At 64.0% G+C, this 48,490-nt stretch carries 50 protein-coding genes and 1 tRNA gene; 34 read left to right on the top strand and 17 right to left on the bottom strand.

Annotated elements, in window-relative coordinates:
* Positions 1-69: 69 nt before the first annotated feature.
* The 9 genes from CDE01S_RS13055 (at position 70) to CDE01S_RS13095 (ending at position 7,295) form a co-directional block, all read left to right on the top strand.
* Positions 70-570, top strand: a complete 501-nt coding sequence (locus tag CDE01S_RS13055; protein WP_066708215.1) for an ATP synthase subunit I — start codon at positions 70-72, stop codon at positions 568-570.
* Between the two features lie 19 nt (positions 571-589).
* On the top strand, positions 590-1,468 hold the full coding sequence (gene atpB, locus CDE01S_RS13060) for a F0F1 ATP synthase subunit A (protein ID WP_066708218.1): 879 nt from the start codon (positions 590-592) through the stop codon (positions 1,466-1,468).
* A 63-nt stretch (positions 1,469-1,531) separates the two neighbouring features.
* Entirely contained in the window at positions 1,532-1,780 is a 249-nt protein-coding gene (gene atpE, locus CDE01S_RS13065; protein ID WP_019429175.1) for a F0F1 ATP synthase subunit C, read from the top strand.
* 37 nt (positions 1,781-1,817) lie between these two features.
* Positions 1,818-2,288: a F0F1 ATP synthase subunit B gene (locus CDE01S_RS13070; protein ID WP_066708221.1), complete on the top strand. Its 471-nt coding sequence runs from the start codon at positions 1,818-1,820 to the stop codon at positions 2,286-2,288.
* An 8-nt stretch (positions 2,289-2,296) separates the two neighbouring features.
* On the top strand, positions 2,297-2,827 hold the full coding sequence (locus CDE01S_RS13075; RefSeq protein ID WP_066708224.1) for a F0F1 ATP synthase subunit delta: 531 nt from the start codon (positions 2,297-2,299) through the stop codon (positions 2,825-2,827).
* 48 nt (positions 2,828-2,875) lie between these two features.
* The gene (gene atpA, locus CDE01S_RS13080; protein ID WP_066708226.1) at positions 2,876-4,429 is read left to right on the top strand and encodes a F0F1 ATP synthase subunit alpha; all 1,554 of its coding nucleotides are present in this window, start codon (positions 2,876-2,878) and stop codon (positions 4,427-4,429) included.
* Positions 4,430-4,458: 29 nt separating this feature from the next.
* Positions 4,459-5,337, top strand: a complete 879-nt coding sequence (gene atpG, locus CDE01S_RS13085; RefSeq protein ID WP_066708228.1) for a F0F1 ATP synthase subunit gamma — start codon at positions 4,459-4,461, stop codon at positions 5,335-5,337.
* 57 nt (positions 5,338-5,394) lie between these two features.
* A complete protein-coding gene (gene atpD / locus CDE01S_RS13090) occupies positions 5,395-6,813 on the top strand; it encodes a F0F1 ATP synthase subunit beta (RefSeq protein WP_066708240.1) in 1,419 nt (472 codons plus the stop codon).
* A gap of 65 nt (positions 6,814-6,878) precedes the next feature.
* Positions 6,879-7,295, top strand: coding sequence for a F0F1 ATP synthase subunit epsilon (locus CDE01S_RS13095; protein WP_066708241.1), 417 nt, complete (start codon positions 6,879-6,881; stop codon positions 7,293-7,295).
* Positions 7,296-7,395: 100 nt separating this feature from the next.
* On the opposite strand, the gene CDE01S_RS13100 is transcribed toward CDE01S_RS13095, so the two are convergent.
* Genes CDE01S_RS13100 through CDE01S_RS13110 form a run of 3 tightly spaced genes read right to left on the bottom strand, consistent with a single transcriptional unit; the run spans position 7,396 to position 9,449 of the window.
* Positions 7,396-7,917 carry a TPM domain-containing protein gene (locus tag CDE01S_RS13100; RefSeq protein WP_066708243.1) on the bottom strand — a complete coding sequence of 174 codons (522 nt, stop codon included), beginning with the start codon at positions 7,915-7,917 and terminating at the stop codon, positions 7,396-7,398.
* The gene (locus CDE01S_RS13105; protein ID WP_066708245.1) at positions 7,917-8,837 is read right to left on the bottom strand and encodes a TPM domain-containing protein; all 921 of its coding nucleotides are present in this window, start codon (positions 8,835-8,837) and stop codon (positions 7,917-7,919) included. The genes CDE01S_RS13100 and CDE01S_RS13105 overlap by 1 nt, the downstream gene beginning before the upstream one ends.
* A 24-nt stretch (positions 8,838-8,861) precedes the next feature.
* A complete protein-coding gene (locus CDE01S_RS13110; protein ID WP_066708247.1) occupies positions 8,862-9,449 on the bottom strand; it encodes a LemA family protein in 588 nt (195 codons plus the stop codon).
* A 91-nt stretch (positions 9,450-9,540) separates the two neighbouring features.
* Between CDE01S_RS13110 and CDE01S_RS13115 the strand changes: the two genes are divergently transcribed.
* On the top strand, positions 9,541-10,521 hold the full coding sequence (locus tag CDE01S_RS13115; RefSeq protein WP_066708251.1) for a YheT family hydrolase: 981 nt from the start codon (positions 9,541-9,543) through the stop codon (positions 10,519-10,521).
* The gene (locus CDE01S_RS13120) at positions 10,514-11,053 is read left to right on the top strand and encodes a DUF2946 family protein (RefSeq protein WP_066708255.1); all 540 of its coding nucleotides are present in this window, start codon (positions 10,514-10,516) and stop codon (positions 11,051-11,053) included. The genes CDE01S_RS13115 and CDE01S_RS13120 overlap by 8 nt, the downstream gene beginning before the upstream one ends.
* An 88-nt stretch (positions 11,054-11,141) precedes the next feature.
* Here the strand turns inward: CDE01S_RS13120 and CDE01S_RS13125 are convergent, their stop codons facing one another.
* On the bottom strand, positions 11,142-11,660 hold the full coding sequence (locus tag CDE01S_RS13125; protein ID WP_066708261.1) for a c-type cytochrome: 519 nt from the start codon (positions 11,658-11,660) through the stop codon (positions 11,142-11,144).
* Between the two features lie 97 nt (positions 11,661-11,757).
* Here CDE01S_RS13125 and CDE01S_RS13130 point away from each other — a divergent pair.
* From CDE01S_RS13130 to CDE01S_RS13180, 12 genes are all read left to right on the top strand, one after another.
* Positions 11,758-11,833: transfer RNA gene (locus tag CDE01S_RS13130), tRNA-Arg, on the top strand.
* 338 nt (positions 11,834-12,171) lie between these two features.
* Positions 12,172-12,612, top strand: a complete 441-nt coding sequence (locus CDE01S_RS18510) for a TolC family protein (RefSeq protein ID WP_169802264.1) — start codon at positions 12,172-12,174, stop codon at positions 12,610-12,612.
* Positions 12,575-13,789, top strand: a complete 1,215-nt coding sequence (locus CDE01S_RS13140; RefSeq protein ID WP_066708265.1) for a TolC family protein — start codon at positions 12,575-12,577, stop codon at positions 13,787-13,789. Before CDE01S_RS18510 ends, CDE01S_RS13140 begins: the two co-directional genes overlap by 38 nt.
* Before the next feature lie 15 nt (positions 13,790-13,804).
* Positions 13,805-15,070, top strand: coding sequence for an NHLP bacteriocin system secretion protein (locus tag CDE01S_RS13145; protein ID WP_066708281.1), 1,266 nt, complete (start codon positions 13,805-13,807; stop codon positions 15,068-15,070).
* Positions 15,071-15,073: 3 nt separating this feature from the next.
* Positions 15,074-17,275 (top strand): NHLP family bacteriocin export ABC transporter peptidase/permease/ATPase subunit, encoded by a 2,202-nt coding sequence (locus CDE01S_RS13150; protein ID WP_066708284.1) that lies wholly within the window; start codon positions 15,074-15,076, stop codon positions 17,273-17,275.
* Complete coding sequence (locus tag CDE01S_RS13155; protein WP_066708287.1) at positions 17,265-20,168, top strand: NHLP bacteriocin export ABC transporter permease/ATPase subunit; 2,904 nt, start codon at positions 17,265-17,267, stop codon at positions 20,166-20,168. Before CDE01S_RS13150 ends, CDE01S_RS13155 begins: the two co-directional genes overlap by 11 nt.
* A gap of 124 nt (positions 20,169-20,292) precedes the next feature.
* Positions 20,293-21,429: an ABC transporter substrate-binding protein gene (locus CDE01S_RS13160; RefSeq protein WP_169802265.1), complete on the top strand. Its 1,137-nt coding sequence runs from the start codon at positions 20,293-20,295 to the stop codon at positions 21,427-21,429.
* 8 nt (positions 21,430-21,437) lie between these two features.
* Positions 21,438-22,268, top strand: a complete 831-nt coding sequence (locus CDE01S_RS13165) for a substrate-binding periplasmic protein (protein WP_066708293.1) — start codon at positions 21,438-21,440, stop codon at positions 22,266-22,268.
* Positions 22,265-23,008, top strand: coding sequence for a dicarboxylate/amino acid:cation symporter (locus CDE01S_RS19185; RefSeq protein ID WP_281179360.1), 744 nt, complete (start codon positions 22,265-22,267; stop codon positions 23,006-23,008). Before CDE01S_RS13165 ends, CDE01S_RS19185 begins: the two co-directional genes overlap by 4 nt.
* A gap of 23 nt (positions 23,009-23,031) precedes the next feature.
* Positions 23,032-23,589 carry a cation:dicarboxylate symporter family transporter gene (locus tag CDE01S_RS19190; protein ID WP_369406367.1) on the top strand — a complete coding sequence of 186 codons (558 nt, stop codon included), beginning with the start codon at positions 23,032-23,034 and terminating at the stop codon, positions 23,587-23,589.
* Entirely contained in the window at positions 23,583-24,260 is a 678-nt protein-coding gene (cuyB, locus tag CDE01S_RS13175) for a cysteate racemase (RefSeq protein WP_066708297.1), read from the top strand. The genes CDE01S_RS19190 and cuyB overlap by 7 nt, the downstream gene beginning before the upstream one ends.
* Positions 24,261-24,356: 96 nt before the next feature.
* On the top strand, positions 24,357-24,713 hold the full coding sequence (locus CDE01S_RS13180; protein WP_066708299.1) for a hypothetical protein: 357 nt from the start codon (positions 24,357-24,359) through the stop codon (positions 24,711-24,713).
* Between the two features lie 113 nt (positions 24,714-24,826).
* Here the strand turns inward: CDE01S_RS13180 and CDE01S_RS18515 are convergent, their stop codons facing one another.
* From CDE01S_RS18515 to CDE01S_RS13190, 3 genes are all read right to left on the bottom strand, one after another.
* Positions 24,827-25,057: a hypothetical protein gene (locus tag CDE01S_RS18515; RefSeq protein ID WP_157077126.1), complete on the bottom strand. Its 231-nt coding sequence runs from the start codon at positions 25,055-25,057 to the stop codon at positions 24,827-24,829.
* A 202-nt stretch (positions 25,058-25,259) separates the two neighbouring features.
* Positions 25,260-25,460 carry a hypothetical protein gene (locus CDE01S_RS13185; protein WP_066708301.1) on the bottom strand — a complete coding sequence of 67 codons (201 nt, stop codon included), beginning with the start codon at positions 25,458-25,460 and terminating at the stop codon, positions 25,260-25,262.
* Positions 25,461-25,557: 97 nt separating this feature from the next.
* Entirely contained in the window at positions 25,558-26,178 is a 621-nt protein-coding gene (locus CDE01S_RS13190; protein WP_084382883.1) for an RNA polymerase sigma factor, read from the bottom strand.
* Positions 26,179-26,281: 103 nt separating this feature from the next.
* Between CDE01S_RS13190 and CDE01S_RS13195 the strand changes: the two genes are divergently transcribed.
* Positions 26,282-30,070, top strand: a complete 3,789-nt coding sequence (locus tag CDE01S_RS13195; RefSeq protein ID WP_066708305.1) for an ATP-binding protein — start codon at positions 26,282-26,284, stop codon at positions 30,068-30,070.
* 127 nt (positions 30,071-30,197) lie between these two features.
* Positions 30,198-30,326, top strand: a complete 129-nt coding sequence (locus CDE01S_RS19195; RefSeq protein WP_281179362.1) for a hypothetical protein — start codon at positions 30,198-30,200, stop codon at positions 30,324-30,326.
* Here the strand turns inward: CDE01S_RS19195 and rsmI are convergent.
* Positions 30,313-31,233: a 16S rRNA (cytidine(1402)-2'-O)-methyltransferase gene (rsmI, locus tag CDE01S_RS13200; protein WP_066708308.1), complete on the bottom strand. Its 921-nt coding sequence runs from the start codon at positions 31,231-31,233 to the stop codon at positions 30,313-30,315. The genes CDE01S_RS19195 and rsmI overlap by 14 nt on opposite strands.
* On the opposite strand from rsmI, the gene CDE01S_RS13205 reads away from it, so the two are divergent.
* The 3 genes from CDE01S_RS13205 to CDE01S_RS13215 are packed head-to-tail and all read left to right on the top strand — an operon-like array spanning position 31,233 to position 32,910.
* Positions 31,233-31,625 carry a YraN family protein gene (locus CDE01S_RS13205; RefSeq protein ID WP_066708311.1) on the top strand — a complete coding sequence of 131 codons (393 nt, stop codon included), beginning with the start codon at positions 31,233-31,235 and terminating at the stop codon, positions 31,623-31,625. The genes rsmI and CDE01S_RS13205 overlap by 1 nt on opposite strands.
* 50 nt (positions 31,626-31,675) lie before the next feature.
* The gene (locus CDE01S_RS13210) at positions 31,676-32,275 is read left to right on the top strand and encodes a phosphoheptose isomerase (RefSeq protein ID WP_066708314.1); all 600 of its coding nucleotides are present in this window, start codon (positions 31,676-31,678) and stop codon (positions 32,273-32,275) included.
* Positions 32,272-32,910: a BON domain-containing protein gene (locus CDE01S_RS13215; RefSeq protein ID WP_066708324.1), complete on the top strand. Its 639-nt coding sequence runs from the start codon at positions 32,272-32,274 to the stop codon at positions 32,908-32,910. Before CDE01S_RS13210 ends, CDE01S_RS13215 begins: the two co-directional genes overlap by 4 nt.
* A 45-nt stretch (positions 32,911-32,955) precedes the next feature.
* On the opposite strand, the gene CDE01S_RS13220 is transcribed toward CDE01S_RS13215, so the two are convergent.
* The 3 genes from CDE01S_RS13220 to CDE01S_RS13230 form a co-directional block, all read right to left on the bottom strand.
* Positions 32,956-33,858: an NAD(P)-dependent oxidoreductase gene (locus CDE01S_RS13220; RefSeq protein WP_066708327.1), complete on the bottom strand. Its 903-nt coding sequence runs from the start codon at positions 33,856-33,858 to the stop codon at positions 32,956-32,958.
* Between the two features lie 9 nt (positions 33,859-33,867).
* Complete coding sequence (locus CDE01S_RS13225) at positions 33,868-35,004, bottom strand: PilT/PilU family type 4a pilus ATPase (protein ID WP_066708330.1); 1,137 nt, start codon at positions 35,002-35,004, stop codon at positions 33,868-33,870.
* A gap of 155 nt (positions 35,005-35,159) precedes the next feature.
* Entirely contained in the window at positions 35,160-36,203 is a 1,044-nt protein-coding gene (locus tag CDE01S_RS13230) for a type IV pilus twitching motility protein PilT (RefSeq protein ID WP_066708332.1), read from the bottom strand.
* A gap of 48 nt (positions 36,204-36,251) precedes the next feature.
* Here CDE01S_RS13230 and CDE01S_RS13235 point away from each other — a divergent pair, with 48 nt between their 5' ends.
* A complete protein-coding gene (locus CDE01S_RS13235; RefSeq protein ID WP_066708335.1) occupies positions 36,252-36,950 on the top strand; it encodes a YggS family pyridoxal phosphate-dependent enzyme in 699 nt (232 codons plus the stop codon).
* A gap of 16 nt (positions 36,951-36,966) precedes the next feature.
* Positions 36,967-37,869, top strand: a complete 903-nt coding sequence (locus CDE01S_RS13240) for a prenyltransferase (RefSeq protein WP_066708338.1) — start codon at positions 36,967-36,969, stop codon at positions 37,867-37,869.
* A 7-nt stretch (positions 37,870-37,876) separates the two neighbouring features.
* Here CDE01S_RS13240 and CDE01S_RS13245 read toward each other — a convergent pair whose 3' ends face one another.
* Positions 37,877-38,353 (bottom strand): Lrp/AsnC ligand binding domain-containing protein, encoded by a 477-nt coding sequence (locus CDE01S_RS13245; RefSeq protein ID WP_066708340.1) that lies wholly within the window; start codon positions 38,351-38,353, stop codon positions 37,877-37,879.
* A gap of 95 nt (positions 38,354-38,448) precedes the next feature.
* Here CDE01S_RS13245 and CDE01S_RS13250 point away from each other — a divergent pair, with 95 nt between their 5' ends.
* The gene (locus tag CDE01S_RS13250) at positions 38,449-41,436 is read left to right on the top strand and encodes an L-glutamate gamma-semialdehyde dehydrogenase (protein WP_066708341.1); all 2,988 of its coding nucleotides are present in this window, start codon (positions 38,449-38,451) and stop codon (positions 41,434-41,436) included.
* Here the strand turns inward: CDE01S_RS13250 and rocF are convergent.
* The gene (gene rocF / locus CDE01S_RS13255) at positions 41,431-42,342 is read right to left on the bottom strand and encodes an arginase (protein ID WP_066708342.1); all 912 of its coding nucleotides are present in this window, start codon (positions 42,340-42,342) and stop codon (positions 41,431-41,433) included. The genes CDE01S_RS13250 and rocF overlap by 6 nt on opposite strands.
* A 28-nt stretch (positions 42,343-42,370) precedes the next feature.
* Between rocF and CDE01S_RS13260 the strand changes: the two genes are divergently transcribed.
* On the top strand, positions 42,371-42,994 hold the full coding sequence (locus CDE01S_RS13260; RefSeq protein ID WP_066708344.1) for a phosphoribosyltransferase: 624 nt from the start codon (positions 42,371-42,373) through the stop codon (positions 42,992-42,994).
* A gap of 172 nt (positions 42,995-43,166) precedes the next feature.
* Here CDE01S_RS13260 and CDE01S_RS13265 read toward each other — a convergent pair whose 3' ends face one another.
* From CDE01S_RS13265 to amrB, 4 genes are read right to left on the bottom strand one after another with little or no spacing between them, the layout of a single operon-like run.
* Positions 43,167-43,817 carry a dienelactone hydrolase family protein gene (locus tag CDE01S_RS13265; protein WP_066708360.1) on the bottom strand — a complete coding sequence of 217 codons (651 nt, stop codon included), beginning with the start codon at positions 43,815-43,817 and terminating at the stop codon, positions 43,167-43,169.
* 32 nt (positions 43,818-43,849) lie between these two features.
* The gene (gene amrS, locus CDE01S_RS13270; protein WP_066708350.1) at positions 43,850-44,944 is read right to left on the bottom strand and encodes an AmmeMemoRadiSam system radical SAM enzyme; all 1,095 of its coding nucleotides are present in this window, start codon (positions 44,942-44,944) and stop codon (positions 43,850-43,852) included.
* Complete coding sequence (gene amrA, locus CDE01S_RS13275) at positions 44,941-45,525, bottom strand: AmmeMemoRadiSam system protein A (RefSeq protein WP_066708353.1); 585 nt, start codon at positions 45,523-45,525, stop codon at positions 44,941-44,943. Before amrA ends, amrS begins: the two co-directional genes overlap by 4 nt.
* Positions 45,512-46,333 (bottom strand): AmmeMemoRadiSam system protein B, encoded by an 822-nt coding sequence (amrB, locus tag CDE01S_RS13280; protein WP_066708356.1) that lies wholly within the window; start codon positions 46,331-46,333, stop codon positions 45,512-45,514. The genes amrA and amrB overlap by 14 nt, the downstream gene beginning before the upstream one ends.
* Positions 46,334-46,562: 229 nt before the next feature.
* Between amrB and CDE01S_RS13285 the strand changes: the two genes are divergently transcribed.
* Both CDE01S_RS13285 and CDE01S_RS13290 read left to right on the top strand, forming a co-directional pair.
* Positions 46,563-47,126: a phosphoribosyltransferase family protein gene (locus CDE01S_RS13285; protein WP_066708358.1), complete on the top strand. Its 564-nt coding sequence runs from the start codon at positions 46,563-46,565 to the stop codon at positions 47,124-47,126.
* Between the two features lie 334 nt (positions 47,127-47,460).
* The coding region (locus tag CDE01S_RS13290) for an MCP four helix bundle domain-containing protein (RefSeq protein WP_174525468.1) at positions 47,461-48,490 on the top strand (1,030 nt) is incomplete at its 3' end.

Genomic DNA, 48,490 nt, shown 5'->3' on the forward strand with positions numbered 1-48,490 from the left:
TCAGCAAATCCTTAGTATAATCAGTGGCTTTGCAAAGGTTTACGGTTGTAACTTGGGGTGCCGTTGAGGATGTCTGAAACCACGCCGCAGCCCGTCAAACAGGCCTTTGCAGATGAAACAGATGAGGCGCTCGAGCCTGATTTCAAGCCGTTGACCGCCGAGCAGGCGCGGCAATGGCGAGAAAACAACCCTTTGCTTTCGCCGTGGCGAATTGTGGGGTGGCAGGTGGTGGCGGGTGCTCTGGTGGCGGCCTTGGTCTGGATGCTGAGTGGTCGCGCCGAAGTGGCGTGGTCTGCGGGCTACGGTGCGTTGGCGGTGGTGGTTCCGGCGGCCCTGATGGTGCGCGGGCTGTCACGGCAGGCGGGTGTGGCGGGTGCTGCGCTGGCAGGTTTTTTTGTGTGGGAGCTGGTGAAGGTGGTGCTGACGGTGGCGATGCTGCTGGCGGCGCCGAAGCTGGTTCCCGGTCTGAGCTGGTTGGCCTTGCTGGCCGGTTTTGTGGTGGCGATGAAGGTGTACTGGGTGGCCATGTGGCTGCATCCGGCGCGCCGCAAGTCGATCGTGAAGATTTGAATTGACGAACTGGTGATTTATGTCTGCTGAAAACGCTGGTGCACACGCCCCGTCGGCTGGAGAATACATCCAGCACCATTTGCATCATCTGCAAAAGAACTTCAATTTCGAAAACGTCGAGCAGCACAGCATCGTCGATTTCAGTCTGTTCAATTTCGACTCGCTGGTCTTCTCGCTGCTGTTGGGCGTGATTGGCTGCTTTGTGCTCTGGAATGCAGCGCGCAAAGCCACCTCGGGTGTGCCAGGTCGCTTCCAGGCGGCGGTGGAGCTGCTGTCCGAAATGGTGGAAAACCAGGCCAAGGGCGTGATTCACAACGCCAAAAGCCGCAAGCTGATTTCCCCGCTGGCCTTGACCGTGTTTGTCTGGATCTTCCTGATGAACGCGATGGACATGCTGCCGGTCGACCTGATCCCCTACTTCTGGCACAGCGCCGGTCCGGCGCTGGGTTTCAAGGACTACATGCGCGTGGTGCCGACGGCCGACCTGTCGACCACGCTGGGTCTGTCCTGCTCGGTTCTGCTGGTCTGCCTGGTCTACAACATCAAGATCAAGGGTCTGGGTGGCTGGGCGCATGAGCTGATTGCTGCGCCCTTTGGTGACCACTGGGCCCTGTATCCGGTGAATTTCCTGATGCAGATGATCGAGTACCTTGCCAAGACCGTGTCGCACGGCATGCGGTTGTTTGGCAACATGTTTGCAGGTGAGTTGGTGTTCATGCTGATTGCCCTCATGGGTGGCGGCTGGGCACTGTCGGCAACCGGTGTTGGCTTGGCCATCGGCCATGTCATCGCCGGAACCGTGTGGACCTTGTTCCACATCCTGGTGATCACTTTGCAAGCCTTCATCTTTATGATGTTGACGCTGATCTACACCGGTCAAGCGCACGACGCACATTGATGTAACTCTCTTCCGTTCTCTTTCTTTTCACTTTTCTTTTCCGCAAACTTTTAGGAGCTTCTCATGGAAAACATTCTCGGCCTCGTCGCACTGGCTTGTGGTCTGATCGTCGGTCTCGGCGCTATCGGTGCCTCGATTGGTATCGCCCTGATGGGTGGCAAGTTCCTCGAGTCTTCTGCTCGTCAGCCGGAACTGATGAACGAACTGCAAACCAAGATGTTCATCTTGGCCGGTCTGATCGACGCTGCCTTCCTGATCGGTGTGGCTATTGCTCTGCTGTTCGCCTTCGCCAACCCCTTCGTTCTGAAGTAATCAACGGACCCCTTCACGCTAGAGAAGGAATCAAGCCGTGAACATTAATGCAACCCTGTTCCTGCAGGCGGTTGTCTTTGCGATCCTGGTGTGGTTCACGATGAAATTCGTGTGGCCCCCGATCACCAAGGCACTCGACGAGCGGGCCCAGAAAATCGCCGACGGTCTCGCCGCCGCCGACAAGGCCAAGGCTGAACTCGCCAACGCTAACAAGCGTGTCGAGGCCGAGCTGGCCACGTCGCGCAACGAGACGGCTGTGCGTCTGGCTGACGCGGAGCGCCGCGCCCAAGGCATCGTTGAAGAAGCCAAGGCCCGCGCCACCGAAGAAGGCAACAAGATCATCGCCGCTGCCAAGGCTGAAGCCGAGCAGCAGACCGCCAAGGCACGTGAAGCCCTGCGTGAGCAGGTCGCCGTGCTGGCAGTCAAGGGCGCCGAGCAGATCCTGCGCAAGGAAGTCAACGCCGGTGTCCACGCTGATCTGCTAAATCGCCTGAAGACCGAGCTGTAAGGTGAACCATGGCTGAACTTGCCACCATTGCCCGCCCTTACGCCGAAGCGTTGTTCAAGTCTGCCCGTGCCGACTTGAACGGCGCTGCCGCCTGGGTGGAAGAACTTGCTGTGATTGCCGGCGATGCCGGTCTGCAGCAATTTGCCGGCAACCCGAAGATCACGACGAACCAGGTGTTCGACTTGATCAGCGGCATTGCCAAGACCGCGCTGCCGGAGCAGGCCAAGAACTTCCTGCGCACCGTGATCGAAAACGGCCGCCTGAACGCCTTGCCTGAAATTGCGGCGCAGTTCCGTGCCCTCAAGAACGCACAAGGTGGTTCGTCAGACGCGGTGGTCTACAGCGCGTTCCCGGTTGATGGCGCGGCCCTGGCCGACGTGTCCGCTGCGCTGGAAAAGCGCTTCGGTCGCAAGCTCAACGTCAAGGTCGAGCTCGATGCCGACCTGATTGGCGGCATTCGCGTGGTGGTGGGTGACGAGGTGCTCGACACTTCGGTCAAAGCCCGTCTGGAACAAATGAAAGTGGCTCTCACGGCCTGAAGGCGCAAGCCCGGCTGTTTGCCCAACTAACGAAAGAAGGAAAGAGTCATGCAACTCAATCCCGCAGAAATCTCTGATCTGATCAAGAGCCGCATTGAGGGGCTGGCTTCCAGCGCCGACATTCGCAACCAGGGCACCGTGGTGTCCGTGACCGACGGCATCGTGCGCATCCATGGCCTGTCCGACGTGATGCAGGGCGAAATGCTCGAATTCCCGGCCGGCAGCGATGGCCTGCCCACTTTCGGCCTGGCACTGAACCTCGAGCGCGACTCCGTCGGCGCCGTGATTCTGGGCGAATACGAGCACATTTCCGAAGGCGATACCGTCAAGTGCACCGGCCGCATTCTGGAAGTGCCGGTCGGCCCCGAGCTGATTGGCCGTGTGGTGAACGCACTGGGTCAGCCGATCGACGGCAAGGGCCCGATCAACGCCAAGATGACCGACGTGATCGAGAAGGTCGCCCCGGGCGTGATCGCCCGTAAGTCGGTGGACCAGCCGATGCAGTCCGGCCTGAAGTCGATCGACTCCATGGTGCCGGTCGGCCGCGGCCAGCGCGAGTTGATCATTGGTGACCGTCAGACCGGCAAGACCGCCGTCGCGATCGACACCATCATCAACCAGAAGGGTCAGAACATGACCTGTATCTACGTGGCCATCGGTCAGAAGGCTTCGTCGATCAAGAACGTGGTGCGTGCCCTGGAACAGGCCGGCGCGATGGAGTACACCATCGTCGTGGCCGCCACGGCTTCCGAATCCGCTGCCATGCAGTACGTGTCGGCCTACTCCGGCTGCACGATGGGCGAGTACTTCCGCGATCGCGGTGAAGACGCCCTGATCGTGTACGACGACCTGTCCAAGCAGGCTGTGGCCTACCGTCAGGTGTCACTGCTGCTGCGCCGTCCCCCGGGCCGCGAAGCCTACCCCGGCGACGTGTTCTATCTCCACAGCCGTCTGCTGGAGCGTGCCGCTCGCGTGAATGCCGACTACGTCGAAGCCTTCACCAAGGGCGCCGTCAAGGGCAAGACCGGTTCGCTGACCGCGCTGCCGATCATTGAAACCCAGGCTGGCGACGTCTCCGCTTTCGTGCCGACCAACGTGATCTCGATCACCGACGGCCAGATCTTCCTGGAGACCTCGCTGTTCAACGCCGGCATCCGTCCCGCCATCAACGCCGGTATCTCGGTGTCGCGCGTCGGTGGTGCTGCCCAGACCAAGCTGATCAAGAACCTGTCCGGTGGTATCCGTACCGACCTGGCCCAGTACCGTGAACTGGCTGCTTTCGCGCAGTTCGCTTCCGACCTGGACGAGGCCACCCGCAAGCAGCTCGACCGCGGTGCCCGCGTGACCGAACTGCTCAAGCAGCCCCAGTACAGCCCGCTGCCCATCAGCCTGATGGCATCTTCCCTGTACGCGGTGAACAAGGGTTACCTCGATGACCTCGACGTCAAGAAGGTTCTGCCGTTCGAGCACGGCCTGCACGGCTACCTGAAGGACAAGCACGCTGCGCTGCTGGCCAAGCTGGAAGCCGACAAGGCCATGGACAAGGATGCCGAAGCTGAACTGAATACCGCGATCGCGGCATTCAAGAAGTCGTTCGCCTGATCCCGACCTGAAAGCTTAAGGAGCCAAGCATGGCAGCAGGTAAGGAAATACGCGGCAAGATCAAATCGGTGGAAAACACCAAGAAGATCACCAAGGCCATGGAAATGGTGGCCGCGTCCAAGATGCGCAAGGCGCAGCAGCGGATGCATGCCGCCCGTCCATACAGCGAGAAGGTGCGCAACATTGCCGCCAACCTCGGCAAGGCCAATCCGGAGTATGTGCATCCGTTCATGCAAAAGAACGGTGCCAAGAGCGCCGGCATGATTGTCGTGACCACCGACAAGGGCCTGTGCGGCGGTCTGAACACCAACGTTCTGCGTGGTGTGACGACCAAGCTGCGCGAGCTGCAGAGTGCTGGCGTCTCCACACAGGCCGTGGCCATTGGCAACAAGGGTCTGGGCTTTCTGGGCCGTATCGGCGCCAAGGTGGTGTCGCATGTGACGCAACTCGGTGACACGCCGCATCTGGACAAGCTCATCGGCCCCGTCAAGGTGCTGCTGGATGCCTACACCCGTGGCGAGATCAGTGCCGTGTACCTGAGCTACACCAAGTTCATCAACACCATGAAGCAGGAACCCGTGGTGGAGCAGCTCTTGCCGCTGTCTGCAGCCAAGATGCAGGCCGAGGCGCAAGCCAGCGGCCCGCAGCACGACTGGGACTACATCTACGAACCGGATGCGCAGTCTGTCATTGACGACCTGCTCGTGCGTTACGTGGAAGCCCTGGTGTACCAGGCTGTGGCCGAGAACATGGCATCGGAACAGTCAGCACGGATGGTGGCCATGAAGGCCGCAACCGACAACGCTGGCAGCGTGATTGGCGAACTCAAGCTGGTTTACAACAAGACGCGTCAGGCCGCGATCACGAAAGAACTGTCGGAAATTGTGGCGGGTGCGGCTGCTGTGTAAGCGGCATCTCCAGTCTGACCTTTGTCAAGTTAAAGATTCAAATTTTTGGAGCGAAAAATGGCTCAAGCAAACTCGCAAGTGCAGGGAAAAATTGTTCAGTGTATCGGCGCTGTGGTGGACGTCGAGTTCCCGCGCGACCAGATGCCCAGCATCTATGACGCCCTGAAAATGGACGGTTCGACCCTGACGCTCGAAGTGCAGCAGCAGCTCGGCGACGGCATCGTCCGTACCATTGCCCTGGGTTCTTCCGACGGCCTGCGCCGCGGCATGATGGTGTTCAACACCGGCAAGCCGATCACGGTGCCGGTCGGCAAGGCCACACTGGGCCGCATCATGGACGTGCTGGGCAACCCGATCGACGAGCGCGGCCCTGTGGACCAGGCGCTGACCGCTTCGATCCACCGCAAGGCCCCCGCTTACGACGAGCTGAGCCCCTCGCAGGAACTGCTGGAAACCGGCATCAAGGTGATTGACCTGGTCTGCCCGTTCGCCAAGGGCGGTAAGGTCGGTCTGTTCGGTGGTGCCGGTGTGGGCAAGACCGTGAACATGATGGAGCTGATCAACAACATCGCCAAGGCGCACTCGGGTCTGTCCGTGTTTGCTGGCGTGGGTGAGCGTACCCGTGAAGGTAACGACTTCTACCACGAGATGGCCGATTCCGGCGTGGTGAAGCTCGATGACCTGGCCGAATCCAAAGTGGCCATGGTCTACGGTCAGATGAATGAGCCCCCGGGCAACCGTCTGCGCGTGGCCCTGACCGGTCTGACCATTGCCGAGTCCTTCCGTGACGAAGGCCGTGACGTGCTGTTCTTCGTGGACAACATCTACCGCTACACCCTGGCCGGTACCGAAGTGTCCGCCCTGCTGGGCCGTATGCCTTCCGCCGTGGGCTACCAGCCGACGCTGGCTGAGGAAATGGGCCGCCTGCAAGAGCGTATTACCTCCACCAAGGTGGGCTCGATCACCTCGATCCAGGCCGTGTACGTGCCGGCCGACGACTTGACCGACCCGTCGCCTGCCACCACCTTCGCCCACCTGGACTCCACCGTGGTGCTGAGCCGTGACATCGCTTCGCTGGGTATCTACCCCGCTGTGGACCCGCTGGATTCCACCAGCCGCCAGCTGTCGCCCGACGTCGTCGGCGAAGAGCACTACACGACCGCCCGCGCCGTGCAGGGCACGCTGCAGCGCTACAAGGAACTGCGCGACATCATCGCGATTCTGGGCATGGACGAACTGGCACCGGAAGACAAGCTGACCGTGGCCCGCGCCCGTAAGATCCAGCGTTTCCTGTCGCAGCCGTTCCACGTGGCCGAAGTGTTCACGGGTTCGCCCGGCAAGTATGTGCCGCTGTCCGAAACCATCCGTGGTTTCAAGATGATCGTGGCTGGCGAGTGCGACCACCTGCCCGAGCAGGCCTTCTACATGGTCGGCACCATTGACGAAGCCTTCGAGAAAGCCAAGAAGATGGCCTGAAGCTGAGTTGCCGGTTGCGCAAGTGACCGGCAGCCAGTTTTGAGCAACATCTTTCAGGAGAAATTATGAACACCATCCACGTTGATGTTGTCAGTGCCGAAGAGTCCATCTTCTCGGGTGAAGCGCGTTTTGTCGCCCTGCCGGGCGAAGCGGGTGAGCTCGGTATCTATCCGCGCCACACTCCGCTGATCACCCGCATCAAGCCGGGCTCGGTGCGCATCGAGGCGGCCGACGGCAGCGAAGAGTTTGTCTTCGTGGCGGGTGGCATTCTCGAAGTGCAACCGGACTGCGTGACCGTGCTGTCGGATACGGCTGTGCGCGGCAAGGACCTGGACGAAGAGAAGGCCAACGAGGCCAAGTTGGCTGCCGAGGAAGCCCTCAAGAACGCCAAGAGCGACATCGATCTGGCCAAGGCCCAGTCGGAACTGGCCATCATGGCAGCCCAGATCGCCGCACTGCGCAAGTACCGCCAGAAGAAGTAAGCCACGACTGCGCAGCGGGCCATCTGGCCTGCCGCATGACAAAAGCCCCGTACGTGATCGTCGGGGCTTTTGCTTTTGGGGTCGCCCCGCAGGCCGTTTTTCAACCAATCAGGGGCGCGTCGGGCAATTCATTGGGGTTGGCTGCGTCGGCGGTCAAGGGGAAGTGCTGCACCAGCACGGCGGAGATTTCCTCCAGCGCCGAGGTCAGCCCCGCTTCAAACTGCTCATCGCGGAAGGCGGTACGCATGCGCGAGATCATGTCTTGCCATTGTTGTGGGCTGAGGTGGCGGTTGATGCCGCGATCGGCCACGATCTCGATAGCGCGCTCGGCCAGCAGCAGGTAGATCAGCACGCCATTGTTGTGTTCGGTATCCCAGACACGGAGCTTGCCGAACAAGGTGAGTGCCCGCTGTCGGATGATGGTCCGTGTCTCGGCTTGACGCCAGAGGTAACTCATTGGAAGGCCGGCTTCGATGAAGATACGGATCTCGCCGCTGTGACGTTGCTCGCTGGCGCGAACGCGCTGAAGCAGGCGCTCACGCACGTCAGCCGGGATGGCGCGACGGACGGTTCGCTCATCGAACCAGCGGTGGCGCAGCAAACGGAGGAGTCGTTTCATCATCACCAATCTCCCGAGGCGCCACCACCGGCACCGTCGCCACCACCGCCTGAGCTGAAGCCGCCGCCTGAGCCAAATCCACCCCCGCCAAAGCCGCCGCCGAAATCACCGCCGCCCCAGCGGCCGCCATGGTTCTGACGCTGCTGGCTGGCAGCCAGCAAGGCACTGCCCAACGGGGTGCCGGCGATAAAGGTCAGCAGGATGGCCAGGAGCGCCGCCATGCCAGCCAGCAGCAAGCTGGCCGTGAAGACAAACGTGAGGGCGGCCACGGCGCCGCCGGTGGCCAGTGTGCCCAGCTTGTGGCCCAGAATGCGGCGCAGCAGGGAGCCCAATACGGGAACCGCAATAAACAGCAGGATGGCCAGGTCCATCCACTCAATACCCGCATCGGCACCACGGGGTGGGTTGGTGCTGGGCGTGGGCAGGCCTTCGCCACGAATCAAAGCAATCAGACGGTCAATGGCCTGGTCCAGTCCGCCCGCAAAATCGTTCTGGCGGAAATGGGGTGTCAGCACCTCGTCAATCACCTGTTTGGCGGCCAGATCGGGGATGGCCCCCTCCAGAGCGCGAGCCACTTCAATGCGGATCTTCCGGTCCTGCTTGGCAACCACCATCAGCAGCCCGTCGCCGAGGCCAGCACGGCCCGGCTTCCAGGTGTTGAAGACCCGGTTGGCGTAGGCGGCAATGTCTTCAGGCTGCGTGGTGGGCACCAGCAGGATGACGATTTGCGAGCCCTGCGTCTGCTCAAAAGCAGCCAGTTTGTCTTCAAGGGCACCTAACTGCGGGGCAGTGAGCGTGCCGGTGTGGTCCATCACCCGGGCGGTCAAGGCCGGGACCGGCAGCACGCCCTGGGCCAGGGCGGTGCCTGCCCATGCCGCCAGGAACAAGACGAAGATGCCGCAACGGCGAGCCCAGTGCAGCATACGCGTCAGAGAAAAAGGAAAGACTTACTTTTTGCCAAAGTCGACCGCGGGCGGCGAGGAGATGGCCGCCTCGTTCTGCGGGGCGAAATTCGGCTTGGTCTGGTAGCCAAACAGCATGGCGGTGAGGTTGCTGGGGAAACTGCGCGCCAGCACGTTGTATTCCTGCACTGCCTGGATGTAGCGGTTGCGTGCGATGGTGATGCGGTTTTCCGTCCCTTCGAGCTGCACGCGCAGGTCACGGAAGCCCTGGTTGGCCTGCAAGGTCGGGTAACGCTCGGACACGACCATCAGCCGGCTCAAGGCATTGCCGAGTTCGCCCTGGGCCGCCTGGAATTTCTGCAGCGACTGCGGGTTGCTGAGGGTGTCAGGCGTGACCTGGATGGCGGTGGCCTTGGCGCGTGCTTCGATCACGCGCGTGAGCGTTTCCTGCTCGAAGGCAGCTTCGCCCTTGACCGTAGCCACGATGTTGGGCACCAGGTCGGCACGGCGCTGGTACTGGTTGAGCACTTCGCTCCAGGCCGATTGGGTCTGCTCGTCGAGCCGTTGAAAATCGTTGTAGCCGCACCCGCTCAGGGCCAAAGCAGCGATCAAGGTGAAAAGCCAGCGCATCATGGAAAACTCCTGCAACAAGAAGCGGGGCTTAGCATACACCTGCGTCCCCGGCTTATGGCGGAAAATTGCGGCTGCGACTTTGAATATCCACATGAACTACTCGGCCCCTCAGTGGCTGCCTGGCGGCAACCTGCAAACCATCTGGCCTGCGCTTTATGCACGGCAGGTGCTGGGGCCGCGGCCGCAATTCCGGCGCGAGCGCTGGACCACCCCCGATGGCGACTTCATCGACGTGGATTGGCTGCAGCAGCAGACGCCGGGCAAAACGCTGCTGGTGCTGTTCCACGGTCTGGAAGGTTCGTCGCAGAGCCACTACGCGCAGGCCTTTGCCGATTTCGCGCGCGAGCAGCACATGGCGTATGCCGTGCCGCACTTCCGCGGCTGCAGTGGCGAGATCAATCTGGCGCCCCGTGCCTACCACTCGGGCGATTTTGAGGAGGTGCACTGGATTTTGGCGCGTTGCCGCGCCGTGCACACGGGCCCGATCGTGGCAGTCGGGGTCTCACTGGGCGGCAATGCGTTGATGCGCTGGGCGGGCGAGATGGGTGGGGCGGCGGCGCAGATGGTGTCTGCGGTGGCCTCGGTCTGCGCGCCGCTGGATTTGGCGGCGGGCGGCCAGGCGATCGGCCGCGGTTTCAACCGCCTGGTCTACACGCGCATGTTTCTGAACACCATGAAGCCGAAGGCCATGCAGAAGCTGGCGCAGCACCCGGACCTGTTCGATGCACAAGCCCTGCGTGCCGCACGCAACCTGTACGAGTTCGACAATGTCTTCACCGCCCCCTTGCATGGCTTCAAGGACGTTGATGACTACTGGCGCCGCGCTTCTGCCAAGCCGCATCTGGCAGGCATCCGCCTGCCGGCGCTGGCGGTCAATGCGCAGAACGATCCCTTCGTGCCCGCGTCCAGCCTGCCCCACGAAGGGGATGTGGGCGCGCATGTCACTCTGTGGCAGCCACGGCATGGCGGCCATGTCGGCTTTGCGGGCGGACGTTGGCCGGGTCATGTGCGTCCCATGCCGGATGCGGTCGGACAATGGCTGCTGCAGGCGGCGGGAGGCCGACATGGATGACATCGTCAAACAGGCCATGGCCAAATGGCCGAATGTGCCGGACTGTTTTGGTTGGCTCGGACTGGACGCCCGCGGCAACTGGTACATGCGCGATGACCGGGCGCAAGCCGCAGGGGCGTTTGCAGGCGGTGCCAAAAGCGCCAAAGGCTCACTGTTGCGGCACGACAAGTTGATCGACTTCATCCAGCGCAACTACGGCGCCGATGCGCAAGGGCGCTGGTTCTTCCAGAACGGGCCGCAACGGGTTTTTGTGGAGCTGGAGGCCACGCCCTGGATCTGGCGCATTCAGCCGGACTTGACGGTGCTGACCCATACCGGGCAGTCGGCACAGGTGCGGCAGTGCCTGATGGACGAGGAAGGCCGCGTCTATCTGCTCACCGATCTCGGTTTTGGCCTGGTGCACACGCAGGACGTCGCGTTGGCGGCGGACGCCGTGCAGGCCGGCTTGTGGACGCTGGAGGAAATGGCCGCACCACACATGCCAGAGCGATTTGGTTATGTCATCAGCCCGGATTTGCTATCAAAAAAGTAGCTTGATGCGCAGATTTAATAAGGCCTAGGGCGCGATTTGGCATAAAAAAACCGGTCGATGACCGGTTTTTTTGGAGGCGCTGAAAAGCTTATTTGGCTTCAGCGGCAGCAGCAGGTGCCTTGGGTTCTTCGAACTTGGCGCCAGCGGCATTGGCCATGTAAACGGCAGCGCGGGCAATCTCAACATCGGAGTGGTCGCCGCCGCCTTGCGGTGCCATGGCGCCCTTGCCCTTGAGGGCGGAGTTCAGCAGGGCATCCAGGCCGGTCTTGATGCGCGGGGCCCAAGCTGCAACGTCCTGGAATTTGGGCGCGCCGGCAGCGCCGGTGGCATGACAAGCCGCGCACTGGGCTTTGAAGACTTCCTCGCCGCTCTTCAGGGGGCGGTTGGCGTCACGGATCTCGACCGAGCCGATTTTCTGCAGGCGTTCGGCAACGGCTTTTTCTGTATTCACGGCGCCGGCAGCAGGCTTGTTGGCCGAGGTGACATAACTCACCAGGCCGATGATGATGAACACCGGAACCACAAAGGCAAAGATGGATGCCCACACCAATTGCTTGGGGGTCTTGATCGGGCCGGTGTGGGCTTCTTCGTGGCTGTTGTCGCTCATGGTGTCCTCAATAATTCTGGGGGCTTGATATGAATCAGCAAACGATTATAGCGGCCGCCCCGGCCGAAACCCCCTACAATGCGGGGTGCTCGGTTCAGCGGCTGTAGCTCAGTGGATAGAGTATTGGCCTCCGAAGCCAAGGGTCGTGGGTTCGATCCCCGCCAGCCGCACCAGATCAACATTCCCGGACGTCAGTGCTGTCACTTCGCGGGGACTCCGGGCCATCCATCCCGCTTTGATCAACCTATGCCGCGGCGCCCATGCGCAGGCAGTTCACAGGTTTGATCGGCTGCGTCACCTATCCTGCGAACGCGCTTTTCACGGCCAAGACCCGCTTGGCAGCGGCTCCGGAAAAACGGCGCTTGTTCACGCGGCATGAAACGGCCAACGTGGCCGGTTCCAAAAAAATCACATTCCCGCGAACCATTTGCAATGAACCTGTTACTCAGTCTTGAAGAGGCTGTCGGGTCGGATTGTTTTGTCCGTGCCGTCCTCTTGTTCGATGGGTTTCATGAAGACTGCGTTGTTTTCTGTGCCGGGGTGGGCGCAGGGTGTTGCGTGCGCTGTGCTGGCCGTGCTGCCGGGGCTTGCTGCTGCCCAGGCGCCGGCCGGGCCGGGCCGGTCGGTGGCACTGGATGAAGTCATCCGCCAGACGCTGGCAAGAAATCCGTCCATCCGTTTGCAGGAACGACAGGTTGAGCTGGCACGGGGTGTTTTGCAGCAGAGCTCGGGGGCGTTTGACCCCGCCGTGCAGTTGTCTGCCAACCGCAAGCGTGACAACCAGCCTTTGAACGAGGCCAACCGGGCGACCTACACCGCCAACTATGGCCGGCTGGCCGGCGGTGCGGTCAGTGAGCTCCAGGCCGATTCCCGGTCGGCCGCCATTTCCCTCGACAAGAACCTTGCGCAATGGCGTGATCCTGTCCACGTCGGTTTCCTCCACCCGCAGTGAGGGGTCGACCAATACCTTCAACCGGTGGGAGCCGCAAAACCTCGGGCTGATCAGTTTCAGCCTGACCATTCCGTTGTTGCGCAATGCCGGTTTGGCTGCGGCCACCGGCGAGCGCGCCAACCAGATGGAGTGGCAGGCCAGCCAGCAGGACCTGCGGCAAGTGGTGGCCAAGAATGTATTGAGCGCGGCCAACGCCTACTGGAGCCTGCTGGCAGCCGGGAAAAACCTGGCCATCGCGCGTGAGGGCGAAGCCAGCATGCACAAGCTGCTGGAAGACACCCGCAAGCTGATCGCTGCCGATGAGTTGCCAGCGGCCGAGGTCAACCTGATTCAGGCGTCCTTGGCCGACCGGCGTTCGGCCAGGCTGGCGGCAGAGACGGGCCTGTTGCAGGCCCGTCAGGCCTTGGGCAACCTGATGGGCCTGACCTATTCGGAGATCGTCGAGCTGGAGGCAGCAGGTGATTTCCCGCCGCTGCCGCAAGACATCCCCTCGCAGGTCAGCGTCAGTGCCCGTGTTCAGGATCAGGTACTGGCGCAGCGCCCCGACCTGATGGCAGCCCGTCTGCGTCAGGAGATGGCGCAGGCCTTGATGGATGTTGCACGCAGCAATCTGCGCCCGCAGCTCAACCTCACCCTGGGTGGCGGGGTGGCGGGCATTTCGGAAGGGTCGGCGACAAGCAATTACTACCGGGCGCTCAGCGAGAACACGGCAACGCCCAATGCGTCCGTGGCGCTGACCTACCAATGGGCGTTCGGCAACAACGCAGCGGAAGGCGCGCTGGCACAGCGCGCCGCTGCTTACGAGCAGTCCGTCATCAACTACAACAGCCTGGTCCGAACGGTTAGCCTGGCCGTGGAGGCCACTTTCTCCGGCCTGATTCGCAATGCCTGGCAGCTCAAGGCTTCCACCGAATCGGTTGCGATCTATCGCCTGAGCCTCGAAAACGAAAAAACCAAGAACCGGCTGGGGACATCCACCATCCTCAATGTGCTCACCGTGAACGACAGCCTGCGCAATGCCCGCCTGGCCCAGGTCAGCAACCATCTCAACTACCTCACGTCCCTGGCCACGCTGGGTTACGAGATGGGGGTGCTCATCGGGGAGGCGGCAGGGGAGAACACGGTCGATCTGGCCCGGCTTTTCGACCTGTCGTGGGCTGCTGGCGTGGCCCGATAAGAAGGAATTTACAACATGCAGGAACGGCAAGGTATTTTTCGCAAGTCATCGTTGGACCGACTGGCATCACCCGAGCAGTTGGATTCCCTGATCCGGGTGACGTCACCGCGTGCCTGGTTGGCTCTGGCGGCCATCGGTGGCCTGTTGTTGACCGCCTTGTTATGGGGCATCTTCGGCAGCATCCCGAGCAAGGTGCGCGGCTCCTGCATCCTGATTCGTCCCGGCGGCGTGGATGAGATCGTTGCGCCGGGCAATGGTTGGGTCAGCGACATCTCTGTCGAGGCTGGCGACATGGTGCGGCACGGGCAGATGATTGCCCGGGTGGAGCGCAGCACCAGCATGGACCAGATCAAGAGCGCCGAAGCCAAACTGCATGAACTCAGGGCGCGGCAGGAGCAGGTCAAGTTGATCAACAGCCGCAGCACGGCCGAACAGGGTGCCTACCTGGCCGATTCGGAGCGCGGGTTGCGGGCCAAGATCGCCACGGCTGAAGAGCAGGTCCGGACGCTGGAGGGCAAGATCAGGAATCAGGAGCTCCTGCTGGAACAGGGGCTGATCACGCGCCAGACGCTCTTGAACAGCCGCCTGGAGTGGTCAACGGCGCGCCAATCGATTGACGCGTTTCAAAATGAAATCCGCCAGATCGGCGTACGTCGTCTGGAGTCCCGCAAGCAAACAGACACCGAGCAGAGCACCCTGGCGATTCAGCTCAACGAAGCTGAGCGCAATCTGGCCAGCCTGATGCGCAGCAGTGATCAGTCCTCCCTGGTCTTCAGCCCGTTCAGTGGTCGTGTGCTGGAGATCAAGCTGGCGGAAGGCAGCCCCGTCAATGCCGGCACCTCCATTCTCACCCTTGAGCAAACCGGGGCCAGCGTCAGCGACCTGGAGGCCGTGGTCTACATCGCGCCGCTCGATGGCAAGAAGGTCAAGACCAACATGGATGTGCAGATCGCGCCCTCGACGGTCCGGCAGGAAGAGTTCGGGTTGATGGTCGGCAAGGTGAAGTCGGTGGCCGATTTCCCATCCTCGACCGAGGGCATGCAACGCGTCCTCAGGAACCCGCAGCTCGTGCAGCAACTGGCGGCGGGGGCGGCGCCGATCGCCGTCCAAGCGGATCTGACGCCGAGTGCCACAACTGTCAGCGGCTACAAATGGACTTCGCCGAAAGGCCCGGACACCCGCATCGAAAGCGGCACGCTTTGCTCGGCCACCATCACGGTCAGCAACCGCCGCCCCATCAGTCTGGTCATTCCCATCCTGCGCGACAACCTGGGCATCTGATCCATGACGAGCGACCTGCGCACCCCACCATCAGCCTGTTGGCGTGAACGCACGCCAACGGTGCTGCAAATGGAAGCCGTCGAATGTGGGGCGGCGGCGCTGGCCATCGTCATGGGCTATCACCGCAAGTTTGTCCCGTTGGAGGAATTGCGCCAGGTGTGTGGCGTTTCCCGGGATGGCAGCAAGGCCAGCAATGTGGTCAAGGCGGCACGCACCTATGGCTTTGAAGCCAGGGGCTATCGTTACGAGCCGTCCGAAGTGCTGGCGTTGCGCCAGCCCGTGATTGTTTTCTGGAACTTCAACCACTTCCTGGTGGTGGAGGGGGTGAGCAAGGCTGGCGTTCATCTCAACGATCCCGCTACAGGTCCGCGCACCGTCTCGCCCGAGGAATTTGACCAGGGGTTTACCGGCGTCGCTCTGCAGATCACGCCGGGCCCGGACTTCAAGCCGGAAGGCCAGCCCGACAGCATTCTCTCCGGCCTGCGAAAGCGCCTGCCTTTGCGCGAGCCGGCCTTGCTGTACCTGGTCATCGCCGGCTTGCTGCTGGTGCTGCCGGGCCTGGTGTTGCCGGTGTTTGCCAAGGTGTTCATCGACGAATACCTGATCGGTCGGATGGACAGCTGGATCAAGCCCTTGTTGGTGGGCATGGCGGTCACCATGGTCTTGCAAGGTGTCCTGACCTGGTTGCAGCGCTATTACCTGGCACGGTTTCACGCCAAGCTGGCGATGGCGACCTCCAGCCAGTTTCTCTGGCATGTGTTGCGCCTGCCGGTGGTCTTTTACGCCCAGCGTTCGGCGGGGGACATCAGTGGCCGGGTCGGCATCAACAACCGAGTGGCCGAACTCATGACCGGCGAGTTGGCAACGACTTTGCTCAACCTCGTTGTGCTGATCTTCTATGCGGCCTTGATGCTGTCCTACGACGTGTTGCTGACGCTGGTCGGCGTGGGTGTCGCCGCCATCAACATCGTGGTGCTCCAGCGCATGGCGAGGCAGCGCAAGGATGTGAACCAGAAGCTCGCCAACGACCACGGCAAGCTGTTGGGCACCTCCATGAACGGCCTGCAGATGATCGAGACCCTGAAGGCCTCGGGTACCGAGTCGGACTTCTTCGCGAAGTGGGCGGGCCACCATGCCAAGGTGGTCAACGGCATGCAGGCCGCGGGGGGGCAAGGCGTGCTGCGGGTCGGCGTTCCGCTGCTGCTGAGCACGTTGAACAATGTGCTCATTCTCTCGTTGGGTGGTTTGCGCGTGATGGAGGGCGCGTTGACCATGGGGGCGCTGGTGGCGTTCCAGAGCCTGATGGCCAGTTTTCTGCAGCCAGTGAATCAGTTGGTGGCCCTGGGCGCCAGCATCCAGGAGATGGAAGGCGACATGAAGCGGCTTGATGATGTGCTCAAGTACGCGCCGGAGTCCGATGGCACGCAGACCGGCGAGGCCGCATCCGGGGTTGCCGTGGACCGGCTCCAGGGCGCGGTGGAGCTGAGAAACATCAGTTTTGGCTACAGCAAACTGGAGCCGCCGCTGCTGGAGAACTTCAATCTGACCCTGCGCCCCGGTGCCCGCGTGGCTCTGGTGGGGGCATCGGGTTGCGGCAAGTCCACGGTATCGCGCTTGGTCATGGGGCTTTACGAACCCTGGAGCGGAGAGATCCTCTTCGACGGCCGGCCACGGCACCAGTGGCCGCGCGCCACCCTGGTCAACTCCTTGTCGATGGTGAGCCAGGAGATCGCGCTTTTTGAAGGCGGCGTGCGTGACAACCTGAGCCTCTGGGACGACACCCTGCCCGAGGCGGAGTTGATCCGCGCGGCCCAGGATGCCTGCATCCATGATGTCCTGGTGACGCGCCCCGGCGGTTACGAAAGTCCCGTCCTGGAAGGTGGTGTCAATTTCAGCGGCGGGCAGCGCCAGCGTCTGGAAATTGCCCGGGCGCTGGCCATCAATCCCCGCATCCTGGTGCTGGACGAGGCGACCAGTGCCCTCGATCCGCTTACCGAACAGCAGATCGACGACAACCTGCGGCGGCGCGGCTGCACGTGCCTGATCGTCGCCCATCGTCTGAGCACGATCCGGGATTGCGACGAGATCATCGTGCTGGACCGCGGGCGGGTGGTGCAGCGCGGCACGCACGAGGACATGCGTGCCGTGCCGGGTCCCTATGCCGAGCTGATGCAGGCAGGAGAGGAGGCAGGTCATGCCCTCTGAAACAGGCGTGCCGGACATCCTGTTCGCGGTGCATGGCACAGCCGCGCGGGCGCGGGCCGGGCAGCCGCTGCAGCTGGAAGGCAGTGGCCATGTCTGGAAGGTCGAGGCCGGTGCCGTCGATCTGTTTTTGTCCCGGCTGGAAGACGGGCAGCCTGCTGGTGCCCTGTTCCCGCTGGGGCGTCGGGTGGCGGGCCAGTTGCTTTGGGGGCTGCCGGTGCGGCGCCGCTGTCAGGACTGGTGTCTCGTGGCCTTGGGCAATGGCGACAGTCGTTTGATCGCCGTGCCGGGCTCGGTGCTCGTGCTGCCGGAGGGTTCGGTACTCGATGGCGCCTGGCTGGCGGCTGCCTTGGTGGACTGGTGCGACTTTCTGCGCGCGCCTTTGCCAGGAGGGCTGCCAGAAGGTCTCCCCTTGCCTGAGGCGGGTGGCAGTGCGCATGCCGACGCGGGGAGCACCTACTTGGGCCGAGCAGACACGGTCTGGGTGAAGCTGCTGGCAGGGGCGTGGGACTTTCTTGGCGCACCGGAGATGCCGCTGACGACAGGGCTGGTGCCGTTGTCACGCACCGGTTGGCTGGTCTGCAGGGAGGCCGGACAGTTGTGCACGGCAGAGGCCGAGGCGTTGACGCCAACGGCCTTGCTGGCAGGCGTGGATGCGTTGCAAGACGGTCTGTGGTCGGCCCTGGTTCGGCAGCAGCAAGTGCAGGCGCAAGAAGAGGTGTTGCGCCTGCAGCAGAAGGCGCATCGGGAAACGGACAAGCTGGGGCAGGCGCTGGGGCATCTGGCGGCGGTCCTGGCGCGTGGGGATCGCTGGGCTGTGGGCGAGGATGGCGGCAAGGATGCGCTCTGGGCGGCCTGCTGCCGTCTGGGACGGGTGGCCGGTATCGAGTTCCGGCCGCCGCCACCTGGCCCGGCCGATGCCGCACGCGACGTGCTGGCTGAAATTGCCGAGGCCAGCCGCGTGCGCCGCCGCCGCGTGACCCTGGCGGGCTCTTGGTGGCAAGAGGACGGCCTGCCTTTGCTGTCTTTCCGCAAGCAGGATGGGCAGCCCGTGGTGCTGGCATTCTTCGCCGGCGCTTATCACCTGCTGCCTTCGTCCGGAGGGGCATCCGTTCGTGTGGATGCCGCCCTGGCGGCAGAGCTGGAGGATTTCGCCTGGGTCTTCTACCGGGGCCTGGGGGAGACCTGCCGCGGCCTGGTGGAGATGCTGCGCTTTGGCAGCCTGGGGTGCTGGCGGGATTACCTCATGGTGATCGCCATGGGAATTTCAATCGGCCTTATCGGCATGGTGACGCCCATGGCCACGGGCATGCTGTTCGATTCCGTGATTCCCGGAGCTGATAAAAATCAGCTGCTGCAACTGACATTGGCCTTGCTGGCCGCAGCCTTCGCCACGAGCCTGTTCGATGCAGCGCGCGGCTTTGCCGTGTTGCGTGTCGAGGGGCGCCTGGACCTTGCCGTCCAGTCGGCCATCTGGGACCGGCTGATGCGCTTGCCCTCCACCTTCTTCCGCGATTATTCGGCAGGCGACCTGGCCATGCGCGCCAACGGCGTCCACAGCATCCTGCAACTGATTTCCGGCACGACACTGCAGACCCTGATGGGCGCCGTGTTCTCCTCTTTCAATCTGGCGCTGCTGTTCTATTACAACGTCAAGCTGGGGCTGCTGGCTTTGGGGCTGGTGGGCGTGGCCGTGTTCGTTACCGTACTTGCCGGTTTTCTGCGCTTGCGCCATGAGCGTCATCTGGCCTCCATGGAAGGCCGGATATCCGGGCAGGTGCTGCAGTTGCTCAGTGGCATCGCGAAGTTGCGTGCTGCGGGGGCAGAAACACGGGCCTTCTTCAACTGGGCCATGAACTACGGGCAGCAGCAGGAACACACGTTCCGTGCGCGCATGGTCGGCAATGTGCTGGATGTCTTCAACAGCATCTTTCCCACGCTGGCCAATCTGCTCATTTTTGGCTTGGTTGCTTTTTATCTCACCGACGACAAGAGCTTCAGCACCGGCCATTTCATGGCGTTCAATGCCGCGTTCGGAGGTTTTCTGGGCGCCATGCTGGCAGCGACCGGGGCCGTGATGGCGATTCTCAACGTGGTACCGATCTATGAGCGGGCGCGTCCCATCCTGCAGACACCGATGGAAATCACCGAGGCCAAGGCCCATCCGGGCGTGTTGAGCGGCGATATTGAGATCAGCCATCTTTCCTTCAGCTATACCGCCGACGGCCCTGTCATTCTCAAGGACATCAACCTTCATGTCCGGGCCGGTGAGTTCGTTGCCATCGTGGGGGCATCGGGTTCGGGCAAGTCCACCTTGCTGCGCCTGCTGTTGGGGTTCGAGCAGCCGACGTTGGGGGCGCTCTATTACGACAGCCAGGACATGTCCGGGCTCGATCTGGGTGCTTTGCGTCGCCAGCTGGGCGTGGTCCTGCAGAACGGTCAGCTCATCTCGGGTGATATTTTCGGCAACATCGTGGGCTCCGCACCGCTCACGCTGGACGATGCCTGGGCCGCCGCCGAGCAGGCCGGTCTGGCCGCCGACATCCGCGAAATGCCCATGGGCATGCACACCATGGTGAGCGACGGTGGTTCGACCCTCTCCGGTGGCCAACGTCAGCGCCTGATGATCGCGCGTGCCATCGTGCATCGGCCGCGCATTCTTTTCTTTGACGAGGCGACCAGTGCCCTGGACAACCAGACGCAGGCGGTGGTGAGCGACAGCATGGCGCAGTTGCGGGCCACCCGGGTCGTCATTGCGCATCGCCTGAGCACGATTGTCCATGCCGACCGGATTCTGGTCATGGACGGGGGGCAGATTGTCCAGAGCGGCACGTATGCGGAGCTGCTGGCAACGGACGGACTGTTTGCCGATCTGGCCCGGCGGCAAATCATTTGAGACGGATGCCAACTATGCACCACAAAACATTCTTGCCGATGGCGACAACCTGGGGAGGCCGGCTTGCCGGGCAGGCGGTGTGGCACCGCATGACATCGATGTTGATGCAGGGAGGGGCGGCACCATGAAGATATGGCCATGGCTTCTGGTCGTTGCCGGACTGCTCGGCGGCTGCGACAACTGGGGCGACCCGGCGACGGCGCGGGCCAGACGGGCTGCCTCCGCCGACGGTGAGATCGTGATCGGTGCGGTCTGGCCCTGGGGTGGGCACAAGGGGAGCTTGTGGCAGGGCATCGAGCTGGCTGCTGAAGAGATCAATGCGCAGGGCGGCATTCTGGGGCGACCCGTGCGCATCATCAAGGAAGACGATGAGGCCTCGCTGGCCAAGGGGCGCCTGATCGCACAGCAGTTTGCCGAGAACCGCGACATGGTGGCGGTCATCGGTCACCTCAATTCCTACATCGCCTTGCCCGCCTCGTCCATGTACCAGGCGGCAGGCTTGCTGTACCTGACGCCCGGCGCCTCCGATTACCAGATCAACCTGCAAGGCCACAAGCTGGTCTTCCGATCGTCGCCAAGCAACCGCAGTCTGGGTTCCCGCATGGCCGACTTCATGGCCGCGCGTGGTTATCGCCGGGTGGCCATCGCCTATGTCAAGGACAAGACCAGCCAGGGCATGGCGAACTATTTTGAGCAGCGTGCCCGGGAGCTGGGGATGACCATTGTCGATCGGCGCTCCTACGCCATCAGTGCCGAGGACTTCGGGCAGCTGACCCATACCTGGAAGGACCTCTATCAATTCGACGCCATCTTCCTCGCGGGCAACATGCCGGTGGCCGGCCAATTCATCAAGGCGGTGCGATCGTTCGGCATGACCATGCCCATCGTCGGTGGTGATGGCATGGACACGCCGCAGCTGCTGCAGCTGGGGGCGCTGGCGGAGGGTGTCGTCGTTCCGGAGATCTACGACGCAGATACCCGCCGCCCCGCGGTCAGCCACTTCGAGACCCTGTTCCAGAAAAAATATGGTCGCGCCGCCGACACCTTTGCGGCACAGGGGTATGACGCACTTCAGCTGGTGGCGCAAGCCATGCGGCAGGCGCGCGGGACAGTGCCCGACGATGTGGCACGTGCGTTGCATGCCACACGCACATGGCAAGGGGTCACCGGAGAAGTCTCTTTTGACGACTTGGGGGACATGCCCGAACGCAAGATCGGCCAGAAGATTGTCCGCGACGGTCGTTTCGTCAGCTTGCCATGAGGTCCGCCATGAAGATCAGATATGTCGTTCGAGCCGCCTGGGTGTGCGGTCTGGCACTGCTGATGAGCGCCGCAGCCGCGCAGGGCTTGCCCGCGAGTGCCCTGCCGGTCGATATCCAGCGCATCGTGACGCGGGGTGAGTTGCGTGTGGCGATGCCGTCTTTCGATTCTCCGCCCTTCTTCTACGAGGGGCCGACGGGCTTGGAAGGCATCGATGCCGAGATTGCGAACGGGGTGGCCCAGGTGCTGGGTGTTCGCCTGAAAGTGCTGCGCCAGGCCGGCAGTTTCAACGAGGTGGTCGAGTGTGTGGCGCGCGGCGAAGTGGACATGGCCGTCGGCAAGTTGTCGCGTACCCTGGCACGCGCGCGATACGTACGCTTCTCCGATCCTTACTCCACGAGCCGGCATGCCGTTCTTCTGAACCGGGTGGCTTTTGCGCGTCTTGCCCGGGGACGGGAGTTTGGCGATGTCATCCGCCATTTCGACGGGACGCTGGGTGTGATTCAGGGCTCCTCTTTTGCCGATCAGGCGCTCCGCAGCTTTCCCCAGGCGCGTCTGGTGGCCTACAGGCGCTGGGAAGAGCTGTTGGAGGCGCTGACGCGGGGGGAGGTGATCGCCGCCTATCGGGATGAGTCCGAGATGCAGCGACTCTTCCAGCAGAGCCCAGCCCTGTCGCTCAGTTTGCGGGTCGTGGCTTTCACGGATACCCAAGACAGCCTGAGCGTGGCGCTGCCCTATCAGTCGCAGCAGCTACTGGCGTTGGTGAATCTTTATCTGGCGCAGCACCGGCCGTCGATGAACGCCAAACTTGAATCCCGAGAACTGAGGTCCCGGCCATGAATCTTGTCGCTTTGCGCAGTCAAGTCGCACGCCCCAGTGTCGTGATCGGGAGCCTGTTGCTGGGTATCGCCATGGGTTTGCTGTTCCCTGAACTGGCAAGCAGGCTGGCCTTGGTCAGCAACATCTATCTTGCCTTGCTGAAGATGATCGTGCTGCCCTTCATGGTGTCGGCCATCATTTTCAGCCTGTATCGGCTTTTCCAGGAAGGACATACGGGTCGGTTGCTGACCCGTATCGTCGGGTTCTCTCTCCTGGTCTTGATGATTGCGGCTGGGGTCGCGGCCGTCACAGCGCTGCTGGTGACGCCTGGCAAGAATCTGCCCGCAGAAACCATGCTTCAGTTGGGGCAAGTCGTTGGCGGCGGTGCGGCCAGCGATGAGATGGCGCTTTTTTCCCAGGATCAGACCGTTTCGGGACCGTCGGTGCTGGGCATGCTGACCCAGCTCATTCCTGACAATATCTTCTCCGCGCTGGCCCAGGGCGAAACCCTCAAGGCCTTTGTCTTTGCGCTCCTGTTCGGGTGTGCCCTTGCGAAGGTGCCGGCAGAGGTGGCCGACCCCTTGAGCCGCAGCATGGAAACCATCTTCCATGCGTGTCAGACCCTGACCCGCTGGTTCAACTACTTTCTTCCCATCGTGCTGTTCAGCATGGTGGCCAGTCAGATTGCCCAGACCGGCGTGGAGCCTTTGCAGGCCATGCTCGGTTTCCTGGCGGCGTTGGGCATGGCGGGGGGCTGCTGATTCTGGCGGCTTTCTGGGTGCTGGTGCGAAGCAGTGGTCAATCATGGCGCGAGGTCATGCAAAGCCAACGTGAGCCGATGACCATGGCACTGGCCACGCGCAGCAGCCAGGCGTGCATGCCGGCCATGATCGAATCGCTGGTCGTTCGTCTGGGTTTCCCGCATTACCGCATCGAGCTGCTCATTCCTCTGGGCATTTCCCTGTTGCGTGTGGGGCAGGTGCTCTACTATGTCCTGGCCACCTTCTTCATCGCGCATCTTTACGACCGCGCCCTGGACATGCAAGCCGTGGCCATCATCCTGCTGGGCTCGATCCTGGCCGGTTTTGCGTCCACAGGCATGAGCGGCTTGCTGGTGCTGTCAATGATCAGCCTAGTCTGCAATTTCCTCGCCTTGCCTTTTGAGGCGGCATTGGCGTTGTTTGTGGCCGTCGAGCCGGTGAGCGATGTGGTGCGTACGCTGGTGAGTGTGGCGGTCAACAGTGCCTGGGCGGCGGCCGTGTGCGGCAGACCCGAGCCCATGCCCAATGATGTGCCGCATGCAGAGACGGCGCCAGTCCCCGCCGGAGAAGCGGCATGCTAGGCGTGTTGGGGGGCATGGGGCCTGCTGCCACGGTGGACTTTCTCGCCAAATTTGTGGCGTTGACACCGGCGCAGCGGGACCAGGAGCATCTGCCTGTGCTGACCACGATGGCGCCCCATATTCCGGACCGGAGTTCTGCCATCCTGGGGCAGGGGCCTTCGCCGCTGCCGGTACTGCTCCGTGAACTGGACAAGCTGGTGGCTGGCGGCGCATCGGCCATCGCGATCCCGTGCAATGCCTGTCACCACTGGTACGAGGCGCTGCAGGCCGCCTGTCCGGTACCCATTCTTCATATTGCGACGGCAACCATGGCCGCCCTGGAGCCAGGGCCTGACCCGGTCGTGATCCTGGCGACGCGAGGTACGCTGCATTCCGGTTTTTATCAACGGCAACTGCATTCGGCCGGCCACGCATGGGGTGTTCCTGATGAGGCCGGGCAACAGCAGGTGGATCGTGTCATCGCGTTGGTCAAAGCCGGTGCGGTTGAAGAGGCCGGCCGCGTGTTGGCCACCTTGTGGCAGCCGTGGGCCAGCCAGGCCGGCCAGTTGATCCTGGCCTGCACGGAGATTCCGCTGGCAGCGGCCGCACTGCCCGTGTCGGCCCTCAGGCTGGTCGACAGCACCCACGAACTGGCGCGTTACAGCGTGGCGCATTGCCTGGCGAAGCGGTAGCGCCCGTGCTGGAACCTTTCACGGCAGGTAGTTACCCATCGAGGTGCCACGCGGAGCGTGGCAGTAACTTCTGATGCCCTTTCTTGGAGAAATGCCATGCACCTCTCATCCGAAATCCTTCAAGCGCTGCGCAAGCTGCTTGAAGAGGACTCAGCCCTGCTGGAACTGCTGCGCCAGACTCCTGATGTCGTGCAGGGCGCGGCGTTGCTGTGTCAGGCCGCCCAGCAGGCCGGGCTGGATGTCCGCCAGGACGATCTGCTCAAGTACTTTGCCGCGCAGGCCCCGACAGTGGCCAATCAGGCCCTGGATGACGGGCAATTGGACAAAGTGGCCGGCGGCATGAGTTATGCCGAGCGGGAGATCGCCTCTCTTTTCTCCCTCGGGTTGATTCGCCTGCGTCCGGAGTCTGGTGCTGGCAAGAAAACGAAAGTGACCGTTGGGCGTCCGCTGTAAGCAGGTGCTCGGGAGAATCTGCGAGAACACACGGCGCCGTTGTATTGGGTGCCTTGGTACTGTCTTGCCGAATCAGGCGTACCACAGCACGTGCCAGGGCGGGATCCGGATGGCTACGGACCGACGGTGATCGTGCCGTCGAGATCGCCCGTATAGGGCTGCCCGGGTGGGATAACCACGCGCCCCTCCATCGGGTAGCGAGGCGGTTGCGCCGGGGGCCAGATGCTGCCACCTCCAGATACCTGTTCCAGCTGCGCATCAGGCAGTGCGGCAGACGGGCTGGCGTCGGTGTCGGTCATGGTGGGTGCCGGTGACGTTGGGGGACGATGATCAGAAGAGGTCATGGTGTGCTTTCATGTTTGCAGGGATGCCGAAAAAGCGGTTCCGCAGTCCATGAGTAACGTGGCATGAGGACAAGGTTCGCGCACGCTGCGGATGAGCACAGGCCTCGGGCGCTGTTCGTGCCAAGCCTGTCCAGATGAACTGTCCTGCCCGTTTGGCTGCCAATGGTCGACAGCCAGATGGCCCGCGCCCACGCCAGGCGCGTCAGTGAGGGTCCTGCGGTGGCGGAAAGCCCGGCCCGGCCGCGGCCAGCCACTCCAGATCGGCATCGTTCAGCATGCGGCTGCGGCCGGCCAAACGGGCCAGCACGCGCTCCACGGCGCCGGCCGGGGCTTGCTCGGATTGGTAATGCAAGGCCAGTTCGCTCAGGTGGCGATCCAGTTCATGCGCCTGCGGATGGGTCATTCCTGATTCCACGTTGCGGTTGGAGGTGGTGCCTTGTCAAACCAAGGGCCTGCCCCATGAGTAACCCGAAAAGGGAAAAGGTTCCAATACAGTGCATTCATGACATGTGCGTGAACATGTCTTCAGCCAATCTTTCCCGGGCGCGGCTCAAGCGGCTTTTGACCGTGCCCAGCGGGATTTTCAGGACGTTGGCAGCTTCCTCGAGGGCGAGATCTTCCAGCCTGACCAGGATCACGACTTCCCGCAGTTCCTCGGGCAGGCGGAAGATGGCGCGGTCCAGTTCCAGCAGCATTTGCTTGCTTCGGGCCAGCTCGGAGGGGTCCTCCGCCTGGGGCAGCAAGGATTCGAGGACGTTGTCTTCCGGCAACTCCACCTCCTTGCGGGACGCAGCGCGGTTGCAGTGGTTGCGGGCGATGTTGAGGGCGATGCCCAGGAGCCAGGTGGAAAACTTGGATTCACCGCGGAAGGTCTGAAGGCTGCGCCAGGCGCTGATGAAGGTTTCTTGCGTCAGCTCCTCCGCATCCTGAGGGTTGTGCACCGATTTCAGGATGAAGCGCCAGACGTTGCTGTGAAACTCACGAACCAGGGCGGAAAAGGCGGCCTCGTCGCCAGCGCGGGCGCGCTCAACCCACTGTTTGACGCGATACAACTGGATATCATTCATGGCAGCGACTACTTTCCCGTTAGACATGCGGCCGCAATTACCCGCACCGTTCATTGCCTGGTTAGATTTCTGGCCCCGCTCTGGCAGGGCTTCTCCCTTTGAAAATCCATCCTAAATTTCGAGCGTTCAGAAATCGTTCGCACTTCCTGGCCATCGGATGAATTCCCTGTTTGAACCGCCGCCCAACGGGTTGGTCATGCGTTTCCTGGGCGGCTTTGCTGTCTCGCGCGGTGGCCTTGCCTTGGACGGGTTCGGCTATGACAAGACACGTGCCTTGCTGGCCTATCTGGCGCTGGAGTCAGGGGCGGGGCCGCACCATCGGGAAAAACTGGCGGATCTGCTGTGGCCCGAGGCGCCGGCCGAGACGGCGCGCGGCAACCTGCGCCGCACCTTGCACGACTTGCGCAAGACGCTGATGGCCGGGGGAGCGGGCGAAGATTTCTTCGTCACGAGCAAGAATCAGCTCGGATTTGATGGCGCCAGCCCTCACTGGTTGGATGTCGAGGCCTTCAGCCAGCCGGGACCGGTTTCCGAGGGAGCTGCCGATGAGCTGGAGCGCCTGGAGCAGCAATGGGCGCTGTACCGCGGGGGGCTTTTGCACGGTTTGAGCCTGCCGGATGCGCCGGATTTCGAAAATTGGCTGGAGGCGCGCCGTGAGGCGGTGCAGCGGCAGGCTTTGCCGTTGCTCAAGAGGTTGATCCAATGCCATGAACAGCATGGCCAGATCGCGCGTGCCATTGTCCTGCTGCACAAGGAAATCGAGCTGGAGCCCTGGGCCGAGGATGCGCATCGCCGGCTCATGCAGTTGCAGGCGCGCAATGGTCAGACCGCCGCCGCGCTGGCCCAGTTCGAGGTCTGTCGTGCGCTGCTGCAACGCGAACTGGGTTTGGAGCCCGAGCCGCAGACCCTGGCCCTGGCGCAGGCCATCCGCCGCGGCGAGCTGACGGCGCCGTCCTGGGTGCCGGCCCCTGTGCCGAACGTTGAACGCCGCCAGGTCTGTGTGCTTGTTTGCGACATCCAGGCCGCCCACGCGCTGCCATCGGAAGCCGCAGCGAACGTTGTGGCCGACAGCCACGGCAGCTGCATGAACATCATCAGCACACACGGGGGGCATGGCATCGCCTTGCACGCCGGCAAGATCCTGGCTTATTTTGGTTATCCGCAGGCGCAGGAACATGCGCCCGTGAAGGTGTTGGAAGCAGCGTTGGAGATGGTCCGCTACGCGGCCGGAACCTCTGGCCTGAACATCCGGCTGGGAGCGCATTGCGGCTGGGTGGTGAACGACCAGCGCTTCAACCTGCCCGATGCGACGGGGCTGATTACCCAGCGTGCCGGCGCCTTGGCAGAGCAGGCGCCGTGGGGGGGCATCGCCGTCAGTCCCGAAATCGCACAGTTGGTGGAGGGCTATTTCTTGTTGAGCGATTTGCGCGAGACGAGCGGCTCGCTCCATCACCTGATCGAGGGTCGCAGCACGGCGCGTCACCGGTTGCAGGCGGCGGCCCATCGACTCACGCCGTTTGTCGGACGTGCGACCGAACTGCGGCTGCTACGCGCCCTGTGGGAGCGTACCCGCCAAGGTGGCAGCCAGGCGCTGCTGATCCGTGCCGAGGCCGGGATGGGCAAGTCCCGCCTGATCCAGATGCTGGAGCCGCAGGTGGCAAGTACCGGCGGCGCCTGGTGCTTGCTGCGTTGTCTGCCGGAATTCCAGCACACGCCGTACTATCCCCTGGTCGATTTCCTGCAGCACCTGCTGGACCAGTACGGTGGCGCAGAGGCGGGTGGCGCCAGCCGTGGCCAGCGTTTGGCGCGCTGGCTGACGTCCTTGGACGATGCCTTGGCGGTTCATCTGCCGATGCTGGCCGAGCTGCTGCAGCTGCCCCAGGAAACGACGTCGTTGCCACTGTCGCCAAGCGACAAGAAACACCGCCTGGAAGGGGCTCTGCGGGATGTGTTCCTGTGTCTGGCGCAGCAACAGCCATTGTTGCTGCTGCTGGAAGACGTCCATTGGGCCGACGCCTCCACCCTGGAATGGGTTCAAGCCCTGTTGGCGCGGCCGGTGGCGCCTTGCCTGCTTTTGATGAGTGCCCGCCCCGAGTTCGAAGTCTTGCCTGGTCTCAAAACGCTGTCGTTGCCGGCCTTGTCGGACCGGCAGGCCGAGCGGCTGGTGCGCCAGACGGCCGGCGGCGCCGGCTGGGATGCCCGGGCCCTGAAAAGTATTTTGTTGCGGGCAGACGGCATCCCGCTCTACATCGAAGAGATGGCGCGCAGCCTGCAGGCCGATCTCCAGATGGAGATACCGGGCACGCTGTGGCACCTGTTGGCGGTGCGATTGGAGTCGGTTGGCGAAGCCCGGCGCCTGGCGCAACAGGCGGCCGCCATCGGCCGTGATTTCAGTCTTGAGCTGCTGGAGGCTCTATGGGATGGCCCCGGCGATCGGCTGCCGGTTTATCTGGACCGGCTTGGCAAGGCCGGTTTGATCCAGCCGCAGGACCGGGGGCATTACCGCTTCAAGCATGCCTTGTTCCAGGATTCTGCGTACCAGACCTTGCCGCTGAATGAGCGCAAAAACATCCATGGCCGCTTGGCCCGGTTGTTCCAGGGGCCGTTCCAGCATCTGGCCAAAAACAGCCCTGAGCGTCTGGCTCAGCATCTCACCATTGCGGGCGAATCACTGCCGGCGGCGGCGGCCTGGCTGGCGGCGGGCCGCATGGCTGCCAGCCGGTCGGCCAACCAGGATGCCGTCTTCCATTTCGAATCCGGGCTGGCCCAGTTGCGGGGGCTGGAGGTGCCTGGCGCCGATGGGCTCGAACTCTCGCTTCAGGCCGCCTTGGGTACCACCTTGGTGGCGATGAAAGGCTACGGGGCGGAAGAGGCCAAGGTGTGTTTTGCCCGTTCTCTGGAGTTGAGCCGGACGACGGAAGATGACACCGAGTTGTTCCCGGTCACTTGGGGCTTGTGGCTGGGCGGCCGGTCGTGCACGCCGGAGGCCTTTCCGCTGGAGTTCGCCGAAAAGCTGGAGCGCATAGCCCAGGCTTCGGGCGAGCCGGCGCATGCCATGCAGGTCCACTACGCCTATGGCAACAACCTGTTCTGGATGGCGCGCTATGCAGAAGCGTATGCGCACCTGGAGAAGGCCGTGGCGATTGGCCGTGGCCTGTCCTCCTTTGATCTTGTCCGCACCTATGGCGAGGACACCGGGATCTCTTCGCTTTCTTTCCAGGCCTGGATCCATTGGATACAGGGACGGCCTGATACGGCTGTCGCGACGGCGCAGGCCGCCATTGCGGCGGCGCGCCAATTGGGGCATGCCCATACCCTGGGGTTTGCGCTGACCTTTGCGGCGGTTCTTTACCGGTTCATGAACATGCCGCAGCAAACCGCCACGCTGGGACAAGAGTTGCGGGAGCTTTCACTGCGGCATGGGCTGTCGTTATGGCAGGCCGCGGCGGGTGCCGTCTCGGGATGGGCGGCCGTCATGCTCGGCCGGCCGGAGGGCATGGAGATCATTCAGCAGAGTGTCGAGGCCTCCCGCAAGGCCATGCTGGTGGTCGAGGGCACATTTCTGGCTTTTCAGGTGGATGCGTTGCATCACCTGGGCCAGCATGAGGCCTGTGCTGTCGCGGCAGAGGACGCCATCAGGCGTTGCGAGAGTCGTCTGGACATCTATTTCCTGCCTGAGTTCTTGCGTCTGCGCGGCGCGGCGCTTCTCGGTCTGGCGGGCGGGCATTGTGCCGAAGGAGAGCGCTGTCTGGAACAGGCGTTGGCGTTGGCCGGCCAGCAAGGTGCCAAAAGCCTGGAACTGCGTGCCGCCGTGACCCTGGGCCAATTTGCCACTCAGCCAACGGCAAGGCAGATGCTCCGGAATCGGATCACGGAAATTCTCACGAGCTGCCCGGAGCTGGCTTCAGGTGCCGAAGGTCGGCTTGCGCGCGAACGCTTCAGCTGAGCGCGGTGCGTTTGGCAGTGTCATCTGCCCAAGGCCATAAAATGCGCGGACGCTCGGCGCGCAAACGTTCCATCATCAAAAGGGATGCTGCTCCAGACGATGCGCCAACACTTCCTGCCTTTTGCTCATGTTGCCTTCCTTCCTGTCAGCCGATCTCTCGATGGATACCGTGGTCTATCTGGTTTACCGTCTGGCGAGTTACCTCACCTTGAACCTGGGCGAGGATGCGGCCGTGCTGGCCTTCATGTTTTGCTGAGCTGCTTCAGGGCCAGCGCGGCGTCGTAGAGCGTGTTGCGCGAGCTGCCGCTGATGTCGGCAGCCAGCTTCACGGCGGTCTTGAGCGGCAGTTCGGCCAGCAGGAGCCTCAAGATGCGCAGCCCTTCCGTATCGCCGGTCCCGTCTGCGACGGGCGCCGGGTGCAGCACCAGCACGAATTCACCGCGGGTGCGGTTCGCTTCCGCTGTCAGCCAGGCGCTGAACTCGGCCGCCTTGACAGTGGCAATCTCCTCGAACTGCTTGGTCAGCTCGCGCCCGATCGTCAGCGGGCGATCACCCAGTGCCGCCAAGGCGGCTGCCAGCGGTTCGATGCGGTGCGGTGCTTCCAGCAGCACAACCGCACGCGGTTCGCCGGCCAGTGACTGGACGGCGGCACTGCGTTCGCTCGATTTGGCCGGCAGGAAGCCGGCAAACACAAAGCCGGTCACGTCATCGTTGACGATGCCGGCCACGCTCAATGCGGTCGTCACGCTGCTGGCACCGGGCAGCGGGACGACCGGCAGCCCTTCGGCGCGTACGGCAGCCACCAGGCGCGCACCCGGATCACTGATGGCAGGTGTGCCGGCATCGCTGACATAGGCGATGCGCTGGCCGGCACGCAGCCGTGCCAGCGCGCTCTGCGCTGCCTCGGCCTCATTGTGCTGGTGCAGCGCAAGAAGTTGCTGCGGGCTGCGATCGATGCCGTAGGCACGCAGCAGGCTCTGGGTGTGGCGTGTGTCCTCACAGGCAATGGTGTCGGCCAGCTGCAGCACATGCAGAGCCCGCAAGGTGATGTCGGCCAGATTGCCGATGGGGGTGGCCACCACATACAGAGCCCCTTGGGGATAATGCTGTGAGGCAGCTGCCTCGTGGGAGGCAGTCAGGGCGGAGGCGAAAGAAGCGTTCAATGGTGTTCCCCAAATGGCGGGCGGCAGGCAACAGCCCAACCACCAAGCAAACCGGCGACGCGGCCGAAGAGCAGGCATTGCGCCATCTGCAGCGTGCCGGGCTGCGCCTGCTGGAACGCAATTATCGGACGCCCGGGCGTGGCGGCGGTGAGATCGATCTCATCATGGGGGCACCGGACGGCACCCTGGTCTTTGTCGAAGTGCGACAACGTGCCAGTTCACACCATGGCGGTGCGGCGGCCAGCATCAGCGTGCAGAAGCAGCGGCGCATCATCTTTGCCGCGCGACACTACCTGTTGCGCTGGCGTGAGCCGCCGCCTTGCCGCTTTGACGTGGTGGCGCTGGAGGCGGATGGCGTGCAATGGCTGCAGTCGGCTTTCTTTACAGACTGAAACAAGCACCTGCCTCGGCGCGGACAAGGCTTCACAGTTATCATTGCCCCATGCTTGAGCAACGCATTCAACAACACTTTATCGACAGCGCCGATCTGAAATACCAGTCGGCGCAGTCCTTGAGCAAGCCGATTGCCGACGCCGTGCAGGCGATGCTGGCCTGTGTGACAAGTGGCGGCAAGGTGCTGGCCTGCGGCAATGGCGGCTCGGCCGCCGATGCGCAGCACTTCGCAGCCGAATTTGTCGGCCGCTTCGAGCGTGAGCGCCCTGAACTGGGGGCGATTGCGCTGACGACCGACACCTCGATCCTGACAGCGATCGCCAACGACTACAACTTCAATGCCGTCTTCTCGCGCCAGGTGCGCGCGCTGGGCCAGCCCGGTGACGTGTTGCTGGCCATCACCACCAGCGGCAATTCGGCCAATGTGCTGGCGGCCATCGAGGCCGCGCACGAGCGCGAGATGGTGGTGATCGGCCTGACCGGCCGGGGCGGCGGCAAGATGAATCAGGCGCTGCGCGACACGGACGTGCACATCTGTGTGCCGCACGAGCGTACAGCACGTATCCAGGAGGTCCATATCCTGGCACTGCATTGCATCTGTGATGCGGTGGATGCCCAATTGCTTGGAGAACAGGAAACACCGACATGAAACTGATGGCCCGCAAACTTTGTCTGACGGCTGCACTGGCGGCTGGTCTGGTTGCAACCCTGAGCGCCTGTGCGCCGGTGATTGTCGGCGGCGCGGTGGCCGGCAGCTTGGTGGCGGTCGATCGCCGCACCTCGGGCGCCCAACTGGAGGATGAGGGCATTGAGTTGCGTGCCGCCAGCCGCATCCAGGAAAACCTGGGCGATCGCGTCCACATCAACATCACCAGCTACAACCGCCAGGTGCTGCTGACCGGCGAAGTGCCCAGCGCACAGGACAAGCAACTCGCGGAGCAGGTGGTGTCGCGCGTCGAGAACGTGCGTACCATCGTCAATGAGCTGGGCGTCATGGGCAACTCGTCCTTCACGCAGCGTTCCAGCGACTCGCTGACCACAGGCAAGGTCAAGGCCGGCTTGGTGGATGCGCGTGACCTGTATGCGAGTGCCTACAAGGTCGTCACCGAGCGTGGGGTCACCTACCTGATGGGACGCGTGACCCAGCGCGAGGCCGACCGCGGCACCGAAATCGCACGCAGTACCAGCGGCGTCCAGAAAGTGGTGCGCATTTTTGAGATCATCAGCGAAGAAGAGTTGCAGGCTTTGTTGCCCAAGCCAGCCGCGAATGAAAAGAAGAAGTGAATCTTCAGTGATCCAGAATAAACAAGGCGCCCTCGGGCGCCTTGTTTATTTCAGCCGCTTGATCAGGCTGGAGGTGTCCCAGCGCCGGCCACCCATCTGCTGGATGTCCGCGTAGAACTGGTCCACCAGGGCCGTGACCGGCAGGCGCGAGCCGTTGCGCTTGGCCTCGTCCATGACCAGGCCGAGATCTTTGCGCATCCAGTCCACGGCAAAGCCGAAGTCGAACTGGTCAGCCACCATGGTCTTGCCACGGTTGTCGAGTTGCCAGCTTTGCGCGGCGCCCTTGCCGATGACGTCGAGCACCTGCAACATGTCCAGGCCGGCGTTCTGGCCGAAGGCAATCGCTTCGCTCAGGCCCTGTACCAGCCCGGCAATGCAGATCTGGTTCACCATCTTGGTCAGTTGGCCAGCGCCGCTGGCGCCCAACAGGGTGACGGCGCGCGAGAAGGCCATGGCCACCGGCTTGGCCGCATCAAACGCTTTCGGATCACCGCCGCACATCACGGTGAGTGCGCCGTTCTGGGCGCCGGCCTGGCCGCCCGATACCGGTGCGTCGATGAACTGCAGGCCGATCTGACGTGCTGCCGTCGCCAGCTCGCGCGCCACCTCCGCCGAGGCGGTGGTGTGGTCGACGAAGATGGCGCCAGGGGCTATGCCGGCAAAGGCGCCGTCGGCCCCCAGTGTGATGCTGCGCAGGTCGTCGTCGTTGCCGACGCAGGCGAAGATGAAGTCGGCACCTGCTGCGGCCTCACGCGGCGTGGCTGCGAGCTTGCCGCCAAATTCTGCGACCCAGGCCTGCGCCTTGGCCGGTGTGCGGTTGTAGACCGTGACCGCATGGCCGGCCCGTGCCAAGTGCCCGGCCATCGGGTAGCCCATGACCCCAAGGCCGAGAAAGGCCACCTTGCGTGCCGGGGTGGGTTCGTAGGTTTTTGCGTTGATGTTTGCCATAAGAGGGGATTAGACGATAGCCAGGTTTTCCGTTCCCGCGCTCAGATCCTGCGACTTGCCGCGTTGGCTGTTGAGCTTGATCTGCAGCCGCAGGTCGTTGAGCGAGTCGGCGTTGCGCAAGGCGTCTTCGTAGCTGATGACGTTGGTCTCAAAGAGGTCGAACAGCGCCTGGTCGAAGGTCTGCATGCCGAGCTGGCGGCTCTTTTTCATGATCTCCTTGATCTCGGCGACTTCACCCTTGAAGATCAGGTCGGAGATCAGCGGCGTGTTGAGCATCACCTCCACGGCGGCGGCCCGGCCCTTGCCGTCCTGCTTCGGTACCAGCCGCTGCGAGATCAGCGCGCGCAGATTGAGCGAGAGGTCCATCAGCAGCTGCGGGCGGCGCTCTTCGGGGAAGAAGTTGATGATGCGGTCCAGCGCCTGGTTGGCGCTGTTGGCGTGCAGCGTGGCCAGGCACAGGTGGCCGGTTTCGGCAAAGGCCACTGCGTGCTCCATGGTCTCGCGGTCACGGATCTCGCCCATCAGGATCACATCAGGCGCCTGGCGCAGGGTGTTCTTGAGGGCGATGTCCCAGCTGTCGGTGTCCAGCCCCACTTCGCGCTGCGTCACCACGCAGTTCTTGTGCGGGTGCACGAACTCCACCGGGTCTTCGATGGTGATGATGTGGCCAAAGGAGTTTTCGTTGCGCCAGTCCACCATCGCCGCCAAGGTGGTGGATTTGCCCGAGCCGGTGGCACCGACCAGGATGCACAGGCCGCGCTTGGCCAGTGACACTTCCTTGAGCACCTGAGGTACACCGAGTGTGTCAATGGTGGGCAGCAGCGAGGGAATGACACGCAGCACCATGCCGACCTTGCCCTGCTGCACGAAAGCGTTGGCGCGGAAGCGGCCGATGCCCGGTGGCGAGATGGCGAAGTTGCACTCCTTGGTGCGCTCGAACTCCGCCACCTGCTTGTCGTTCATGATCGAACGTGCCAGCGCCAGGGTGTGCGCGCCGCTCAGCGGCTGCGGCGAGACCTTGGTCACCTTGCCGTCGACCTTGATCGCCGGCGGGAAGTCGGCCGTGATGAACAGGTCGCTGCCATTGCGGCCGACCATCAGCTTGAGCAGGTCGTTGATGAATTTGGTGGCTTGATCGCGCTCCATGAGAGCACCTCCCTTTTCTTAAGCCGATGACGAGGAATGAAGGGCCTTCAATAACCAGGAACACCGCAGGACCGGCTTTGCCGGACTGCTGGTGTTGCCCCCTGCAAGGGGGGTGGCGGCTACGCGCAGCGAGCAAGCCTGGGGGTGTGCCATCTCTACCCAGGGAAATTTTCAGGAATCTTGGCCTTGCCGCGTGCCTCGGCCGGACTGATCAGGTTGCGCTTGACCAGCTCGGTCAGGTTCTGGTCCAGCGTCTGCATGCCCACGCTGTTGCCGGTCTGGATGCTGGAGTACATCTGCGCCACCTTGGCCTCGCGGATCAGGTTGCGGATGGCGGGCGTGCCGATCATGATCTCGTGCGCCGCCACGCGGCCGTTGCCGTCCTTGGTCTTGAGCAGCGTCTGCGAGATCACCGCCTGCAGTGACTCCGACAGCATGGCACGCACCATTTCCTTTTCTTCCGAGGGGAACACGTCAATGATGCGGTCGATGGTCTTGGCGGCGCTCGAGGTGTGCAGCGTGCCAAACACCAGGTGGCCGGTCTCGGCCGCCGTCATGGCCAGACGGATGGTTTCCAGATCGCGCATTTCGCCCACCAGGATGGCGTCCGGGTCCTCGCGCAGGGCGGACTTCAGGGCGGCAGCGAAGCTCAGCGTATGCGGCCCGACTTCCCGCTGGTTGATCAGGCATTTCTTGGATTCATGGACGAACTCGATCGGATCTTCCACCGTCAGGATGTGGCCGTATTCGGTCTCGTTCAGGTGATTGACCATGGCCGCCAGCGTGGTGGACTTGCCCGAGCCGGTGGGACCGGTGACCAGCACCAGGCCGCGCGGCCGCAGGGCGAGGTCGGCAAAGATCTTGGGCGCGTTGAGCTGCTCCAGCGTCAGGATCTTGCTTGGAATGGTACGGAACACCGCCCCCGAGCCGCGCTGGTGGTTGAAGGCATTGACACGAAAGCGCGCCAGGCCGTCGATCTCGAAGGAGAAGTCGACTTCCAGGAACTCCTCGTAGTTCTTGCGCTGGGTGTCGTTCATGATGTCGTACACCATGGCGTGGACCTGCTTGTGGTCCAGCGGCTCGACGTTGATGCGGCGCACGTCGCCATGCACCCGGATCATGGGCGGCAGGCCGGCGGAGAGGTGCAGGTCAGAGGCCTTGTTCTTGACGCTGAAGGCCAGCAGTTGGGTAATGTCCACGAGTCCCTCGATCTTTGAAAGAACGTCTTTTGATACGCTTGGGCCATTATGACCACGATTGCCGCCAACCTCGAAACCGTTCGTAAGCGCATCGCCGCCGCGTGTCTTGCGGCCGGGCGTGAGCCGGGGGACGTCCGCCTGCTGGCCGTCTCCAAGACCTTCGGCCCCGAAGCCGTGATCGAGGCGCATGCGGCGGGGCAGACCGCCTTTGGCGAGAACTACATCCAGGAGGCGGTGGAGAAGATGGCGGTCCTGAGCCATCTGCCGCTGGAGTGGCACTGCATCGGCCCGATCCAGAGCAACAAGACGCGGCTGGTGGCGCAGCACTTCGCCTGGGCCCACACGGTGGACCGGCTGAAAATCGCCCAGCGTTTGAGCGAGCAGCGCCCGCCTGAACTGCCGCCGCTGCAGGTCTGCATCCAGGTCAATGTCGATGGTGGCCCCACCAAGTCCGGCGTGGCGCCGGCCGAGGCACTGGCGCTGGCACGCGAGCTTGCCGCGTTGCCGCGGCTGCGCTTGCGCGGCCTGATGTGCATCCCCGAGCCCGCTCCTGATTTTGTAGCGGCTCGCGCCGTATTCATGAGGGCTAAAGCCTTGTTTGATCAAATAAATTCAGAAGGCCTGGCGCTCGACACCCTGTCCATGGGCATGACGGCCGATCTGGAGGCGGCCATTGATGCCGGCAGCACGCTGGTGCGCGTGGGCACCGCCATCTTCGGTGGCCGCAGTTACGCCTCGGCGATCTGACGGACAAGTGATCGCCATGACCTTGCTTGCCGTGCTGCGCGCTACCGCGCGCCTGCCGTTTCTGCTGCTGACGCTGTCTTGCCTGTTGCTGGGCCTGGCCACGGTCTGGCACATCGGCATGCCACTGGACGGCGTCTTGCTGGCCAAGGTGGTGGCCGGTGCGCTGTGTGCCCACATCAGCGTCAACATGCTCAACGAATACGCCGACTTCCGAAGTGGGCTGGACGCGACCACACGGCGCACGCCGTTCTCTGGCGGCAGTGGGGCCTTGCCGGCGCAGCCGCAGTGGGCCGGTGCCGTGCTGGCGGTGGGCTTGCTGGCACTGGGCCTGACGCTGGCCGTGGGGTGGGCGGTGCTGCGCCTGCGCGGCTGGGCCATCCTGCCCATCGGGCTGGCGGGTGTGCTGCTGGTGCTGCTGTACACCCCCTGGCTCACGCGCCACCCGCTGCTGTGTCTGCTGGCACCGGGGCTGGGCGTGGGGCCGCTGATGGTGGTGGGCACGCATGTGGCCCTGGGGGGCCACAACCTGGGCGCGGCGCTGGCCGCTTCCTGGGTGCCTGGCTGCCTGGCCAGCGCCTTGTTGCTGCTCAACCAGTTTCCCGATCGCGAAGCCGACCGCGTGGTGGGTCGGCGCAACCTGGTCATCGTGCGTGGCCGGCCGTGGGCGGCGCGGCTGGTGCTGGTGCTGCATGGCCTGGCGGCCGCCGGGCTGCTGGTTGCGGTCCTGCTGCGCTGGCTGCCGACGCCCACGCTGTGGGGGTTGGCGCCGATGGCGCTGGCCGTGCCCATGGGCCGCTGGCTGCTGCGTTACGGCGACGAGCCCGAGCGTCTGCTGCCGGCCATGACGCTCAATGTCGTGGTGGCACTGGCCACGCCGCTGTTCATGGCCGTAGCGGCCATGTCCTGGCAACTGCCCTGATACCTCGTCACGGCAAGGCGAGCTGGGTGGTGTTCTTGACCTCTTCCATCACCGCATAGGTGCGCGTTTCGCGCACGCCGGGCAGTTGCCACAGCACGGTGCCGGCAAAGTCGCGGTAGGCCGCCATGTCGGCCATGCGGGTCTTGAGCAGGTAGTCAAAGCCGCCGGCCACCATGTGGCACTCCATGATCTCCGGCCGCACCTGCACCGCCGCCTTGAACTGCTCGAACACATTGGGTGTGGTGCGGTCGAGCAGCACCTCGACGAAGACCAGCATGCCGCGCCCGAGCTTGAGCGGGTTCAGGCGCGCCTCGTACCCCAGGATGTAGCCCTCGCGCGTGAGCCGCTGCACACGCGCCAGCACCGCGGTGGGCGACAGGCTCACCGCCTCGGCCAGCTTGAGGTTGGCCAGCCGGCCGTCCTGCTGCAGGAGCTTGAGGAGCTTCAGGTCGGTGAGGTCGAGTTCCGGCGCAATGTCGTGCATGACTGGATTAAATTTTGCAGAACATGAAAATTTCAGTCAGAAATTCATCTTGATTCTAGACACCATGGCGCTATTCACCAAACGGAGCGCCAACCATGTCGACCACCGCCCGCCTGCCTAACCCCTACAGGCCCGAGGCCGAGATCGTCGCCCAGTGTCTCGCGGTCCTGGACCCGCAGCTGGACTGGCCGGCCGTCGTCCGCACCGCCCAGCCCTGGGTGCAGGCGGTGCGCGACCGGCCGCCGCCGTTCTGGGCCATGGAGCGCCTGCTGCAGGAATACCCGATCTCCAGCGCCGAGGGGCTGGCGCTGATGCGGCTGGCTGAGGCCCTGCTGCGCGTGCCCGACCGGGAGACCGCGCTGGCGCTGACCGCCGACCAGCTGGGCCGGGCCGATTTCGCCAACGCCGCCGACCCTGAGGGCGGCCTGCCGGCCCGCCTGTCTTCGGCCGTCATCCGGCGCGCCAAGCAACTGCTGCCGGGCGGCGAGGCGAGCGGCCTGCTGGCCCGCCTAGGGGGGCACACCGCGGTGGCGGCCACGCTGCGCGCGGTGCAGCTGCTGGGGCGCCAGTTCGTACTCGGGCAGGACATGGGGCAGGCCTTGCAACGCGCCGAAGCCCTGCGCGCTACGGGGCGCCAGCTGCGCTTCAGCTTCGACATGCTGGGCGAGGGCGCGCGCACCGAGGCTGATGCGCAGCGTTATCTGGCGCGCTACGCCGCCGCGATCGACGCCATCGCCGCGCACCGCCTCGCTGCTGCGGCCAGCTGCGCCGAGCGTGACGGCATCTCGGTCAAGCTCAGTGCGCTGCATCCGCGCTACGAGGCCGCACAACATGCGCGCGTCATGGCTGAGCTGGTGCCGCGTGTCTGGTCGTTGTGTCAGCGCGCCGCCGCTGCCGATCTCAACCTGACGCTGGACGCCGAGGAGGTGGAGCGGCTGGAGCTCTCGCTCGATGTCTTCGAGGCGCTGGCTGCGCGGGTGGCGCAACACTGCCCGCAGTGGCCAGGCCTGGGGCTGGCCCTGCAGGCCTACCAGACGCGCGCGCTGGCGTTGGTGCAGCAGGTGGTGGCCATCGCGCGCCGCCACCAGGTGCGCATCATGTGCCGCCTGGTCAAGGGTGCCTACTGGGATGCCGAGATCAAGCGCGCCCAGGAACTCGGCCTGCCGCACTACCCGGTGTTCACCCACAAGTCGCACACCGATGTCTCGTACCTGGCCTGTGCACAGGCCTTGCTGCAGGCCGGCGACGCGGTCTACCCGCAGTTCGCCAGCCACAACGCCGGCACCCTCGCCGCCGTGCTGCAACTCGCTGGGCGCCAAGGGACGGCGTTCGAACTGCAAAGGCTGCACGGCATGGGCGAGGGTCTGTACCGCGAGGTGCTCCAAGACCGGCGCATCGCCTGCCGCGTCTATGCGCCGGTCGGCACGCAGCGCGATTTGCTGGCCTACCTGGTGCGCCGCCTGCTGGAGAACGGGGCGAACTCGTCGTTTGTGCACCAGCTCGTCGATGACGCGCTGAGCCTGCAGGCGCTGCTGGCCTCACCCTTGCGCTTGCATGCTGCGCCGGCCCTGCCATTGCCGTCCGACCTCTTTGGCGCGGCACGTGCCAACAGTCTGGGCGTGGACCTGACGGTGGCCGCCATGCGCGCGCCGCTGCTGGCCGCGCATGCCGCGCTGGTGTTGCCGCAGGTGCCGGTGTTTGATGCCAAATCAGCCTCCAGGGCTTATGAAATCAGTGCCGACAGCTATGAAAACTGGAGCGCTTTGCCGGCGGCCGAGCGCGCCGCTGTGTTGCGCCGCGCCGCCGAGACGCTGCAGGCCCGGTTGCCGCAGTTCTGCGCACTGCTGGTGCAGGAAGCGTTCAAGACCTGGGGTGACGCGGTGGCCGAGGTGCGCGAGGCGGTGGACTTCCTGCGCTACTACGCGGGCGAGGCCGAGCGCATCCTGCAGCCGGTGCCGCTGCCCGGCCCGACCGGCGAACACAACGAGTTGCGCCTGAGGGGCCGCGGTGTCTGGGTCTGCATCAGCCCGTGGAATTTCCCGCTTGCCATCTTCACCGGCCAGGTGGCAGCGGCACTCGTTACCGGCAACACCGTGCTGGCCAAGCCGGCCGAGCAGACGCCGGTCGTGGCGCAGGCCATGGTCGATGTGCTGCACGGCGCCGGCGTACCGGCCGGCGCCTTGCAACTGTTGCCCGGCCCGGGCGAGACGGTCGGCGCCGCACTGGTGGCGCTGCCCGGCATTGCCGGCGTGGTGTTCACCGGTTCGACGCCGGTGGCCAAGACCATCCAGCGCGCCCTGGCCGCGAAAGAGGGTGCCATCGTGCCGCTGATTGCCGAGACCGGCGGCATCAACGCCATGCTGGTCGACTCCTCCGCACTGCCCGAGCAGGTGGTGGATGCGGTGGTGCAGAGCGCCTTCCGCTCCGCCGGCCAGCGTTGTTCGGCGCTGCGCCTGCTGTGTCTGCACGAGGCGATTGCCGATGGCGTGATCGACATGCTTCGCGGCGCAGCGCAGGCCTTGGTGCTGGGCGAGCCGTCCGATCTGGCCACCGATGTCGGACCGGTGATCGATCGCGCGGCCTGCGACACCCTGCAGCGCCAGCTGCAGCGTCTCGATGCCGAGGCAAAAGTGCTACTGCGCCTTGATGATGTTGCGCAAGCAGCTATCAATTCAGTAGCAAATTGGGTGCCGCCGGCGATCTACGAAGTTGATGCGATCGAACGGGTGCAGACCGAAATCTTCGGCCCGGTGCTGCAGGTGGTGCGCTGGCGCGGCGATCCGGCGGCGGTGATCGGGCAGATCAACGCACTCGGCTACGGGCTCACGCTTGGCCTGCAGACCCGCATCGACACGCGGGCGCAAAGCTTGGCGGCGGCGGCGCACATCGGCAACGTCTACGTCAACCGCAACATGATCGGCGCCGTGGTCGGCGTGCAGCCTTTCGGCGGCGAGGGCTTGAGCGGCACCGGACCGAAGGCCGGCGGGCCGCACTACCTGGTGCGCTTCTGCGCCGAGCAGACCGTGACGGTCAACACGGCAGCCGCCGGCGGCAATGCGGCGCTGCTGGCCGCCCTCTCATGAGGTGCCCAGCGCGGTGGCCAGCAGTTCCACCGCCAGCACCGCCGTGCGCTGGTGCTGGTCCAGCAGCGGGTTGAGTTCCACCACCTCGAGCGAACCGAGCCGGCCGCTGGCGGCGACCAGCTGCATGCACAGCCGCGCTTCCTGCAGACTGGCGCCGTTGCGTACCGTGGTGGCCACGCCGGGCGCCAGGCCAGGGTCGAGGAAATCGACGTCAAAGCTCAGGTGCAAGTGGGTATGTTTATCCAGGCCGGCCAGTGCGCGCGCCATGACCTCGCGCATGCCGAGTGTGTGCAGCGCTGGCATGTCGAACACCGTCAAGCCGAGCTCGTGCACCAGCGCCACTTCACCGGGGTCCACGCTGCGCACGCCAATCTGCCGCACGGCATCGGCCGCCAGGGCCGGCACGGTGCCGCTCAGTTGCGTGAGCGCCGCCGGCCCGACACCGCGCAGACAGGCCAGCGGCATGCCGTGCAGGTTGGCACTCGGGCTGGTGCGCCGGCTGTTGCAGTCGGCATGGGCATCGAGCCAGAGCACGCGCAAGCGTTTGCCGACGGCGCGGCAATGGCGTGCTGCTGCGCTGATGGAGCCGATCGCCAGGCTGTGGTCGCCGCCCAGCAGCAGCGGCAGGCGGCCCTGCAAGAGTTCGGCCAGCACCGCATCGTGCACCGCGTGATTCCAGGCAATCACTTCGTCCAGGTGGCGGTAGCCGTCGTGCGGTGGTTGCTGCGGGTTGGGCGGGCCGCGAAGGTCGCCGGCGTCATGCACCTGCCGGCCAAGCGTCTGCAAGGCGGCCGCCAGTCCGGCTGCGCGCAGCGCCTGCGGCCCCTGGCTGGTGCCCGGTCGGCCGGCGCCCACATCTGTCGGGGCGCCGATGAGGGTGATGTCGTGCTTCAATGTGGCTACCATTGTGGCAAGCTTTTGCGGGAGAGACAGCATGTTTCGAGACCGACAGGAGGCCGCTGACCAGTTGGCCGGCAGCTTGAAGGCCTACCAGGGCAAGAAGCCTCTGGTGCTGGCCATTCCGCGCGGCGCGGTACCGATGGCCAAGCTGATTGCCGAGCGGCTCGGCGGCGACTTCGATGTGGTGCTGGTGCGTAAGCTGCGTGCCCCCTGGCAGCCCGAGCTGGCCGTCGGTTCGGTCGATGAAAGCGGTTGGACCTACATCGCACCGTTTGCGGAGTCCATGGGGGCCGACGACAAGCACCTGGCCGAGGAAAAACGCAAGCAGCTGGAGACCATTCGTCAGCGGCGCGCCCAGTACACGCCGCTGCGGCCGCACATCGACCCGGCCGGGCGCACGGTGATCGTCGTCGACGACGGCCTGGCTACCGGCGCCACCATGATCGCGGCGCTGCACGGCCTGCGCCAGCAAAACCCGGCCAAGCTGGTGTGCGCCGTGCCGGTGGCACCGCCCGACACGCTGGCAAAAGTGCGCGAGCTGGCCGACGAGGTGGTGTGCCTGCAAGCGCCGGAATTCTTCCAGGCCGTCGGCCAGTTCTACCGCCACTTTCCGCAAGTGGAGGACGAGGAAGTCATTGCCTTGCTCAAGGCGAAATAGCCTTCAGCGAACCGGGTGGCGTGCGGTAATCCAACCCAGGAACGCCGTGCGACTTCGCACACCAAATGCCCCAACCGGGAAACGCCGTGGAACCGGCTCCGCCGGTCCACTGGCGTTGCCCCCTGCAAGGGGGGTGGCGGCTACGCGCAGCGAGCAAGCCTGGGGGTGTTCGTCAGAGTCCGCGCAAGTGGCGGCTGAACCAGGCGGCCGCCTGGCGTGCCACCTCTTCCAGCGTGCCGGCCTCTTCGAACAGGTGGGTGGCGCCGGGAATGACCGACAGTTCCTTCTCGCAGTGCAGCCGGGCATGGGCCTCGCGGTTGAGTTCCAGCACTTCGGGGTCGTGCCCGCCGACCAGCAGCAGGGTGGGTGCGGCCACGCGGGCCAGGTCGTGGTGGCCGGCCAGATCGGGTCGGCCGCCGCGCGAGACCACCGCCTTGATGGTGTCGCTGACGGCGGCTGCCGCCTGCAATGCGGCTGCGGCGCCGGTGCTGGCGCCAAAGTAGCCGATTGGCAGGCGCTGCGTTGCCGGATGTTGCAAGACCCAGCGCGTGGCCACCAGCAGGCGGTGCGTCAGCAGCGGAATGTCGAAACGCGTCTGGTAGTCCAGATCCTCGGCAACGGTCAGCAGGTCCAGCAGCAGTGTGCCCAGATGCTGGGCGTGCAGCTCCTTGGCGACGAAGTTGTTGCGCGGGCTGTGGCGGCTGCTGCCGCTGCCGTGCGCGAACAGCACGATGCCCTGGGCGTTGGCGGGCAACTCCAGCATGCCTTCGATCTGCACGCCATCCACCGGGATGTGGACGAGCTGTTCGAGCGCCGGCTTCATCATGGTCTGGCCTCCTGCGTGTCAGGCACCTATCAGATACCAATGGCGATCGGAATGCGGCGACGGCCGAAATTGCCGGCCTGTTCGGCAAAACGGCCTGCCACTGCCGTGCCGCAGTCAGGGCAGTGGCCCGCGGGCGTGAGGCGGTACTGCACGATCTGGTGCCAGTCGCGTTCGATCAGCGCGGCCTGGCAGTGCGGGCAGTACGTGGTGTCGCCCTCGCGGTGGCGCACGTTGCCAGTGTAGACGTAGTGCAGGCCGTGCTGCAAGGCGATCTGCCGCGCGCGCACCAGCGTGGCGGCCGGCGTGGCCGGCACGTCGGGCATCTTGTGGTCGGGGTGGAAGGCCGAGAAATGCAGCGGCACGTCGGGGCCGAGTTCGCGCATGATCCAGCGGCACATGGCCGTGATTTCCTCGTCCGAGTCGTTGTGGCCTGGGATCAGCAGCGTGGTGATCTCGAACCAGATTGAGGTCTCATGCTTGAGGTAGACCAAGGTGTCGAGCACCGGCTGCAGGTGCGAGCCGGTGAGCTTGAAGTAGAAGTCGTCGCTGAAGGCCTTCAGGTCCACGTTGGCGGCGTCCATCTTGGCGTAGAACTCGCGCCGCGCGGGGGCGTGCATGTAGCCGGCGGTGACGGCCACCGTCTGCACGCCGCGCGCATGGCAGGCATCGGCCACGTCCATGGCGTACTCGGCAAAGATCACCGGGTCGTTGTAGGTGAAGGCTACGCTCTTGCAGCCCGACTCGGCGGCCGCCTGCGCGATGGCTTCGGGCGAGGCCTGGTCCATCAGCCGGTCCATGTCGCGCGACTTGCTGATGTCCCAGTTCTGGCAGAACTTGCAGGCCAGGTTGCAGCCGGCGGTGCCGAAAGACAGCACGCTGCTGCCGGGGTAGAAATGGTTGAGCGGCTTCTTCTCGATCGGATCGATGCAGAAGCCGGACGAGCGCCCGTAGGTGGTCAGGATCATCTGCGCGCCTTCGCGCATGCGCACGAAGCAGGCGCCGCGCTGGCCGTCGTGCAGCTTGCAGTCGCGCGGGCACAGGTCGCACTGCAGGCGGCCGTCGTCGATGGCGTGCCACCAGCGCGCCGGGTAGCGGTCGATATCGGTCGGTGTCAGGCTGTTCATGCGGCATCGGCGAGCCGCAGCTCGCTTTCCTTCCACTTGGCGACCGTGTAGCGCTGCAGGCGCACCTCGCCGTGCCAGAAGCTCGCCGGCAGGCCGGCCTTGCGCTTGAGCTGGGCCATGAAATCCTGCACCTCGGGCAGCTGTTCCCACACCTGCGGCAGGAAGGTGCTGCGCCGCGCGCCGAATGCGAACACCAGGCCGTCGATGCCGGGACGCAACTGCGCCAGTGCTTCGGCTTCGCTGTCGAAGCTCAGCGCCTGCATGGGCGACAGCAGCGAGATTTCGACCTCGGTGTGGTCGAGCTCGTGCGCGGCCAGAGGTGCAAAACGCGGATCGCGGAAGGCGGCGGCCAGCGCATTGGCTTTGACATCAGCCAGCAGGGCGCGATGCGCCTCCAGCGAGCCGATGCAACCGCGCAGTTCGCCGTGCTGCGTCAGCGTGACGAAGCAGGCGCCGGGGGCCTCCAGCCAGGGTGCCGATTCATCTACGTTCTGCGGCCGCCCCAGCTCCCGCGCAATCGTGGCGCGGGCCAGCGGCAGCAAGGTGGCCCCGGCTTTGGGGTGCAGCTCAGTGGGTGCCATGGTGCGGCTCCGTGAAGGCGATGGCGGCATAGCCCACCACGCGTTGTTTGTCGCCGGCGGTATCGCCGGAATTGCACAGGCCCAGCAGTTGGGGCTGCAGGTGGTGCTGGCGCGCGGCCAGCAGCAGGCCATTGATGGGGGTGCCGCCGCAGGCCTGCTCGTGCGTGAGCGGGCCGCGCAGCGCCAGGATGCGCTCCACCGTGTCCTGATCGGTGGCTTGGGCGCTGCGGTAGGGCAGGTAGTGCGAGAGGTCGGAGCTGATCACGATCAGCGTTTCCGGTCCGCCCCACAGGACTTCGAGCACCTGCGCCACTTCGGTCGGGGTGGCATCGCCCACGGCCAGCGGCAACAGCTGGAAGTCGTCCAGCACGGTTTGCAAAAAGGGCAGTTGCACTTCCAGCGAGTGCTCCAGCGCATGAGCGGCGGGGCTGAGCACCACCTGAGGTAGCGGGGCGAGTTGGGCCACGGCCGCCTGATCGACTTCAACCTCGCCCAGCGGCGTGGCAAAAGCACTTGCGCCCGGCAGCGCCAAGCCGCGCACCGGCACGCGGTGCACCGGGCCGAGCAGCACGACACGCCGGATCGTGGCGCGAACGCCGGCGAGCCGGGCATAGGCCCGCGCGGCCATGGGGCCGGAGTAGATGTAACCCGCGTGCGGCACGATCAGCACCTTTGGCGCAGCGCCAGTGGCATCGACCGGCGTCTCGGCGTGGGCCGCAGCCAGCAGGCTGGCGACAGAGCCGGCCAGGGGCTGCTCCTGCCCGGGGTAAAAGGTGCCGGCGACGGCGGGTTGGCGGACAGCTGGCATGCGTGGCTCCCTTGAGAATTTCCTGTGTGGGACGTGAGGCCGGCCGGCTCGTAATCAAGCGCCGCAAGGCCCGTGGGCGATGAACGGTACTGCGCCAGCGGCCAGTTTGACAAGCCCTTGATGCGTGTCAGGCAGCCGTCATGACTGCTGCCAACTGCTACCATCCGGCGACCCATGGCTGGGGCACGGCGTTCTGGCTGGGCCAGCCAGGCAATGCAAGGAGTGACCGATGACATCACCCGCAGGACAGCAGACGACGATCTACGACACCGCCGCACTGGAACGCGTGCTCGACGCCATGGCCGTGGCGCTGATGCCCCGGCTGCATGGTGCGGCCGGCGTCACGTTGGTGGGGGTGCGCCGTCGTGGCGCCCCGTTGTCAGACGGTTTGTTGGTGCGGCTGCAGACTTTGCTGCCCGGTGCCGACATTGCGCGGCTCGACCTGCTGATCAAGCGTTACGCCGACGACCTGACGTTGCTGCATCCCGAGACCCGGCTCACCGAGCAGCCCGAGCACGCCGACATTGACCTGACAGGTCGCGTCATCGTGGTGGTGGATGACGTCCTGTACAAGGGCTTTTCCCTGAACAAGGCGGTGCAGTACTTGCTGGCCAAAGGCGGTAGTCAGATCCTGACGGCGGTGCTGGTGGATCGCGTCTGCACCACGTTGCCCATTCATGCCGATGTGGCCGGCCTCAAGCTACAGGTCGCGCCGAACCATATCGTGGAATGCCATGTGCCACCCTTCGAGCCGGTATTCCAGATCGTGCTGGTACAGCCAGAGGCCGGCTGAGTGGAAAAGTAGAACCCACAAAGGTTGACCAAAATCGGCAGAACACCTAAAATTTGATCAAATTGATATTTTTGAATCAAGTGGGTGAGCTGATCATGGACAAGATCAGCGTGGCTAACGGGTGCGGTATGAGTTTGGGTTTCAAGCTGCCATGACGCATTTCCATTTGTCAGTCTCTGTTTCCTTTCAAAGAGAGTCGAAGACAGTGGCTGTGCTGATGGGGCCGAGAAGATCAAGCTGATCCTGCTGGACATCAAGACACTCACGGGCAGCGCCGACTTGGGGCTGCCACGCCGGGATTGTTGGCAAAAGCGATTAACACGAGGTAGGAAACATGTCGAACACAAAGAAGATCAAAGTTGGTCAGCGCTTGGCGCTGGGATTTGGTGTCGTGATCGCGTTGGGCGTGGTCATCGCCTTGGCGGCCACTTTTAAGATGAACAGCCTGGCCTCCGATCTGAAGATCATGTCCAGCGAGCAGATGACGCAGATGCGTCAGTTCATGCAACTCAAGGACAGCCTGAACGTGGCAGCGTTGAATTTGCGCAACATCATGATCAGCACCAACCCCGAGCTCAAGACCCGGTTCCGCGGCATGGTCGAGAAGAACAAGGCTGACAACGAGAAGTTGATTGCCGAGATCGACAAGGTGACCAACACACAGGAAGGCAAGACTTTGCTCGCAGCCATCAAGGAGCACAGCAATGCCTACGAACAAATCGCGGCGCAGGTCATGGAGTTGGCCATGCAAGGTGACACGGCAGGTGCTGACAAGGCCTTGTTCACCGCGCGCGATAAGCGTATTGCACTGTTCAAGGCGGTGGAGGATTCAATCCAGCTGCGCTTTGACACTGCGCAGAAGCTGGCCGAGGAAGGCGCTTCGACGGCGGCCGCCAGCGCCTGGTTCGCACTGGGTTTGGCATTGACGATGGCTGTGGTGGGCGCCTTGATTGCCTGGCAGATCACGCGTCAGATCGGTCGCGAACTGGGGGCGGAGCCGCACGACGTTTCACGTGTCGTGAATCGAATTGCCGACGGCGATCTCACAGAGACCATTGCCGTGCGATCGGGTGATCAGGACAGCGTGATGGCGGGCGTAAAACGCATGCAGGAAGCGTTGGTTCGCACGGTGTCAGTTGTGCGTCAAGGTTCCGAATCCGTCGCCACCGCGTCAAGCGAAATCGCCCAAGGCAACAACGATCTGTCGGCCCGCACCGAGTCTCAGGCCAGTGCACTGGAAGAAACCGCCGCTTCGATGGAGGAGCTGAGTTCCACCGTCAAGCAGAACGCCGACAACGCCCGCCAGGCCAACCAACTGGCGCAAAGCGCCAGCACGGTGGCCGTGCAAGGCGGCGAGGTGGTGG

The sequence above is a fragment of the Curvibacter delicatus NBRC 14919 genome (assembly GCF_001592265.1).
In the GTDB taxonomy this organism is placed as follows: Bacteria; Pseudomonadota; Gammaproteobacteria; order Burkholderiales; family Burkholderiaceae_C; genus Hylemonella; species Hylemonella delicata.

What these genes read in the sequence shown, in the direction of transcription:
- atpD (WP_066708240.1), top strand. Translation starts at nt 5,395, where the DNA reads ATGGCTCAAGCAAACTCGCAAGTGCAGGGAAAAATTGTTCAGTGTATC.
- CDE01S_RS19185 (WP_281179360.1), top strand. Translation starts at nt 22,265, where the DNA reads ATGAATCTTGTCGCTTTGCGCAGTCAAGTCGCACGCCCCAGTGTCGTG.
- atpA (WP_066708226.1), top strand. Translation starts at nt 2,876, where the DNA reads ATGCAACTCAATCCCGCAGAAATCTCTGATCTGATCAAGAGCCGCATT.
- CDE01S_RS13110 (WP_066708247.1), bottom strand. Translation starts at nt 9,449, where the DNA reads ATGATGCGCTGGCTTTTCACCTTGATCGCTGCTTTGGCCCTGAGCGGG.
- CDE01S_RS13145 (WP_066708281.1), top strand. Translation starts at nt 13,805, where the DNA reads ATGCAGGAACGGCAAGGTATTTTTCGCAAGTCATCGTTGGACCGACTG.
- CDE01S_RS13095 (WP_066708241.1), top strand. Translation starts at nt 6,879, where the DNA reads ATGAACACCATCCACGTTGATGTTGTCAGTGCCGAAGAGTCCATCTTC.
- CDE01S_RS13235 (WP_066708335.1), top strand. Translation starts at nt 36,252, where the DNA reads ATGACCACGATTGCCGCCAACCTCGAAACCGTTCGTAAGCGCATCGCC.
- CDE01S_RS18515 (WP_157077126.1), bottom strand. Translation starts at nt 25,057, where the DNA reads ATGACCTCTTCTGATCATCGTCCCCCAACGTCACCGGCACCCACCATG.
- CDE01S_RS13205 (WP_066708311.1), top strand. Translation starts at nt 31,233, where the DNA reads ATGGTGTTCCCCAAATGGCGGGCGGCAGGCAACAGCCCAACCACCAAG.
- atpG (WP_066708228.1), top strand. Translation starts at nt 4,459, where the DNA reads ATGGCAGCAGGTAAGGAAATACGCGGCAAGATCAAATCGGTGGAAAAC.
- atpE (WP_019429175.1), top strand. Translation starts at nt 1,532, where the DNA reads ATGGAAAACATTCTCGGCCTCGTCGCACTGGCTTGTGGTCTGATCGTC.
- amrB (WP_066708356.1), bottom strand. Translation starts at nt 46,333, where the DNA reads ATGCCAGCTGTCCGCCAACCCGCCGTCGCCGGCACCTTTTACCCCGGG.
- CDE01S_RS13165 (WP_066708293.1), top strand. Translation starts at nt 21,438, where the DNA reads ATGAAGATCAGATATGTCGTTCGAGCCGCCTGGGTGTGCGGTCTGGCA.
- CDE01S_RS13150 (WP_066708284.1), top strand. Translation starts at nt 15,074, where the DNA reads ATGACGAGCGACCTGCGCACCCCACCATCAGCCTGTTGGCGTGAACGC.
- amrS (WP_066708350.1), bottom strand. Translation starts at nt 44,944, where the DNA reads ATGAACAGCCTGACACCGACCGATATCGACCGCTACCCGGCGCGCTGG.
- CDE01S_RS13250 (WP_066708341.1), top strand. Translation starts at nt 38,449, where the DNA reads ATGTCGACCACCGCCCGCCTGCCTAACCCCTACAGGCCCGAGGCCGAG.
- CDE01S_RS13185 (WP_066708301.1), bottom strand. Translation starts at nt 25,460, where the DNA reads ATGACCCATCCGCAGGCGCATGAACTGGATCGCCACCTGAGCGAACTG.
- cuyB (WP_066708297.1), top strand. Translation starts at nt 23,583, where the DNA reads ATGCTAGGCGTGTTGGGGGGCATGGGGCCTGCTGCCACGGTGGACTTT.
- CDE01S_RS13210 (WP_066708314.1), top strand. Translation starts at nt 31,676, where the DNA reads ATGCTTGAGCAACGCATTCAACAACACTTTATCGACAGCGCCGATCTG.
- CDE01S_RS13190 (WP_084382883.1), bottom strand. Translation starts at nt 26,178, where the DNA reads ATGAACGGTGCGGGTAATTGCGGCCGCATGTCTAACGGGAAAGTAGTC.
- CDE01S_RS13075 (WP_066708224.1), top strand. Translation starts at nt 2,297, where the DNA reads ATGGCTGAACTTGCCACCATTGCCCGCCCTTACGCCGAAGCGTTGTTC.
- CDE01S_RS13285 (WP_066708358.1), top strand. Translation starts at nt 46,563, where the DNA reads ATGACATCACCCGCAGGACAGCAGACGACGATCTACGACACCGCCGCA.
- CDE01S_RS13160 (WP_169802265.1), top strand. Translation starts at nt 20,293, where the DNA reads ATGAAGATATGGCCATGGCTTCTGGTCGTTGCCGGACTGCTCGGCGGC.
- CDE01S_RS13240 (WP_066708338.1), top strand. Translation starts at nt 36,967, where the DNA reads ATGACCTTGCTTGCCGTGCTGCGCGCTACCGCGCGCCTGCCGTTTCTG.
- rocF (WP_066708342.1), bottom strand. Translation starts at nt 42,342, where the DNA reads ATGGTAGCCACATTGAAGCACGACATCACCCTCATCGGCGCCCCGACA.
- CDE01S_RS13260 (WP_066708344.1), top strand. Translation starts at nt 42,371, where the DNA reads ATGTTTCGAGACCGACAGGAGGCCGCTGACCAGTTGGCCGGCAGCTTG.
- CDE01S_RS13180 (WP_066708299.1), top strand. Translation starts at nt 24,357, where the DNA reads ATGCACCTCTCATCCGAAATCCTTCAAGCGCTGCGCAAGCTGCTTGAA.
- CDE01S_RS13265 (WP_066708360.1), bottom strand. Translation starts at nt 43,817, where the DNA reads ATGAAGCCGGCGCTCGAACAGCTCGTCCACATCCCGGTGGATGGCGTG.
- CDE01S_RS13115 (WP_066708251.1), top strand. Translation starts at nt 9,541, where the DNA reads ATGAACTACTCGGCCCCTCAGTGGCTGCCTGGCGGCAACCTGCAAACC.
- CDE01S_RS13195 (WP_066708305.1), top strand. Translation starts at nt 26,282, where the DNA reads ATGAATTCCCTGTTTGAACCGCCGCCCAACGGGTTGGTCATGCGTTTC.
- CDE01S_RS13100 (WP_066708243.1), bottom strand. Translation starts at nt 7,917, where the DNA reads ATGATGAAACGACTCCTCCGTTTGCTGCGCCACCGCTGGTTCGATGAG.
- CDE01S_RS13245 (WP_066708340.1), bottom strand. Translation starts at nt 38,353, where the DNA reads ATGCACGACATTGCGCCGGAACTCGACCTCACCGACCTGAAGCTCCTC.
- amrA (WP_066708353.1), bottom strand. Translation starts at nt 45,525, where the DNA reads ATGGCACCCACTGAGCTGCACCCCAAAGCCGGGGCCACCTTGCTGCCG.
- CDE01S_RS13120 (WP_066708255.1), top strand. Translation starts at nt 10,514, where the DNA reads ATGGATGACATCGTCAAACAGGCCATGGCCAAATGGCCGAATGTGCCG.
- CDE01S_RS13055 (WP_066708215.1), top strand. Translation starts at nt 70, where the DNA reads ATGTCTGAAACCACGCCGCAGCCCGTCAAACAGGCCTTTGCAGATGAA.
- CDE01S_RS18510 (WP_169802264.1), top strand. Translation starts at nt 12,172, where the DNA reads ATGAAGACTGCGTTGTTTTCTGTGCCGGGGTGGGCGCAGGGTGTTGCG.
- CDE01S_RS13215 (WP_066708324.1), top strand. Translation starts at nt 32,272, where the DNA reads ATGAAACTGATGGCCCGCAAACTTTGTCTGACGGCTGCACTGGCGGCT.
- CDE01S_RS13155 (WP_066708287.1), top strand. Translation starts at nt 17,265, where the DNA reads ATGCCCTCTGAAACAGGCGTGCCGGACATCCTGTTCGCGGTGCATGGC.
- CDE01S_RS19195 (WP_281179362.1), top strand. Translation starts at nt 30,198, where the DNA reads ATGTTGCCTTCCTTCCTGTCAGCCGATCTCTCGATGGATACCGTGGTC.
- CDE01S_RS13225 (WP_066708330.1), bottom strand. Translation starts at nt 35,004, where the DNA reads ATGGAGCGCGATCAAGCCACCAAATTCATCAACGACCTGCTCAAGCTG.
- CDE01S_RS13125 (WP_066708261.1), bottom strand. Translation starts at nt 11,660, where the DNA reads ATGAGCGACAACAGCCACGAAGAAGCCCACACCGGCCCGATCAAGACC.
- atpB (WP_066708218.1), top strand. Translation starts at nt 590, where the DNA reads ATGTCTGCTGAAAACGCTGGTGCACACGCCCCGTCGGCTGGAGAATAC.
- CDE01S_RS13220 (WP_066708327.1), bottom strand. Translation starts at nt 33,858, where the DNA reads ATGGCAAACATCAACGCAAAAACCTACGAACCCACCCCGGCACGCAAG.
- CDE01S_RS13105 (WP_066708245.1), bottom strand. Translation starts at nt 8,837, where the DNA reads ATGCTGCACTGGGCTCGCCGTTGCGGCATCTTCGTCTTGTTCCTGGCG.